The 57233-nt window shown below is 62.7% G+C and carries 52 protein-coding genes, 1 tRNA gene and 2 pseudogenes (2 of these 55 running past the window's edge); 21 read left to right on the forward strand and 34 right to left on the reverse strand.

Features of this window, described 5'->3' with window-relative positions:
- From IVB01_RS11635 to IVB01_RS11645, 3 genes are all read left to right on the forward strand, one after another.
- Positions 1 to 758, forward strand: the 3' portion of a protein-coding gene (locus IVB01_RS11635) for an MFS transporter (RefSeq protein ID WP_247275780.1). It extends 475 nt beyond the left edge of the window; 758 of the gene's 1233 nt are visible here — the last part of the coding sequence; its start codon lies off the left edge, out of view; it ends in the stop codon at positions 756 to 758.
- Positions 759 to 887: 129 nt separating this feature from the next.
- On the forward strand, positions 888 to 1097 hold the full coding sequence (locus tag IVB01_RS11640) for a hypothetical protein (protein ID WP_247275781.1): 210 nt from the start codon (positions 888 to 890) through the stop codon (positions 1095 to 1097).
- 311 nt (positions 1098 to 1408) lie between these two features.
- Positions 1409 to 2167 (forward strand): DUF899 family protein, encoded by a 759-nt coding sequence (locus IVB01_RS11645; RefSeq protein ID WP_247275782.1) that lies wholly within the window; start codon positions 1409 to 1411, stop codon positions 2165 to 2167.
- Between the two features lie 199 nt (positions 2168 to 2366).
- Here the strand turns inward: IVB01_RS11645 and IVB01_RS11650 are convergent, their stop codons facing one another.
- The 15 genes from IVB01_RS11650 to topA form a co-directional block, all read right to left on the reverse strand.
- Positions 2367 to 3398, reverse strand: coding sequence for a nitronate monooxygenase (locus IVB01_RS11650; protein WP_247420633.1), 1032 nt, complete (start codon positions 3396 to 3398; stop codon positions 2367 to 2369).
- 220 nt (positions 3399 to 3618) lie between these two features.
- Positions 3619 to 4515, reverse strand: a complete 897-nt coding sequence (locus IVB01_RS11655; RefSeq protein WP_247277000.1) for an alpha/beta hydrolase — start codon at positions 4513 to 4515, stop codon at positions 3619 to 3621.
- 230 nt (positions 4516 to 4745) lie between these two features.
- Positions 4746 to 5573: a sugar phosphate isomerase/epimerase gene (locus IVB01_RS11660; RefSeq protein WP_247494532.1), complete on the reverse strand. Its 828-nt coding sequence runs from the start codon at positions 5571 to 5573 to the stop codon at positions 4746 to 4748.
- A 59-nt stretch (positions 5574 to 5632) separates the two neighbouring features.
- On the reverse strand, positions 5633 to 6400 hold the full coding sequence (locus IVB01_RS11665; RefSeq protein WP_247277002.1) for a transporter substrate-binding domain-containing protein: 768 nt from the start codon (positions 6398 to 6400) through the stop codon (positions 5633 to 5635).
- Between the two features lie 32 nt (positions 6401 to 6432).
- Entirely contained in the window at positions 6433 to 6786 is a 354-nt protein-coding gene (locus IVB01_RS11670; protein WP_247277003.1) for a cytochrome c, read from the reverse strand.
- Positions 6787 to 6880: 94 nt separating this feature from the next.
- Positions 6881 to 8602, reverse strand: coding sequence for a PQQ-binding-like beta-propeller repeat protein (locus IVB01_RS11675; RefSeq protein ID WP_247277004.1), 1722 nt, complete (start codon positions 8600 to 8602; stop codon positions 6881 to 6883).
- Positions 8603 to 9753: 1151 nt separating this feature from the next.
- Positions 9754 to 11523 (reverse strand): adenylate/guanylate cyclase domain-containing protein, encoded by a 1770-nt coding sequence (locus IVB01_RS11680; RefSeq protein ID WP_247277005.1) that lies wholly within the window; start codon positions 11521 to 11523, stop codon positions 9754 to 9756.
- 336 nt (positions 11524 to 11859) lie between these two features.
- The gene (gene mdoH, locus IVB01_RS11685; RefSeq protein ID WP_346015465.1) at positions 11860 to 14115 is read right to left on the reverse strand and encodes a glucans biosynthesis glucosyltransferase MdoH; all 2256 of its coding nucleotides are present in this window, start codon (positions 14113 to 14115) and stop codon (positions 11860 to 11862) included.
- Entirely contained in the window at positions 13998 to 15458 is a 1461-nt protein-coding gene (locus tag IVB01_RS11690) for a glucan biosynthesis protein G (protein WP_247277181.1), read from the reverse strand. The genes mdoH and IVB01_RS11690 overlap by 118 nt, the downstream gene beginning before the upstream one ends.
- A 456-nt stretch (positions 15459 to 15914) precedes the next feature.
- Positions 15915 to 16082, reverse strand: coding sequence for a 50S ribosomal protein L33 (gene rpmG / locus IVB01_RS11695; protein ID WP_007603295.1), 168 nt, complete (start codon positions 16080 to 16082; stop codon positions 15915 to 15917).
- A gap of 124 nt (positions 16083 to 16206) precedes the next feature.
- Positions 16207 to 17532, reverse strand: coding sequence for an LLM class flavin-dependent oxidoreductase (locus IVB01_RS11700; RefSeq protein ID WP_247277007.1), 1326 nt, complete (start codon positions 17530 to 17532; stop codon positions 16207 to 16209).
- Positions 17533 to 17781: 249 nt separating this feature from the next.
- Positions 17782 to 18534 carry an NUDIX hydrolase gene (locus IVB01_RS11705; protein ID WP_247277008.1) on the reverse strand — a complete coding sequence of 251 codons (753 nt, stop codon included), beginning with the start codon at positions 18532 to 18534 and terminating at the stop codon, positions 17782 to 17784.
- A 32-nt stretch (positions 18535 to 18566) separates the two neighbouring features.
- The gene (locus IVB01_RS11710; RefSeq protein ID WP_247277009.1) at positions 18567 to 19007 is read right to left on the reverse strand and encodes a DUF983 domain-containing protein; all 441 of its coding nucleotides are present in this window, start codon (positions 19005 to 19007) and stop codon (positions 18567 to 18569) included.
- Entirely contained in the window at positions 19001 to 21358 is a 2358-nt protein-coding gene (gene rnr, locus IVB01_RS11715) for a ribonuclease R (protein WP_247277010.1), read from the reverse strand. The genes IVB01_RS11710 and rnr overlap by 7 nt, the downstream gene beginning before the upstream one ends.
- Before the next feature lie 7 nt (positions 21359 to 21365).
- The gene (topA, locus tag IVB01_RS11720) at positions 21366 to 24116 is read right to left on the reverse strand and encodes a type I DNA topoisomerase (RefSeq protein WP_247277011.1); all 2751 of its coding nucleotides are present in this window, start codon (positions 24114 to 24116) and stop codon (positions 21366 to 21368) included.
- 228 nt (positions 24117 to 24344) lie between these two features.
- On the opposite strand from topA, the gene IVB01_RS11725 reads away from it, so the two are divergent.
- On the forward strand, positions 24345 to 24584 hold the full coding sequence (locus tag IVB01_RS11725; RefSeq protein WP_247277012.1) for a hypothetical protein: 240 nt from the start codon (positions 24345 to 24347) through the stop codon (positions 24582 to 24584).
- Positions 24585 to 24749: 165 nt separating this feature from the next.
- Here the strand turns inward: IVB01_RS11725 and IVB01_RS11730 are convergent, their stop codons facing one another.
- On the reverse strand, positions 24750 to 25220 hold the full coding sequence (locus IVB01_RS11730; protein ID WP_247277013.1) for a helix-turn-helix domain-containing protein: 471 nt from the start codon (positions 25218 to 25220) through the stop codon (positions 24750 to 24752).
- 122 nt (positions 25221 to 25342) lie between these two features.
- Here IVB01_RS11730 and IVB01_RS11735 point away from each other — a divergent pair, with 122 nt between their 5' ends.
- The gene (locus IVB01_RS11735) at positions 25343 to 26116 is read left to right on the forward strand and encodes an SDR family oxidoreductase (protein WP_247277014.1); all 774 of its coding nucleotides are present in this window, start codon (positions 25343 to 25345) and stop codon (positions 26114 to 26116) included.
- Between the two features lie 71 nt (positions 26117 to 26187).
- On the opposite strand, the gene dprA is transcribed toward IVB01_RS11735, so the two are convergent.
- Complete coding sequence (dprA, locus tag IVB01_RS11740) at positions 26188 to 27330, reverse strand: DNA-processing protein DprA (protein ID WP_247277015.1); 1143 nt, start codon at positions 27328 to 27330, stop codon at positions 26188 to 26190.
- Positions 27331 to 27421: 91 nt separating this feature from the next.
- On the opposite strand from dprA, the gene IVB01_RS11745 reads away from it, so the two are divergent.
- Positions 27422 to 28666 carry an amidase gene (locus IVB01_RS11745; protein WP_247277016.1) on the forward strand — a complete coding sequence of 415 codons (1245 nt, stop codon included), beginning with the start codon at positions 27422 to 27424 and terminating at the stop codon, positions 28664 to 28666.
- Here IVB01_RS11745 and IVB01_RS11750 read toward each other — a convergent pair.
- The 4 genes from IVB01_RS11750 to IVB01_RS11765 form a co-directional block, all read right to left on the reverse strand.
- The gene (locus tag IVB01_RS11750; protein ID WP_247277017.1) at positions 28658 to 29872 is read right to left on the reverse strand and encodes a patatin-like phospholipase family protein; all 1215 of its coding nucleotides are present in this window, start codon (positions 29870 to 29872) and stop codon (positions 28658 to 28660) included. The genes IVB01_RS11745 and IVB01_RS11750 overlap by 9 nt on opposite strands.
- A gap of 215 nt (positions 29873 to 30087) precedes the next feature.
- Complete coding sequence (plsY, locus tag IVB01_RS11755; RefSeq protein ID WP_247277018.1) at positions 30088 to 30684, reverse strand: glycerol-3-phosphate 1-O-acyltransferase PlsY; 597 nt, start codon at positions 30682 to 30684, stop codon at positions 30088 to 30090.
- Positions 30685 to 30722: 38 nt separating this feature from the next.
- Positions 30723 to 32033 (reverse strand): dihydroorotase, encoded by a 1311-nt coding sequence (locus IVB01_RS11760; protein WP_247277182.1) that lies wholly within the window; start codon positions 32031 to 32033, stop codon positions 30723 to 30725.
- Between the two features lie 5 nt (positions 32034 to 32038).
- On the reverse strand, positions 32039 to 32986 hold the full coding sequence (locus tag IVB01_RS11765) for an aspartate carbamoyltransferase catalytic subunit (RefSeq protein WP_157334028.1): 948 nt from the start codon (positions 32984 to 32986) through the stop codon (positions 32039 to 32041).
- Between the two features lie 222 nt (positions 32987 to 33208).
- Here IVB01_RS11765 and IVB01_RS11770 point away from each other — a divergent pair, with 222 nt between their 5' ends.
- The 3 genes from IVB01_RS11770 to IVB01_RS11780 are packed head-to-tail and all read left to right on the forward strand — an operon-like array spanning position 33209 to position 36376.
- Complete coding sequence (locus IVB01_RS11770) at positions 33209 to 33922, forward strand: M15 family metallopeptidase (RefSeq protein WP_247277183.1); 714 nt, start codon at positions 33209 to 33211, stop codon at positions 33920 to 33922.
- A gap of 22 nt (positions 33923 to 33944) precedes the next feature.
- A complete protein-coding gene (locus IVB01_RS11775) occupies positions 33945 to 35588 on the forward strand; it encodes an acyl-CoA dehydrogenase family protein (RefSeq protein ID WP_247277019.1) in 1644 nt (547 codons plus the stop codon).
- 23 nt (positions 35589 to 35611) lie between these two features.
- Positions 35612 to 36376, forward strand: coding sequence for a type II CAAX endopeptidase family protein (locus tag IVB01_RS11780; RefSeq protein ID WP_247277020.1), 765 nt, complete (start codon positions 35612 to 35614; stop codon positions 36374 to 36376).
- Here IVB01_RS11780 and IVB01_RS11785 read toward each other — a convergent pair.
- Together IVB01_RS11785 and ruvX are read right to left on the reverse strand one after the other, a co-directional pair.
- Positions 36373 to 37296, reverse strand: a complete 924-nt coding sequence (locus IVB01_RS11785) for an AEC family transporter (RefSeq protein WP_247277021.1) — start codon at positions 37294 to 37296, stop codon at positions 36373 to 36375. The genes IVB01_RS11780 and IVB01_RS11785 overlap by 4 nt on opposite strands.
- Before the next feature lie 3 nt (positions 37297 to 37299).
- The gene (gene ruvX / locus IVB01_RS11790; RefSeq protein WP_247277022.1) at positions 37300 to 37791 is read right to left on the reverse strand and encodes a Holliday junction resolvase RuvX; all 492 of its coding nucleotides are present in this window, start codon (positions 37789 to 37791) and stop codon (positions 37300 to 37302) included.
- A 45-nt stretch (positions 37792 to 37836) separates the two neighbouring features.
- Here ruvX and IVB01_RS11795 point away from each other — a divergent pair.
- A pseudogene (locus tag IVB01_RS11795) lies at positions 37837 to 38090 on the forward strand (hypothetical protein).
- Between the two features lie 206 nt (positions 38091 to 38296).
- Here the strand turns inward: IVB01_RS11795 and IVB01_RS35685 are convergent.
- Positions 38297 to 39230: pseudogene (locus tag IVB01_RS35685) on the reverse strand (cyclase family protein).
- A 200-nt stretch (positions 39231 to 39430) separates the two neighbouring features.
- Complete coding sequence (locus IVB01_RS11810; RefSeq protein ID WP_247277025.1) at positions 39431 to 40321, reverse strand: LysR family transcriptional regulator; 891 nt, start codon at positions 40319 to 40321, stop codon at positions 39431 to 39433.
- A gap of 96 nt (positions 40322 to 40417) precedes the next feature.
- Between IVB01_RS11810 and IVB01_RS11815 the strand changes: the two genes are divergently transcribed.
- From IVB01_RS11815 to IVB01_RS11855, 9 genes are all read left to right on the forward strand, one after another.
- Positions 40418 to 41425, forward strand: coding sequence for a nitronate monooxygenase (locus IVB01_RS11815; RefSeq protein ID WP_247277026.1), 1008 nt, complete (start codon positions 40418 to 40420; stop codon positions 41423 to 41425).
- Between the two features lie 24 nt (positions 41426 to 41449).
- Positions 41450 to 42526: a nitronate monooxygenase family protein gene (locus tag IVB01_RS11820; RefSeq protein WP_247277027.1), complete on the forward strand. Its 1077-nt coding sequence runs from the start codon at positions 41450 to 41452 to the stop codon at positions 42524 to 42526.
- Positions 42527 to 42603: 77 nt separating this feature from the next.
- Complete coding sequence (gene gatC, locus IVB01_RS11825) at positions 42604 to 42891, forward strand: Asp-tRNA(Asn)/Glu-tRNA(Gln) amidotransferase subunit GatC (protein WP_247277028.1); 288 nt, start codon at positions 42604 to 42606, stop codon at positions 42889 to 42891.
- Between the two features lie 18 nt (positions 42892 to 42909).
- The gene (locus IVB01_RS11830) at positions 42910 to 43122 is read left to right on the forward strand and encodes a hypothetical protein (protein ID WP_247277029.1); all 213 of its coding nucleotides are present in this window, start codon (positions 42910 to 42912) and stop codon (positions 43120 to 43122) included.
- Positions 43119 to 44594, forward strand: coding sequence for an Asp-tRNA(Asn)/Glu-tRNA(Gln) amidotransferase subunit GatA (gene gatA, locus IVB01_RS11835; RefSeq protein ID WP_247420662.1), 1476 nt, complete (start codon positions 43119 to 43121; stop codon positions 44592 to 44594). The genes IVB01_RS11830 and gatA overlap by 4 nt, the downstream gene beginning before the upstream one ends.
- Complete coding sequence (locus IVB01_RS11840; protein ID WP_247277031.1) at positions 44585 to 44887, forward strand: hypothetical protein; 303 nt, start codon at positions 44585 to 44587, stop codon at positions 44885 to 44887. Before gatA ends, IVB01_RS11840 begins: the two co-directional genes overlap by 10 nt.
- The gene (gene gatB / locus IVB01_RS11845) at positions 44884 to 46362 is read left to right on the forward strand and encodes an Asp-tRNA(Asn)/Glu-tRNA(Gln) amidotransferase subunit GatB (protein WP_247420665.1); all 1479 of its coding nucleotides are present in this window, start codon (positions 44884 to 44886) and stop codon (positions 46360 to 46362) included. Before IVB01_RS11840 ends, gatB begins: the two co-directional genes overlap by 4 nt.
- 1535 nt (positions 46363 to 47897) lie before the next feature.
- Positions 47898 to 48164 carry a hypothetical protein gene (locus tag IVB01_RS11850; RefSeq protein ID WP_247277033.1) on the forward strand — a complete coding sequence of 89 codons (267 nt, stop codon included), beginning with the start codon at positions 47898 to 47900 and terminating at the stop codon, positions 48162 to 48164.
- Between the two features lie 400 nt (positions 48165 to 48564).
- Positions 48565 to 48658 (forward strand) — tRNA-Ser (locus IVB01_RS11855).
- A gap of 1444 nt (positions 48659 to 50102) precedes the next feature.
- On the opposite strand, the gene IVB01_RS11865 is transcribed toward IVB01_RS11855, so the two are convergent.
- Together IVB01_RS11865 and IVB01_RS11870 are read right to left on the reverse strand one after the other, a co-directional pair.
- On the reverse strand, positions 50103 to 50474 hold the full coding sequence (locus tag IVB01_RS11865) for a hypothetical protein (protein WP_247494534.1): 372 nt from the start codon (positions 50472 to 50474) through the stop codon (positions 50103 to 50105).
- 808 nt (positions 50475 to 51282) lie between these two features.
- The gene (locus IVB01_RS11870; protein ID WP_247494535.1) at positions 51283 to 52125 is read right to left on the reverse strand and encodes a hypothetical protein; all 843 of its coding nucleotides are present in this window, start codon (positions 52123 to 52125) and stop codon (positions 51283 to 51285) included.
- Between the two features lie 144 nt (positions 52126 to 52269).
- Here IVB01_RS11870 and IVB01_RS11875 point away from each other — a divergent pair, with 144 nt between their 5' ends.
- On the forward strand, positions 52270 to 52554 hold the full coding sequence (locus tag IVB01_RS11875) for a hypothetical protein (protein ID WP_247494536.1): 285 nt from the start codon (positions 52270 to 52272) through the stop codon (positions 52552 to 52554).
- A complete protein-coding gene (locus IVB01_RS11880) occupies positions 52555 to 53124 on the forward strand; it encodes a hypothetical protein (protein ID WP_247494537.1) in 570 nt (189 codons plus the stop codon). It abuts the gene before it with no gap.
- A 60-nt stretch (positions 53125 to 53184) separates the two neighbouring features.
- Here the strand turns inward: IVB01_RS11880 and IVB01_RS11885 are convergent, their stop codons facing one another.
- The 7 genes from IVB01_RS11885 to IVB01_RS11915 all read right to left on the reverse strand — a co-directional run.
- Positions 53185 to 54639, reverse strand: coding sequence for a hypothetical protein (locus IVB01_RS11885; RefSeq protein WP_247494538.1), 1455 nt, complete (start codon positions 54637 to 54639; stop codon positions 53185 to 53187).
- A 113-nt stretch (positions 54640 to 54752) separates the two neighbouring features.
- Entirely contained in the window at positions 54753 to 54923 is a 171-nt protein-coding gene (locus IVB01_RS11890; protein WP_247494539.1) for a hypothetical protein, read from the reverse strand.
- The gene (locus IVB01_RS11895) at positions 54910 to 55140 is read right to left on the reverse strand and encodes a hypothetical protein (protein WP_247494540.1); all 231 of its coding nucleotides are present in this window, start codon (positions 55138 to 55140) and stop codon (positions 54910 to 54912) included. Before IVB01_RS11895 ends, IVB01_RS11890 begins: the two co-directional genes overlap by 14 nt.
- On the reverse strand, positions 55106 to 55387 hold the full coding sequence (locus IVB01_RS11900) for a hypothetical protein (protein WP_247494541.1): 282 nt from the start codon (positions 55385 to 55387) through the stop codon (positions 55106 to 55108). The genes IVB01_RS11895 and IVB01_RS11900 overlap by 35 nt, the downstream gene beginning before the upstream one ends.
- A gap of 76 nt (positions 55388 to 55463) precedes the next feature.
- Complete coding sequence (locus tag IVB01_RS11905) at positions 55464 to 55724, reverse strand: hypothetical protein (protein ID WP_247494542.1); 261 nt, start codon at positions 55722 to 55724, stop codon at positions 55464 to 55466.
- A gap of 2 nt (positions 55725 to 55726) precedes the next feature.
- Entirely contained in the window at positions 55727 to 57004 is a 1278-nt protein-coding gene (locus tag IVB01_RS11910; protein WP_247494543.1) for a hypothetical protein, read from the reverse strand.
- Positions 57005 to 57055: 51 nt separating this feature from the next.
- Positions 57056 to 57233, reverse strand: the end of a protein-coding gene (locus tag IVB01_RS11915; protein ID WP_247494544.1) for a hypothetical protein. 773 nt of this gene lie beyond the right edge of the window; the window shows 178 of its 951 coding nt (coding positions 774-951); the start codon falls outside the window, past its right edge; its stop codon occupies positions 57056 to 57058.

Here is a 57233-nt window from a genome sequence, read left to right on the forward strand (position 1 = left end):
AGATGCTCAACGAGAGCTTTGGCTGGCGCATTGGCCTTGCCGGCTTCGTCATCATGTCGGTACTGATGATACCGGCGGCGTGGTATGCCGGACGCGTCGACCAGATCCCGCTGCCCAAGCCCGCGGCCGATGACATCAGCGATGCCAATGCCATGGCTGCGGCGAGGACCGCGTTCGGTAACGCGTCTTTCGTGGTGATGACCTGCGCCTATCTCGTCTGCGGCATGCAGCTGGTGTTCCTCACCACGCATCTGCCGTCGTATCTGGCGATCTGCGGTCTCGATCCGATGCTGAGCGCACAGACGCTCGGCATGATCGGCGGCTTCAACGTGCTGGGCTCGCTGTTCTTCGGCTGGGCCGGCCAACGCTGGAACAAGCTGGCGCTGCTGGGCGCGATCTACATCCTGCGCTCGCTGGCGCTCGCCTGGTATTTCATGCTGCCGGCAACGCCATTCTCGACGCTGCTGTTCGGCGCGATCATGGGCTTTCTCTGGATGGGCGTCGGCCCGCTGGTTGCGGGCGCCGTCGCCGAGATGTTCGGCCTGCGCTGGCAGGCCATGATCCAGGGCCTCGCCTTCATGAGCCACCAGATCGGCAGCTTCCTCGGCGCCTACGGAGGAGGGGTGCTCTACGACGCGCTCGGCTCATACACCATGGCCTGGCGCATCGGCGTCGCGCTCGGCCTCGCCGGCGGCATCGTGCAGGTCGCGTTCGCGCTGATCCGGCCGTCGCAGCCGCCGGTGTTGAAGGCGGCGTAGGTGGGGTGTGTAGCCGTCAGCGTCAGCTTCGGAGGATGAACCGGATGTCACGTTGCTTGGTCGTGATCGGCCGGTTGTGACCCCTGTATAGTCCGGCCGTGCGGTGCAAGACGATTTCGACTCGCACCCATGCTGGTCGAACGCATCGTTGCGCGCGCCGCACCTGCGCTCCAATTCGAGGATGATCATGACTCACCGACGACGGGAAATCTCTTTGCTCCGACCGGGCCATATAGCGTGGCGGGTGGATGGAAAAGGTACTGGGCCGACCGCGCATCGCGCTTCTTCCGTCCTGACCTTCGCGAGATCATCAAGAAGTATCGCCGTCACTTGAATTGAGCTCGCCTCAGTTGGTGGCCTCTTTATAATTCTACCGCACATCTGTTACGTTTCCTATTGGCCCGGTCCGCGATGATTTCGGCCCAATCCTACGAGGTCGTGCTGACATTTGAGATCGAACAGGTGCTCCGAGCCGCCGCCAATTTGTCGGCTCATCGACCCGATTGACCCGACTCGGACATGCAGGTCGTCCAGCAGCCATCTCGGACGCTGGGGGGGGCAGCTTAGCCGGCGGCGCAATGGCCAGGCAAGCAAGGAACCGATCGGCGAGGACCTACGTTTTAGAACCCACAATCAGAGGAGTCTTGACTATGGCAGCAGGCACCCTCGCTCCACCCAAAGTCGTCTCGCGTGAGGAATGGCTTTCCGCACGTAGGGCATTGTTCGTCGAAGAGAAGGAGATGACGCACAAGCTCGACGAACTTAGAGAAAAGCGACGCCATTTGCCGTGGGTAAAAATCGAGAAGCCCTACGTCTTCCAGGGACCGGATGGCGAGTACACGCTTGCCGATCTGTTCAATGGTCGCGGCCAACTCGCCGTCTATCACTTCATGCTGACCCCGGGCTCCGATCACGTTTGCAAAGGATGCTCGTTCGTCGCCGATCATTTCGACGCCGCGCGCAAGCACTTCCATGATGCCGACCTGTCATTTGCTGTGATTTCACGCGCGCCAATCGAGCGAATCGAGCAAGTGAAACGCGCTTTGGGCTGGACCTTTCCGTGGGTGTCATCCTATGGCAGCGACTTCAACTTTGATTTCGGGGTGTCATTCAAAAAGGAGGACCTGGCCGCTGGCACAGCCAAGTTCAATTACGACACGATCCCGCTCAAGAGCAGCGAAGACATGATGGGCGCCAGCATATTTGCCAAAAACGAGGCTGGCGAGATCTTCCACACGTACTCGGCATATTCCCGTGGCATTGAAAATTTGATGGGTGCCTTCATGTGGCTCGATCTCACGCCCAAAGGCCGCCATCAATTCGATGACGGCCACAGCCGGCTTAGTGACGACGGCCGGGACGTCCGAACGCTCGGGCGACCCAGCGGCGCGAGGACTGGCTGTCATTGACGGTCACTGGCGACATCACTGGGTTAGGAGAGCTTCATGTCCGCACTCGGCGGTAACCCGAAAGTCCCGCAATCAGGAGCAGAGCGGCGCGATTAGCCCTTAGCTATAGCAGGCAGAACCATTTTCCGAACGCAACTACGGCGGTAGACCGGACGCGCAACGACGCCTGCCTCAACGCCGCTTTTGACCCCCAAAGCAGTCACTCGTCTGGTGCTCGAGTTGACTGAGCGAGCTGAAAAACCAGCCGCCGGGCGCCATCGACCAGTTCTTGGACGACATCCGCTGCAGGCTTAATTTCATTCACTAAGCCGACGCCCTGTCCCGCTAGAAAATCCATCGAGTCCAGGTCGCCCGAGGCGTCTGGCGTCGGTGGAAAGCCCATGAAGCGCAAGAGTGGCGTCGCCCGGCCACCGACTTTCGTCTCGCCAATCTGCGGCTCATCGGCCCGCTGCTCACTGCCGCGCGCCTCATCTGGCAGCCAGCGTTCGACAAAGGGCGTGCGCAGTGTGCGATGAGGGGCATTGGGCCAGCCGTGACCGAAAAGCGTCGTCCGCACCGTGTAATCTTCCGCTGCATCGATAACCTTCTGTTTATAGACCGTATGCGCGTAGGCTTCTGTCGTAGCGATCAGCCTCGTTCCGATCATCACGCCCTGCGCTCCGAGAGCGAGAGCGGCGGCGAAGCCCCGCGCATCCGCAATGCCTCCGGCTGCAATGACGGGAACTGGAGCCACCGCGTCGACGACCCGCGGTACCAGCGCCATTGTTGTAATATCGCCAGCCAGGTGGCCACCGGCTTCCACACCCTGAGCAACGATGGCATCGACCCCGGCATGAGCAGCTCTTCGCGCGTGGGCAACCGAGCCGACTTGGTCGATCAGTTTCACCCCTGCCGCTTGGGCTGGGCCTACAAAGGGAGTCGGATCGCCCCAAAAGGTCAAGAGGACTGGAACCCGCTCCTCGAGGCACACTTCGATGACCGCCTCGATTGGAAATGGCAGATGCGGTCCACTCAGCAATATACCGACCCCGAACGGCTTTTCGGTGAGCGATCGCAGGCGCCCAATCTCCTCGCGCAGCACCGGCGGCGGGTTGCCGCTAAATGACATAATGCCGAGTCCGCCAGCGTTGCTCACCGCTGCCGCAAGCTCGGGCCCGGTGATAAACCCCATCGGTGCGGCAAAGACGGGCACATCAATCGCCAACAGATGGCAGAGCGCGGTGCGCAGCATGACAGCCTCCATTGCATTCGGTGTACCCCCGCCACCGCAGCGGAAGTAAACATCGCCCAGAGGGCGGACTCAAGGTGGCGCGTGCTCCAACAATCCGGTGTTGGCCCTGAGCGGTATTGCACCGCCACAAGAACTCGGTCGCTAACAGGACATAGCGGAAATTGTCCGACAACCGACTATTGTAGAGGGCGACGCTCGTGATCCAAACCGGACTACGGTGTTAATGTTTGCCGATAAACGTAAGGACAGCCTGGTCGTACGCGTCAGGAGCTTCTGCAGGCACGGTGTGCGAACTTCCGGCAATGATGATCCTCTCGCGGTTTGGTAGGCAGGTCTCTAGCTGGTCGACAATTCGATAGAAGAATTTGGGACTTCGCTCGCCATTGGACAGAAGCGTTGGCGCATTGATCGACTTGGCCATTTCGCACGTGAACGCCGGCCTCGGGCGTTTTGTTGTGGCGTCGGCTTGAAAGGACGCCACGTTATCGAAGTTCATCTTCTGGTCGGCAATGGATCGACGTTCATAGGCGCCCGGTCCGCCGACGGCGTTCACGAACAGCGGTATGCCGGTTTTCACGTCGCCTGCCTTGACTGCCTCCCTCGCCGGTGCCTGGGCATTGCCCCACTCTTTCAACATGTCGCCGAGCCCGGGAACGCCGGCCAGGATGCCCGTCGCGGGCGGTTCGTTGAGCGTCAGGCTGACCAACTTTTCCGGATGCACGGCGGCAAAGAAAAGCGCCGCATGCGCGCCAGACGAATGCGCAACGACCCTGACCTTCGACAAGCCTAGAGCCCGCACAAACGCGGCAAGATCCTCGCCGTGCGCATCCGCAGCGCCATCCGGCATGCTCTCAGGACTTGCCTCATTTGGGAAGTGGTTGCGGCGGCTGTAGGCAATGGCGCGATAGCGATCGGCGAACTTTGGAAGATGCTGCAGCCACATTCGGTAATCTTGAAGACCGCCGTGAACAAATATAACCGGTTCGCCTTGACCAACTTCCACGTAGGCAAGTTCAGTCCCATTGGCAGTGACGCGCTTTATGTCTTCTGCGTGGGCGCTGGAAACCTCGAGAAAAATACACGACGCTGCGGCGAACTTAGCGACGAGGCGGAGCATTGCAGTCTCCCTTATGGCTTATAGCCCCACGGCAGTGAGGCTAATTCGAGGCAATCTCAGGGCTGGTGGCCCGCCCTTATTTTTGTCTGCCGGGCCAGGCGCTGGAGGTGTTGGCGCATGTGGCAACTCGGCAGTGCATTCGCTCATTGCGGGTCCTCAATTCGCGTTACGAAACTATCGGGGCGTTCGCGGCGAAATACGCGTGTGGCGAAGGAAGGCGATGCTCGTCTCTATACTTTGCAACGGATCGGCCGAAACATCTTGCTCGACGAAAAATGCTGCACGCCGCACCGAAACGACGCGTCGAGTATTTTTGCGAAGTCGATCGTGCCGTTGCCTAGCTCGGTGGTCGATCCGTCGCTCGCCATATCCTTGAGATGCACCAAGCGGAATCGAGATGGATGTGTCTTCAAGACTTTCACGGAATCGAGGTTTCCTTTGGTTGCCCAGTAAACATCGAGCTCGAACTTGACAAAGCGCTGATCCGTACGGCTGAGCAGAATGTCGTAAGGCTGGACGCCACCTGCGAGGTTCGCGAACTCAAAATCGTGATTATGATAGGCAAGTGTCAGCCCGGAACGCGCCGCCAATTCACCGATCCTATTCAATCTGTCACAAATCCGCTTCCAATCGTCGATTGTCTGCCGTTCCAACTGGTCCAGCCATGGACACACGACAAACCGGCTGCCAAGCAAATGAGCGATGTCGAACGATGATCCGGTATTGTCTCGCAGGTTGCCGTAGTCGATATGCAGCGACGGCGCAGTGAGACCCAGGCCCAGCAAAAGTTTCCGGGTGCGCCGCACATTGGGGCCGAGAATGCCGGCAAACTCCACCTCGCGATAGCCGAGACGGGCAACCTTCCGTAGGGTCCCGTCAAAGTCGGCTTTCAGCAGATCGCGGACCGTATAGAGCTGGAGACCAATTTTCGACAGCTCCCGACCGGATACCGGCGCAATCCCTATCGCGGCACCTCCCGCGATACCGGCGAGAATATCGCGTCTGCTGAGGACCGCGCGCGGGGAACCAACGGAGAAAGTTGTCGACCGGCGGACCACAATCCCACTGCCTCTCGATGCCCATCATTGATTGCCGGGTTGCCGAGACTGTCGCGCAGCTACTTCGGCGTTTGCAGTACGACCCCGTAACGACCGTATATCCGACCAATCGTGCCGTCGTTTCGCAGCCGTTCAAGCGCTCCATTGATGGCTTCGCGCAGTGCATCATCCGGCCGAACCATGCCAACGGCGACATTCCAGTTGAGATCGGCCACGGTCTCGTCGCGATCCAGGATGCGAAATGCTTTGTCCGGGTGCGTCAGATTGAAATAGCTCGCCGACGTGGGCGTGACCGCAGCGGCGTCAATCTCATGGTTTGACAGGGCGTCGAGGCTGTCGCTCTCGAAGCCAAAGGTCGACGTGGGTACGTGCCGTTGACCGATGATCATGGCTGCGACGGATCCGACCTGCACTCCCACCTTGGTATGCTCGTTGAGGCTCTTGAACGAGGTGAGTGGGCTGGATGACGGCACGACCAGCGCGACGCCAGTGCGATAGTAGGGCTTTGAAATTCTCAAGCGGGTTTCGCCTTGCGCGTCGCGGTCGGCGATGACATCCAGGAGAATGTCGCAGCCGGCGCTACGCATCTGGTACTGGGTGATGATCCAATCTAGCCTCAGCGAGACGCCGAGTTCGCGCGCGAGCGCCTGACCCAATTCGATCTGAAAGCCGGGAGGATCACCGGTTTTGCTCGCGAAGGGAAGCGAGTTGGGATGGGCGCAGAGCCCGAGCACGCCGGACGAACGGATCGCGTCCAGGGTCCGCGCTTGCGCTGGCCCCGACATTCCGATGACGGCGCCGATGACGAGCAGAAGAATTGTCTTCATTCGCGTCCCCGCGTAGATGGGGCCCCAGCGGCTCAGCCCTCGCGCGGCTTCAAGGCGCGGATATATTTGACGATCTGGTCGATCTGCGCGTCGGTGAGGGCGCCGTCAAATGCCGGCATCGCGCCTTGCTTGCCGTGCTTGATGCGGTTGTGCAGAAAATCGTCATCGCGCGGCGAATTCATCAGCTGCGGCCCCTTGCCGGCAGCCCGTCCGCCATCGGAGTGGCAAAAGCCGCAGGTCCCCGCGAACAACTGCTCGACATCGAACGTTCCGTTCTCTGGCGCAGGGGTAGCAGGCTGCGCTTGAACCAACCCGGTGAGACACAATAACGAAGCGCCCAACAGCGCCGATCGCAGCGCGGTGATCTTGTTCGATTGCGATTTCAAGGCATCCAGCTCCATGTCCTGAAACACGTCCGGCGAGTTCAACGTCCGGGGAGCAAGCTTGCGCCCGCTCCCCGGCAGATCAATTTGCGATAGCCTATTTCAGGCTGTAGACGATGAGCGCACCGTCGTCGCGCGGCATGCTCTTGTAAACGCCGCCGAAATTTGGCGCATATTCGTCGGACAACATGCCGCCAAAGCCCGCGACCACGGCGATATATTGCTTGCCTCCGGCGGAGTAGCTGATGATGCCGCCTTGATGGCCGGTTCCGTCGGAGTGATTCCACAGTTCACCCCCGGTTTCGGCATCGTAGGCGTGAAGTGTGCCGCGGGAGTCAGGTACGAACACGAGATTTCCCGCGGTCGAGAGCACACTTCCAAGCGGCGGCTCGGGATAGCGAACCTCCCATTTCTTCGCCCCGGTGACGGGATCGCGCGCATCCAGGTGACCATAGATCTCACCGCCCGGAGGCGGCGCCATCTTGAAATCGGCGCCGATGTTGAGCTGGACCTGTGGCGTGGTGACAGGCGTCGTCTTCTGGATATCGAGCGTCATGCACCATTCCTGGCCGATTTTATAATAGAGTCCGGTCTTAGGGCTGTACGAGCCGGAATTCCAGCTGACGCCACCTCCGATGAATGGACACAGCGGCGGTTCGGTCACTTTGCCCGCGGAGAAGTCGCGCCGGCCGATCAGCGCGCCCGTCTTGGGGTCGATATCCTTGACGAAATTGATGTTCTCAACGAGCCGCCAAACGTTCTTGACGGCGAGATTGCGGTCATAGACGAAGATGAAACCGCTCTTGTTCGGATGGACGACAAGCTTCTGACCGTCACGATCGAGCATCAAGAACTCGCCGACGGCGCTGTCGAAATCCCAGGCATCATGAGGCAGCTCCTGATGGTAGAACTTCAGCTTGCCAGTATCGAGATCGAGACCGATCACCGACGTCGTGTAGAGATTGTCGCCGGGCCGCGCGCCTTGCGTCTTGTAGTCGGCGCCCGACCAATCGTAGAGCGGCGCCGGGTTGGCGGTGCCCCACAGAATCGTGTTGGTCTCGGAATCGTAGGTGCCCGGCATCCAGCCGCCACCTCCACCCGTGCGCCAGGAATCGTTTCCCCAGGACTTCATCGCTTCATCAGTGCCTGCGACCGTCAGGAACTCCCACTTCTTTTTGCCGGTGGCGGCATCGACAGCAAATATCGGACCGCGGCCCGGCCACTCTCCGCCTTGCGAGCCGATGATCACCGTACCCTTCGCGTAAAGCGGCGCACCGGTGAAACCGACTGTAAGTTTTTGCGAATCGATCAGCTTGGTATCCCAGAGAACCTTCCCTGACTTCATATCGAGTGCGATCAGACGGCCGTCCATCGTGCCGACAAAGGCCTTGCCTTCGCCGAGCGCCAAGCCGCGATTGTAGGGGGAATGGGTCTGGCGCGCGATCAGCGCCTCGTCGAGCTCAGGGAAATAGGACCAGATCACCTCGCCGGTCGCGCCGTTTAGCGCAAAAACCCGGCTGTAGGAGCCCGTGTAATAAAGAACCCCGTCGGCCGCGAGCGGCATTGATTGCAGGCCGCGCGTCGAGCGTCCGGGAATATGGATCCAGGCAACACCCAGATTGCCGACGTTGCTTGCGTTGATCTGCGCCAGCGGGCTGTAGTGATAGGATTTGTAAGAGCCGTGATAGGTCAGCCAATCATTCTGACCAGCGGCCTCGATCCGAGCTGTATCCACGGATTGAGCCAATGCTGACGACACAATCAGTGTCGCGCCAATGGCAACAAGAGGTAAACCAGATTTGCGCCACCGCCTCTTCATGTATACGTCCTCCCGTTTTTGTTTATCGACCTGCATTTTTCAAGCGCCGACCGTGAGTTGCATGCAGTTCAGTGCCTCATCGATTCATCTCCAATCGCGCGTGAGTTCCCAGCAAGCTTCGATCTCTCCGGCGAAAATCGCCAAAGAAGCTACAAGTCCACGTTCGTTGGGTTGTCGTTGCACTTCTGCTTGCGATCATAGAGTACGCCGGATCACGCGGAGTGCAATGTCGGAAATGCGCCTGGCGCAAAATGACAGACCGGCTTACCTTTTGATAAATGTTTTCTTTCGAATAGCTGCGTCGTCAGGATGTCGCCTAGAGCAACGCAAAAAGCGAGATCCCGCGAAGAGCGATCGGCCGCTGTGCACGATGCCAAAGAATCCAGGGCTAGGCCGGCCGCCACATGTTCATGAGCGGCGCGGCGCTGCGGCGTCAATTTTCGATATGGGCAAAGACCCCCGTAAAGCGGGCGGCGGGCTCGCCACAACCGAGCGACGGTCTACTCGCCGTGATCGGAAGCCTAGCAGTCCGGTATTCCTGGTGGACGCGCTGAGGCATTGGCGTTGGCACTGGTCGCGGCAGAAGGTGTGGAAGGAGAGCCAGTGCTTGCGCCGGGCGACGTTGTTGAACCGACCGTCGTGTTTCCAGATGGTCCAGTTGCAGTGGTGCCACTCATGTCGCGAACGACCTTATTGGCTACGTCCCAGCATTGCTTGGTATCATGACCGCTCGACCCACCCGTCGAAGTTCCTTGTGCGTTTGCGAATGTACCGACAGCTAACAATGCGGCGCTGATCGCCGTTGACAGAAGAATCTTCCTCATGGACGAATCTCCTCCTTGAGAGCCGGCTGGAATGCCGACGCCTCTCAATGCTGACGCGCCATCCAACGTTCCTCACAGGGCGGCCGAACACATGGCTGCTCCGACCACCGCTGCAAAGTGCAGCTTCTTCTTGCCAACCCGGAGCCGTCACACATGGCCCTTGCGCCGTATTGCACCGCCACAGAACCCCGGTCGCTTGCGACCCGCTCGGCTCCTACACCATGGCCTGGCGCATCGGCGGCGCGTTGATCTGGTCAGCTGATGAAGCTAGGGCGGAAGCAAGTGGCAGACCACCCAAACGGATGTCCGTGCCCGTACCACAGTCTATTATCGTAAGTTCGTTACGCCGGCACGGCTTAGTCCGTCCGCGAGGTGTTCGCGATATCTCAAGTCGAGGTATGGAGTTGTTATTTCGAATTGCCGCCGCGGGTCCTTCGGTTGTCGGGATATAAACTCCTGCAGCAAAGGCTGTGCTTCTTCTATGCGTCCAAGTTGCCCCAGGCTCGCAAGAAGGGCTCTGAGAGCGAGATAAGGACGTCGTAGCTGGATCGCTAGTTCGCCGTAATGCACTGCCTCCTCGTAGTTCTCCTGATGGTAATGGGCCAGCGCAACGAAGCTAAGGAAGCTTCCGGCCTGTGGATCGTTCGGATTCAGGCGTAAGCTGCGCAATAACGAATCCAGAGCTTCAGTGAAATGCCCGATATGGACCCGAACCAAACCAAGGGAGAAAAACCCTAATGCGAAATTTGGATTAAGGTCGATTGAACGTTGCGCCTCGGCAAGCGCTTGGGAGTGCATCTGCCTCAATAAGCTGGCCCAACACAGGGCGTAGTGGCAGTAGGGATCGCGGTCGTCGAGCGCGACTGCGCGCGCGGCCGCAGTATAGATGTCCGACACATCTTTCGTGAGATCGCTGCTCCAGCCATACCAAATGCGGGCATTCAGTGTACGGGCAAGCGTCATGTGAGCCTGAGCGAGGTTCGGATCAAGCGCTAACGCCTGTCTTATAAGAGTTATCGCCTCTTCGTGCTCTTCAGGTGCGAGCTGCGAGAAGTGCCACATCGCACGCATACAGCAGTCGAAGGCATCGAGATTCCTGACGCTTTTTCGAAACGCTCGTCTCCCTTCGATCAGCAGCATCTCAGGCTCGATGGCACCGACTACGCTCTGCGTGATCTCGTCCTGAATGGCGAATATGTCGGCCAAATCGCGGTCGAAGCGCTCCGCCCAGAGGTGATTTCCTGTTTGTGCTTCGATCAGCTGTCCCGTGATCCGCACGCGCTGCCCAGCCCGTCGTACACTGCCCTCGAGGACATATCGAACGCCAAGTTCGCGAGCGACCTGTTTCACGTCAACTGCGCGCCCCTTGTACACGAACGTCGAATTTCGGGCGATGACGAAAAACCAGCGGTTATGGGACAGAGCGGTAATTATGTCCTCTGTGATGCCATCTGCGAAATATTCCTGCTCGGGATCTCCACTCATGTTCGAGAACGGAAGTACCGCGATGGAAGGCTTATCTGGGAGTGCGAGCGAACCACCCAGGATGCCGGTACTTACCGGATGCTCAGGTTGCCAATCCACCGAGTAAACCGAGACTGGACGACTGATATTCTTCAGTGAGCGCTGTCCGAGCGGAGTGAGTGCAAAGTTCAGCTTGCCTTCGATCTGATCTCGCACCGTACCTGAAATGCAAATTCCGCCTGGTTCAGCCACCCCTTCGAGTCGCGCAGCGACATTCACTCCATCGCCCAGTACATCATCGCCATCCGCCATGACGTCGCCAACATTGATGCCAATCCGAAACTCCATCCTGCGGTCCTGAGGAAGATCGGCGTTGTGGCGATCAAGAGAGCGCTGGATGGCCACGGCGGCGCGCACCGCCTGGACTGCACTACTGAACTCCGCAATCACGCTGTCGCCTGCGGTCCCAAAAACCCTGCCTGCGTGTTCGGCGATTAGATCGGATATCGTGCGACGATACCCGTCCAAAGTTTGCAAGGTCGCCTCTTCATCCGCCGACATCAGGCGGCTGTAGCCCGCAACATCTGCTGCCATGATCGCGGCCAAACGCCTTGTGATCGGAGGGTTGTTCATGGCTCCGCTCCATCTAAAGGAGCGAGTTTAGCCGAAACCAGCCCGCGGGGTAAGCCGTGCGATCTCGGCTGTCGACGGTGAAGCGGACGACGGGCGGCGCTTGGTTCGATCGCCGCTTGTGGCCCAAGGCCGACGTGGAGCCATTCTGCTGCCACGTCGGCTTCTGCGCGCAAAGCGAATGCGACAATTGCGGAGGCACGCGCCAGTCAACACTCTCGTGCCCCGGACGCAGCGCAGCGTCACTTCCGACGGTGCGCTGCCGAGCCGGGGCCCAAAGCTGCGGCTTTCTGGATCCCGGCTCGGCGCAGCAGCGCTCAGCGGCCCAGGTCGAGCTCTTCAACCAGCTCCATTCTTACCTGCGCGAGGCATCTCAAGGACCCTCTGGAGCAGCGTGGGATGGCCAAGAACGGCGCGCAATTCCGGTTTGTCGAGCCATGCTGCTGCGTCCTCAAAGCTTTGGCATTCCTCGAGCTTGATGGTTGCCGTCGCCAATGGCACGTCGACGGGGCCGAATTTGCGCGGACTGGCAAGCGATAGTGATCCCAAATGCGCGCCTAACAATTCCAGATCCTGGCTGAGCTGGTGTAGTGCCCCGGCCATCGCGGTGGGCTCAGATGCGGCGAGTTCGTTTGCACGGAGCACCACAGCGGGCGGGTTGTTGGTTTCCGGCGTGGCAAAAAGTCCAGGCGTCTTCAGTCGTGCAGACGTCATGAGACCCAACGGGATTGAAAGCAGAAGACCCAGTACGACAGGCGACATCCAAAGCAGCAGGGGCAGAGAGACCGCGTAGGCACTGAGCGATAGCGCCAATCCGCAGAGCGTAGGGCCGGCGAGCTTGCGATAGATTTCGCCGCGAGCCAGCTCGCCATCGCTCCGGCGCTGCACCTGCCAGCCGGCGTCCCGACCAGCTAGAATTTCAAACACGGCCTTGGTCTGGAGGATCATCATGCATGGAGCGATCAAAGCCGCAAGAAACGTCTCGCAAGCGACTCCGGCCAGTACGCGAGGACTCCTTGCGAATCCGATCCGCTCTTTTCGATTGCCGATCAGCACCAGGTAGGCGAGCAGCTTCGGCAGGATCAGAAGTCCCATTGTCGCTGCAAAGACCCGGGCGGCAAGCACCGGGTCCTGTTGCGGCCAGGTCGGAAACAAACTGAAGCCTTTGGGAAAATACTCCGGTCGGATGAAATGCGCCTGCAGTGCAATCAGCAGGCCGAGTACCAGGAATAGAAACCACAGCGGCGCGGTGACATAGGAGCCGATGCCCGTAAGCAAATGCAACCGCGAGACCCAATGTAGCCCGCGGGCGGGCAACACCGCCAGATGCTGAAGGTTACCCTGGCACCAGCGGCGATCTCTTGCCGCAAAGTCCAGCAGTGACGGCGGGACTTCTTCGAAGCTGCCGCCAAGGGCCGGTGCCAGATAGATTTTCCAGCCCGCGCGGCGCATCAACGCGGCCTCGACAAAATCATGGCTTAGGATGTGACCCCCGAAAGGCTTACGACCGCTCAGCTCCGGCAGGCCGGCCTCCGCAGCGAACGCCTGCACCCGGATGATGGCGTTGTGGCCCCAGTAATTGCTGTCGCCACCGTGCCACCAGGCATTGCCGGCTGCAATGATGGGGCCGTAAACACGCCCCGAGAATTGCTGCAGCCTACTGAAAATTGTGCGCGCGTTGACGATGACCGGCTGCGTCTGGATCAGCGCAGCAGCGGGATGGGACTCCATCGCGTGGACAAGGCGAACTATTGTGTCGCCCTCCATGAGGCTGTCCGCGTCGAGAACGATCATGTGATCATAGGCCGACCCAAACCTCATGACCCAGTCGGCGATGTTGCCGGATTTCCGCGCGATATTGTTGGAGCGATGCCGGTAGTACAGCCGCGCGGCGCAGCAGGCGCGGCGCAGCCCAATGAACGTCATCTCTTCACGAATCCAGATGTCGGGGTCGCTCGTATCGCTCAGTAAGAACCAGTCGAACTGGTCCCCATATCCGGTAGCTTGAACTGATTCATACATGGCGCGCAGTCGCGCCATGAGATGATGCGGGTCCTCATTATAGGTGGGTAGCAGCATGGCTGTGCGGGAGGTTACACGAGGCAGGGGGCCCGTCGTATCGATCGGCAGACAAGACCGGGTGCGCGTGAGCAGCACGAGGAATCCGGCGAACGCGGACATGAAGGAGAAGGCGACCCATGCGAGCAGCACGAGGAAAAAGCCGAGCAGCATCGCCTCGAGGAAGGTTACACCGCCAACCTTCACCACGTCATACATGCCGTAGCCGCCTGCAAGCGTCAGCACCCCAGTCCCGACAAAAATAAAGAGGCGGCGGAGCGTCAAGGCGGTGCCCGAATGTACCGGCGACGGGTTAGCCTCAGTCGCGCGATCCAGCCGGCACGGCAGCATCGGCATCGGGCTTTCTGGCGGGAGGAATGTGCTGCCAGGTGCGTCCGGCGACGGCGTCGGCGACGGCCTCAGGGCGTCCATCGATAGGTCCACACTTCGGAGACTGGCGCTTCGTTTTGCGCCAAGAAAGCTCGTAATTCGATGGCGGCTTGCTTCTTGACCGAGCATTGGAAGCTCAGACGCCATCCGCCTGTCATGGGATTAGGTTGCGTGACGATGTTGCTGATTTCGGCTTGTGCAGCGGTCACCACACCTTTGATGGTCTTGGCATCGATGCCTTTGAGTCGCTCCCCCATCAGTTCCAGCACGAACAGTTTGCTATCATCTCCCCGGCTTCCGATCGCCGTTCGCGTGAACCGTGCGAGCGCCTCCGGTTTGGGGGCGTCCGGACCCCAGTGCAGCCGATAGGTGAAGATGTGTTCGCTTTTGGCGGTCAGCGGGTGCTTGGGTTGCCAGAGCGCTGCGATGTTATCGTGAATCTCCTCCTTGGTAGGTATCTCGAATAATTTCACCGCTCCTTCGCCCCAATCTCCGATCGGCTCGAACCATAGACTTGGGCGCTTTTCGAAGTTGGATTCGAGATCCTGATAGGCGAAGAAGTTCCTCTCCCGCTGCATCAGTCCGAAGCCGCCCGGATTGACATCGGCAAAGCTGCTGACCTGCAGATCGTGCGGATTGTTGAGGGGACGCCAGAGTTGCTCACCTCTGCCGTTGAAGATCGCAAGTCCATCCGAGTCGTGAACCGCGGGGCGGAAATCGTCAAAATCTTTGCGATCGTTCGGCCCGAAGAAGTACATGCTGGTCATAGGCGCGAGCCCGGCATGCTCGATGTCTACCCGGGGATAGAGAACCATCTCGACGTCGAAAACCGTGCTTTGGCCTGGCCGGATCGTGAATCGGTAGCTTGCGGCCGCGCTCTTGCTGTCCAGCAGCGCGTGCACCACGATGGACGAGGCATTTGGCGTCGGCTTCTCCAGCCAGAAAGCCTTGAACACCGGGAATTCTTCGCCCTTGCTCTCGCCGGTATCGATCGCTAGCCCGCGCGCCGACAGGCCATACGTCAGTCCTTTCGCGACTGCTCGAAAGTAACTGGCGCCCAGGAACACACAAACTTCATCGTAATAATCCGGCCTGTTGATCGGCGCGTGAATGCGGAATCCGCTGAACCCGATGTTGACATCCGGCCATTGTCCGAGACCCTCTCCGAACGAGAAGTCGTCGCGCCGATACGGGATCGGTATGACGCTCCTATTCACCACCTGAAAAATGTCGACCCGGTTCTTGTAGAAAAAGCCGCGGTGAAAAAATTGCACTTCGAACGGTAGCTTCTCATCACGCCACAACGCCTTCTCAGGCGCGAAGCGAATTGATCGGTATTGGTCGTAGTTGAGATTCTTCAGTGCATCCGGCAGCTTCTCGTCGGCAGGCGCGAATGATTTCGCGGCAAGCGCGCGGGCAAGTTCGCGCACGTAGGATGGGCTGAATGGCTGGGCGGGCCCCGTCTCAGCCTTCCCTGCACGCAGTAGCATGTTGGCAACTGAGAACGCAGCCGATACGCGAAGGACTTGCCGGCGGTTCACGCTCACGTCTCCCGGTTCGAAACAGGTGGGAAAACGGCCTATGTTCCCCGGAGTTCCGTGCGGGTAGGAGGATCTGCCACTGGTGACTTCAGCAGAATGTTCGAATGGACTGAGGAGGGGATTTGAAGCAAGACTGGCGTGAACTGCGGGGCAGCTCTCGCGGCTGGTCTGCCAACTGCCGGAGCTCGCGGTGTTTGGCGTTTCCCAAGTCCGCACGCTCAGATTAGCTCAGCTCTCGCGACCCGGACGCAGCGCAGGGTCATCTCGGTGGTGTGCTGCAGAGCCGGGCCCATGGCCCTGGATCGCTGTGTGGCTTGCTCAGGCGCTGCAGCGCGCCGAGGGCGAGAGCCAAAATAAAACGGGGCCCTGAAGGGCCCCGCAAAGCTCTGCAACGCTGCGCCGAACTTACTTGATCTTGGCTTCGCGGAATTCGACGTGCTTGCGCGCGACCGGGTCATACTTCTTCTTGACCAGCTTGTCGGTCATGGTGCGCGAATTCTTCTTGGCGACGTAGTAGAAGCCGGTGTCGGCCGAAGACACGAGCTTGACCTTGATGGTGACCGCTTTGGCCATGTTCAAAACCTCAGGAATGAAGGAAATCTGGAGCCGGCCAAACGGCCCGCGTTGGCCGGCAACCTAGCCAGAAACCGCCTGATGTCAAGGTTTTAGGGGGCAGAAACCACCCAAATCGGCCCGATCAGGCCTCGAAGAAGCGGTTTTTCGGCCGCGGCAGGCCCAGATTCTCCCTCAAAGTGGCCCCTTCATACTCTTTGCGGAAAATCCCGCGGCGCTGCAGCTCCGGCACCACTTTGTCGACGAAATCGTCGAGACCGGCGGGCAGGAACGGGAACATGATGTTGAAGCCGTCGGAGCCGCGCCCGACAAGCCATTCCTCCATCTGATCCGCGATGGTCTTGGCCGTGCCCACGAACGAAAGGCCCCCATAGCCGCCGACGCGCTGGGCAAGCTGGCGCACGGTGAGCTTTTCGCGCGCGGCGAGATCGACCATGCGCTGGCGACCGCTCTTGCTGGCGTTGGTCTCGGGAATATCGGGGAGCGGGCCGTCCGGATCGAAGCCGGAAGCGTCGGTGCCGAGAATGACGGAGAGCGAGGCGATGGCGCTGTCGTAATGCACGCGGCTGTCGAGCAGCGCGCGCTTCTCCTTCGCCTCATCAACGCTGTCGCCGACCACGACGAAGGCGCCGGGAAGGATCTTCAGGTGCTCGGGATCGCGGTCGACCTTCGCCATGCGGCCCTTGATGTCGGCATAGAGCTTTTGCCCGTCGGCGAGGCTGCCGCCGCCGGTGAACACGGCCTCGGCCGTCTCTGCCGCGAGCTGCCTGCCATCTTCGGAGGCGCCAGCCTGCACGATCACTGGCCAGCCCTGCACGGGGCGGGCGATATTGAGGGGACCGCGCACTTTCAGATATTTGCCCTGGTGGTCGAGCGTGTGCATCTTCGCGGGATCGAAGAACAGGCCGGTCTCGACGTCGCGCACGAACGCATCGTCGGCGAAGGAGTCCCAGAGCCCGGTGACGACGTCGTAGAACTCGCGGGCGCGCTTGTAGCGTTCGGCGTGCTCCATGTGATCGTCGCGGCCGAAATTGAGCGCCGCGTCCGGATTCGAGGTGGTGACGATATTCCACCCCGCACGCCCGCCGCTGATGTGATCGAGCGAGGCGAAACGGCGCGCGACGTGATAGGGCTCATCGAACGTGGTCGATCCCGTAGCGATCAGGCCGATGCGCTCGGTGACGGCCGAGAGCGCCGACAGCAGCGTGAACGGCTCGAACGAGGTCACGGTGTGGCTGCGCTTGAGCGCGTTGATCGGCATGTTCAAGACGGCGAGGTGATCGGCCATGAAGAAAGCGTCGAACTTGCCGGCCTCGAGCTTGCGGATCAGCGTCTTGATGTGGCCGAAATTGAAATTGGCGTCAGGCCAGGCGCCGGGATAGCGCCAGGCGCCGGTGTGGATGCTGATCGGGCGCATGAACGCGCCAAGCTTGAGTTGCCGTTGTGCCATCGCCCGCTATCCGTTCTTGGTGACGCTCGGGAACACATAGGCATGCCGGGCAACTCCGCCATTGGGGAGGGCGGAAAGAATTTTTTGTTTTTCGATGTGGGCTCAGTAAATTCGCATCATTCCGGGGCGCCGCGTAGAGGCGAGCCCAGAATCCATCGAGCCGTGGAGACGATGGAGAAATGGATTCCGGGCTCGCGCTGCGCGCGCCCCGGAATGACCAGAGGAAAGAGCCGCGCCGTGAATGACGGCCTAGCTCAAAACATCCTTCTGCATCTTGCCGCCGTAGAAATGGAAGAACGGCACCGGTGCATCGTGGCGGAGCGGGCCGGTGGCAAGGCGGGTGTCGAGCTCGTTGAGCACGTTGCGTGTCATCGGATGCAGGTCTGCGAGTGGTTTTGAGCCGAGCTCGACCCAGACCAGCTCGACCAGCTCGGCATCGGCATGGATCACGCCCTCGACGCGATGGGTGATCGCGGAAGCATCCGCGGTAAAGAAGCGGGTGTCGAAGCGCTTGACGCGGCCGGGCGGAGTGATGGCGCGGGCGATCAGGAACAGGCCGGAGGGATCGGGCAGCAGGCCGGCATCCGCGAATGGCTTCCAGGGGCCCTCGAGCTTCGGCGCCTTGCCTTCAGCCTTGCGGCCGAGGCAGAGACCGGTCTCCTCGCAGGCTTCGCGAATCGCGGCAATGGCGAGCGATTTGGCGCGCGAGGGAGGAGTCTTCGGGCTGCCCTTGGCGAGATTGGCTTCGAGCTCCGCGGTGATGGGGGCGGCGCAGGGCACGCGATAATCGGCCTTGTCGACACGGCCGCCGGGGAAAACGAACTTTCCGGGCATGAACACCACCTTGTCGTGGCGCTTGCCGACCAGCACTTTGGGAATAGGCCCGCTGCGATCGACCAGGATCAGTGTCGCTGCATCCCTCGGACGAAAATAGGGATGGTGGTCGGCTTCCTTCTCCTCGTGAACTTTAGCCTTCTCCTCTGCCGGCGAAATATCCGTCATGTCCTCACCCAAACCGCTCTTGTTTGTTTTGCTTACACAGGCGGAATACCATCGGGAGGGTTCTCGTCAAACCCGTGCATGCGCAGAGCCCATTGCAAGCCGACCACAGCTCCCTTGACGGGCTGCAACAGCGCGAGCGAGGCGAGGAAGGTAAAAGGCAGATAGGCCACGAAACTGAGCCACACCGGCGTCGTGTAGTTGGTCTCGATCCAGAGGATGGCCGGTACCACGATGTGGCCGACGATGACGATCACGAGATAGGCGGGCAGATCGTCGGCGCGATGCGGGGTGAAATCGAGGTCACATTTGGCGCAATTGTCCGCCGTCTTCAGAAAGGCGCGGAACAGCTTTCCCTCGCCGCAGCGCGGGCAGCGGCCGCGAAAGCCATGCTTCATCGCAGCCCACACGTCGCGCCTCTCGACAAGGCCGGTCTCGCGCGTCCAGATCTTCGGCGCCGTGCTCATCGTCACCATGCCTTGCCCTTCTGTCCCTTGCTTTTGCTCTTGCTTTTCCCCTTGGCCTTCTTGCCCTTGCCGGATGTCTTCTGTTTCTCCGGCCTGCGCTTCTTCTCGGGACTGCGTCCCGGATGCGGCGTCGACGATTTGCGCTGCGGGCGGAACGGCCTGCGTTCGCGGGAGCCGGTCTCACCGGCCGATGACAGCAGCTCGAAGCGCAGCGCTCCTGCGATGGGAGCCGCTTCGATCAGACGAACGTCGACGACGTCACCGAGCTGATACATGGTGCCGCTGCGCGTGCCGACCAGCGCGTGGCGGCTCTCGTCATAGTTGAAATATTCCGTGCCGAGGGATCGGATCCGGATCAATCCGTCGGCGCCGGTCTCGGCGAGCTTGACGAACAGGCCGGCGCGGGTGACGCCGGAGACGCGGCCCTGAAAACTCGCGCCGATGCGGTCGGCGAGATGGTGCGCGATCAGGCGATCGACGGTCTCGCGCTCCGCCTTCATCGCGCGCCGTTCGGTGAGCGAGATATGGGCGGCGACTTCACCGAGAGATTCGGGCGTCGCGCTGTCGGGCAGGGCGCCTTCGCCGAGGCCGAGCGCGCGGACCAGCGCGCGATGCACGACGAGATCGGCATAGCGGCGGATCGGCGAGGTGAAGTGCGCATAGCGGCGCAGGTTTAGGCCGAAATGACCGTAGTTTTCCGAAGAGTATTCCGCCTGGGCCTGCGCGCGCAGCACGACCTCGCTCACCAGCGGGTAATAATCGTGGCCTTCGAGCTGGGCCAGCACGCGGTTGAACAGCGTCGGGCGCAGCGCACCTGATTTCGTGAAGGGGACGTCCAGTGTCTCCAGGAACTCGCTGAGGGCGTGGACCTTCTCCAGCGTCGGCTCGTCGTGCACCCGGTAGATCAGCGGCAGCGATCTCTTCTCCAGCATCTCGGCCGCGGCGACGTTGGCGAGGATCATGAACTCCTCGATCAGCTTGTGCGCATCGAGACGCTCCGGCACGACGACGCGGTCGACCGTTCCGTCGCTCTTCAAGAGGATCTTGCGCTCGGGCAGGTCGAGATTGAGCGGATCGCGCTCGTCGCGCGCGCGCTTGACGCAGGCGTAAGCCGCGTAGAGCGGCTTCAGGATCGGATCGAGCAGCGGGCCCGTGGTATCATCGGGCCGACCGTCGATCGCAGCCTGTGCCTGCGCATAATGCAGCTTCGCCGCCGAGCGCATCAGGATGCGGTGGAAGCTGTGCGAGCGCTTGCGGCCGTCGGGTCCGATCACCATGCGCACCGCCAGTGCGCCGCGCGGCTCACCCGGCACCAGCGAGCAGAGATTGTTGGAGATGCGCTCGGGCAGCATCGGCACGACGCGGTCGGGGAAATAGACCGAGTTGCCGCGATCGAGCGCGTCGCGGTCGAGCGCGGTGCCCGGCCGGACATAGAAGCTCACGTCTGCGATGGCCACGTTGACGATGAAGCCACCCTTGTTGTTGGGATCGTCGTCGGGCTGCGCGTGGACCGCGTCGTCGTGATCCTTCGCATCCGGCGGATCGATGGTGACGAGCGGCACGTCGCGCCAATCCTCGCGCCCTTTCAGGTTCGCAGGCTCCGCCGCCTCCGCCTCGCGCTCGGCCGCGGGCGAGAATTGCAAGGGGATGTCGTGGGCGTAGATCGCGATCAGGCTGATCGCCTTCTCCGACTTCACCGAGCCGAGCCTCTCCTTGACGCGACCGGAGGCCAGGCCAAAGCCGCGCGAGCGGACGATGTCGACGCTGACGAGGTCACCGTCTTGCGCGCCTTGTGTATCGGTCTTCGCGATGTTCAGCTCGCGGTCGGCGAACTTCTTGTCGACGGGAACGAGTCGTCCGCCGCCTTCGGAAAGACTGCGGAAGACGCCGAGGATGCGGCTCTTGGCCTTGTCGATGACCTTGATGATGCGGCCGCGATAGGCGGGACCTGCGTCCTCGTCCGAGCGCTCGACGCGCAGCAATGCGCGGTCGCCGACACCGGCGGCCGTGCCAGGCTTGGGCCGGCGCGGCATCTCGATCAGGATTTTTGGCGGCTCGCCGCTTTCGACCTCGTCCCATTCGGCGGGGGAGGCGATCAACTCGCCGTCGGAGTCGCGGCCGGTGATATCGGCGAGCAGCGTCGGCGGCAGCGTGTCGGGCTCGGAGACCTTGTGGCGCTTCTTCTTGATGATGCCGTCGTCGCCGAGCTCGCGCAGCATGCGCCTGAGCTCGGCGCGATCGGCGTTCTTCAGGCCGAACTCGCGCGCAATTTCGCGGGTCCCGACCTCTCCGTGGTTTGCCTTGATGAAGGCGACGATGGCTGCCCTGTCGGGAAAGCCATGGTCATTCTTGCGTTTCACTTAACCTCTAATTCTTGCCGGCACTCTTCTTGGCCGGGGCCTTGGTGGCGGCCGCCTTGGTCGGCGACGTCTTGGCAGTCGACGAGACGGCGGCGCGCGCCTTGCTGGTGGATTCGGTTTTCGATTTGGCCGGGGCTTTCTTCGCCGCCGGTTTCTTCGGCTTCGGCGCGGCGTCCTCGCCGTCCGCAGCCTTCTCAGTAGTCTTCTTGGCCTTGGCAGGCTTTGCCGCCTTCTTCGCCTTGGTCTTGCTGCCGCCCTTGGCCGCGCGTTCGTCGATCAGCGCGATCGCCTGCGGCAGCGTGATGGCATCCTTTTCGAACTCGGCCGGGATCGTCGCGTTGACACCGCCTGCGGTGACATAGGGGCCATAGCGGCCGCTCTTCACGGTGACGGTGCCGAGCGTCGGATGGTCGCCGATCGTCTTGCCGGGATCGGCGCCGAAGCGGCGGCTCGGGCCCTTCGCCGCCTTCTCGGCGATCAGCGTCACCGCGCGGTTGAGGCCGATGTCGAATACTTCGTCGCCGGCTTCGAGACTCGCATAGGTCTTGTCGTGCTTCACGAACGGCCCGAAGCGGCCGAGGCCGGCGGTGATCGGCTGCCCCGTCTCTGGGTGCTTGCCGATCTCGCGCGGCAGCGACAGCAGTTTCAGCGCAAGCTCGAGGTCGACATCGCTGGGCGAGGTGCCCTTCGGAATGCCCGCGCGCTTCGGCTTCTCGCCTTCCGCATAATCCTTCTGCTCGCCGAGCTGGATGTAGGGGCCGAAGCGGCCGGCCTTGACCCAGACATCGAAGCCGGTGTCGGGATCCTGGCCGAGCGAGCGGTCGGCGCTAGCTTCCCCATCGGCGGCGAGCTGGCGGGTGTAGCGGCATTCCGGATAGTTCGAGCAGCCGACGAAGGCGCCGAACTTGCCGGCCTTGAGGTTGAGCCGGCCGGTGCCGCAATTCGGGCATTGCCTGACGTCGCCGCCATCGGCGCGCGGCGGGTAGATGTGCGGGCCGAGCATCTCGTCGAGCACGTCCAGCACCTGCGCGACGCGCAGGTCCTTGATCTCGTCGACGGCGCCGATGAAGTCGCGCCAGAAATCCTTCAGCACCTCCTGCCAGGAGATCTCGTTGTTGGAGATGCGGTCGAGCTGCTCTTCGAGGCCGGCGGTGAAATCGTATTCGACATAGCGGCTGAAGAAGCTTTCGAGGAACGCGATCACGACGCGGCCCTTGTCCTCGCCGTGCAGGCGCTTCTTCTCCAGCTTGACGTAGCCGCGGTCCTTCAGAACCTGGAGGATCGAGGCATAGGTCGAGGGACGGCCGATGCCGAGCTCTTCCATGCGCTTGACGAGGGATGCCTCCGAGAAGCGCGGCGGCGGCTCGGTGAAATGTTGGGTGACGGCGAGCGACTGCCGCTTCAGGGCTTCGCCGGCGCTCATGCCGGGCAGGCGGCGGGAATCCTCGTCCTCCTCGTCGTCGCGCCCTTCCTGGTAGAGCGCGAGGAAGCCGTCGAACTTGATGACTTGACCGGTGGCGCGCAGCTCCAGCGTACGGCCGCCGGCCTTCGCGGTGATGTCGACCGTGGTGCGCTCGAGCTCGGCCGCTTCCATCTGGCTTGCGATGGTGCGCTTCCAGATCAGCTCGTAGAGTTTCGCCTGGTCGGAATCGAGCTTGCGGCTCATGCTGTCGGGCCGGCGCGACAGATCCGTCGGGCGGATCGCCTCGTGCGCTTCCTGGGCGTTCTTGGCCTTGGCCTGGTACTGGCGGGGAGCGTCCGGCACATAGGCGTTGCCGTAATCCTCGCCGATCACCTTACGCGCCTGGGTGATCGCTTCAGGTGCGATCTGCACGCCGTCGGTACGCATATAAGTAATGAGTCCGGTGGTCTCCCCGCCGATGTCGATGCCTTCATAGAGCCGCTGGGCGATGCGCATCGTGTGCGCCGGCGCAAAGCCGTATTTGCGGCTGGCTTCCTGCTGCAGCGTCGAGGTGGTGAAGGGCGCCTGCGGATTGCGCCGCGCGGGCTTGGCATCGACCGCGGTCACAGCGTAGGCGGCCGCTTCCAGCGCCTTCTTGAAGTCGTCGGCTTCCGCGCCGGTGCCGATGTCGAGGCGCTGGATCTTCTTGCCGTCGGCGCCGACCAGACGGGCCTCGAAGGCATCGCCGCGCGGGGTCAGCAGGGTCGCGACCAGCGACCAATATTCGCGCGCGACGAACTTCTCGATCTCGAGCTCGCGATCGCAAACGAGGCGCAGCGCCACCGACTGCACGCGGCCGGCCGAGCGCGCGCCCGGCAGCTTGCGCCACAGCACGGGGGAGAGGGTGAAGCCGACCAGATAGTCGAGCGCGCGGCGCGCCATATAGGCATCGACCAGGGCGCCGTCGATCTGGCGCGGATGCTTCATCGCGTCGGTGACAGCCTGCTTGGTGATGGCGTTGAACACCACGCGCTCGATCTTCTGGTCCTTCAGCGCGCGCTTTTCCTTCAGCACTTCGAGCACGTGCCAGGAGATGGCCTCGCCCTCACGATCGGGGTCGGTGGCGAGAATCAGGCGGTCAGCGCCCTTCAGCGATCTCGCGATATCGTTCAGCCGCCCGGCGGCCTTGGGGTCGACCTCCCAGATCATCTTGAAATTGGCGTCAGGATCGACGGAACCGTTCTTGGCGGGAAGGTCGCGGACATGGCCGAACGAAGCCAGGACCTCGTAGGACGAGCCCAGATATTTGTTGATCGTCTTGGCTTTCGCCGGCGACTCCACAATAACGATATTCATGTAGTTCCAGTAACTTACGGGAAAATCTTGGGCCGAAAACCAAAGGATTCGGGTCGGCCGTTTCGACCCGAACATGGGTGGTGAGGCCGTCCCTGTCAAATCGGGGCGTGTTGAAGGCCGCCGCGGTAGGAAAAGTTTCATATCGAAAAAGTTGCAAAATACCACCTTGGAGTTGCGATCGATGTCGGCGTAAGGTTTCTGCGGGGCATGGATTCGGGGTGGGGTCTGGTGGCTAAGCCAGCAAGGAAACGGGCGCGCGCCGGATCAGGCGCGCCGGGAGGCTCGCGCAACGAGGAACCGGGGGAAGGCGGGGCGGATGAGGCGGTCGCCTTCATCGCGGAGCAGACGGCCGCCCTGCGCAAGCTCGCCGAGCGCCACAAGCTGCACATGTTGCATTATTTATTGGGCATGACCCAGCTCGAGGCCGACGAGCATCTGAGATTGCGGACCAAGCGCAAGCTATCGTGAGATTCTAAAGTCGTCTCGGCGAAGCTGGGACGCATAGGACGTGAACTATCGAGAGTGCGCACCATCCGCACCGGCGGAGGATCGCTGCCTGTCTTCGCCAAACTGCTCCCGGTGGTTATGGGTCGCGTCGCCGGGACGACGTTGAGGAGAGATCGTGCGCGACGGCTATCCCGCCGCCCTTCGCCGCGGCGCCGGCCGCGGTTTCAGCGTGGTATCGGCCGGCGAGAGCAGGCGGCCGTCCTCGGCGCGCAATTCGAGTTTCTTCACCGGGCGGCCTTTGGCGCGATCGACCAGAATGGTCGCGATCTCGTCGGGGTGGTCGTCGAACTCCTCGCTCCATTGCCGTAGCGCGACCAGCACCGGGAAGGTGCCGCGGCCCTTCGGCGTCAGCACATATTCCTGGTAGGCGCTGCCGTCGGAAGCGGGGGCGGTCGCCAGAATGCCGTGCTCGACCAGTGACCGCAGGCGCGCGGCCAGAATGTTCTTGGCCATGCCGAGCTTGCTCTGGAATTCGCCGAAGCGCCGCACGCCGAACAGTGCCTCGCGGATGATCAGCAGCGACCACCAGTCGCCAAGCGCCTCCAACGACCGTGCGATCGGGCAGGAATCGCCGTCGAAGCTCGTTCGTCTCACCATTGTCTCTCGTCCTGTCGCGTTCGCCCGCGTGCCGCGCCGATCACGCGCTTGTGTGGTTGCATCATAAAACCATTTGTCTTAGATGACAACTTAGTTTCATAATGCAACTACTGGAGGCGAGCGTGAGATTGAAGAACAAGACGGCCCTGATTACCGGCGGCAACAGCGGCATTGGCCTTGCGACTGCAAAGCTGTTCGTGGCCGAGGGCGCCAAGGTGGTGATCACCGGCCGCAACAAGGGGACGCTGGAGGCCGCTGCGAAAGAGCTCGGGCCGAACGCGCTTGCGCTGGTTGCCGACGCCACCGACATCGCCGCGACGGAGGCCGCGATCAAGAAGGGCGCGGACAGGTTCGGCAAGTTCGACATCGCCTTCGCCAATGCCGGCATCGCCGGCGGCACGCCGCTCGGCTCAGCCACGCTTGAGGTCTTCGAGACCGTGATCCGCACGAACCTCACCGGCGTGTTCTTCACCGTTCAATCCGCGCTGCCCTACCTCAACGACAATGCCTCGATCATCCTCAACGGCTCGGTGATCTCCGTGCTCGGCATTCCCGGCTACTCGGCTTACGGTGCCGCGAAGGCCGGCGTTCGCGCGATGGCGCGGACCATGGCCTCGGAACTGTCGCCGCGCGGCATCCGCGTCAACGTGGTCGCGCCGGGCGCGATCCGCACACCGATCTGGGGACCTGCGGTGGCGACGCCCGAGGCTGAGAAGGCATTCGAGAGGCGCATCGCGCTGTCGACGCCGCTGGGGCGCATGGGCGAAACGGATCACGTTGCGAAGACCGTGCTGTTCCTCGCTTCCGATGATTCCGCGCATGTGCAGGGCCAGGAGATCTTCGTGGACGGCGGCGCGGTCGCATCTCCGAGCGGCGCGCCGATCTATCGGGGCTGATTGCTCAAGCGAACTCGATTCCCTCTGGCGCAACTCGGCTGTTGCGCCGGACGGTTCAGCGGCCGCGAGCCCTAGAGCAGCGACACCAATCCGCCGCCGTGCCGTTCGAGCCGGCCCGCGAGCTCGAGCTCCAACAGCACGGTGCGCACGATTGCGGGCGAGGCGCCGGACATCCGCACGAGATCGTCGATCGAGATCGGGGCAGGCCCGAGCAGGGCGGTGATCTGGTCGCGGTCGTGGCCTTGCGGATCGCGATCGAACGGCTCGCTGTCGGGCTCGCCTGCGGGATGCATCAGCGGCCGCTCCATGATCGGCTGCACCGCGTTGATGATGTCGGCGGCCTCGGTGACGAGGGTTGCGCCCTGCTTGATCAGATCGTTGGTGCCGGCGGCGCGCGGATCGAGCGGCGAGCCGGGCACGGCGAATACCTCACGGCCCTGTTCGGCCGCCATGCGCGCGGTGATCAGCGAGCCCGAGCGGTGCGCCGCTTCCACCACGACCACGCCGAGCGAGGCACCGGAGATCAGTCGGTTGCGGCGGGGAAAGTCGCGGGCGCGCGGCTCGTGGCCGAGCGGCATTTCGGAGATTGCCGCGCCCTCATGGTCGAGGATCGCTGCGAGCAAATCGGCATGTTCGGGCGGATAGATGCAATCATGCCCGCCGGCGAGCACGGCGATCGTGCCGCCTTCGACGCTCGTGCGATGCGCGGCCTGGTCGACGCCGCGGGCGAGACCCGAGATGACGACAAAACCGGCTTCGCCGAGCTCGCGCGCAAGCTGGCCGGCAAACTTCAGCCCGGCGCCGGAAGCATTGCGCGAGCCGACGATCGCGATCATCGGCCGCATCAAGCTTTTCGTGTCGCCGCGCACGGCGAGCAAAGGCGGTGCATCGTCGAGCGTTGCGAGCCGCGCCGGATAGCCGTCTTCACCGGGCGCGAGCCAGGCGATGCCGAACTTGCGGCTTGCGGCGAGCTCGGCCTTGGCTTCGTCGGCGCTACAGATGCGCCCCGACCGTGCCGCGCCGCCGCGGCGCGCCAGATCCGGCAGCCGCTCCAGCGCGGCGCGCGCGGTGCCGAAATGGTCGACCAGCGAACGGAAGGTGCGCGGCCCGACATTGTCGGAGCGGATCAGCCGCAGGCGGTCGATCCGCTCAGATTCGGTCAGCTCCACGCTTGGATTGATGGCGTCCACGGCGTCTCCTTGCAGGCACAGCATGGAACAACCTGAGGGCGTTGCGCAACAGTGACGTGCGCTTGCGCGACCGCGCCCCGATGCTAAAAGCGATGCCAATAAGAAGGATTTTGCCATGATCTCACTCGCCGACCTCCAGCGCCGCATCGAAGCGGGGGAGCTGTCGCCCGATTCCGCGATCGCGCAATCGCATTCGGCGATCGAGGCCAAGGAGAAGGACGTCCGCGCCTTCGTTCGCCACGACAAGGCTGCGAAGGCGCAAAGCGCCGGTCCGCTGCGCGGCATCGCGGTCGGGATCAAGGACATCATCGATACCGCCGATTTCCCGACCGAGATGGGCTCGGAGATCTATCGCGGGTGGCAGCCGCGCTCGGATGCGCCCGTCGTGATGATGCTGAAGCGGGCCGGGGCCACCATCATCGGCAAAACCACGACCACGGCGTTCGCCTCGCGCGATCCCACCCCGACGCGCAATCCGCATAATCTCGGCCATTCGCCGGGCGGCTCATCCTCCGGTTCGGCGGCAGCCGTCGGCGCCGGCATGATCCCGCTGGCGCTGGGCACCCAGACCGGTGGCTCGGTGATCCGTCCCGCCGCCTATTGCGGGACCGCTGCGATCAAGCCGTCGTTCCGCATGCTGCCGACGGTCGGTGTGAAGTGCTACTCGTGGGCACTGGATACCGTCGGCCTGTTCGGCGCGCGCGTGGAAGATCTCGCGCGCGGGCTGTTGGCGATGACGGGGCGCGGCGAATTCTCCGGCATTGCCGCCGCGACGTCGCCGCGCATCGGCGTGGTCAGGCAGGAATTCGCCGGCGCAGTGGAGCCGGCGGCCGAAGAGGGGCTGCAAGCCGCGATCAAGACGGCGACGCGCGCCGGCGCCAGCGTCCAGACCATCGATCTGCCCGAAGCGGTGCAGGAGGCCTGGCGCATCCATCCGATCATTCAGGATTTCGAGGCGCATCGCGCGCTGGCCTGGGAGTTTTCCGAACGCCACGACGAGATCGCGCCGATGCTGCGTGCCAGTCTCGATGCGACGGTTGGCCTGACGCCGAAGGACTATGACGAAGCGCGGCGGATCAGCCGCCGCGGCCGCCGTGAACTCGGCGAGCTGTTCGAAGGCGTCGACGTGCTCCTGACCTATTCCGCGCCGGGCACCGCGCCCGCCAAGGAGCTCGCGACCACGGGCGATCCCCGTTACAACAGGCTCTGGACCCTGATGGGCAATCCTTGCGTCAATGTGCCGGTGCTGAAGGTCGGCGGCCTGCCGATCGGCGTGCAGGTGATCGCGCGTTTCGGCAACGATCCGCGCGCACTTGCGGCGGCCTGGTTCCTGGAGGAGGCGCTGGCGAAATCAGGCTAGCGCAGGTTCGGGGGCAGCAATGCGATGGCCGGATGCAGCCGGCGCTGCGCTGTTATCTGCACCTTGCTTCAGCCAGCGCTCGGCGGCCTCGCGGCCGCTCCGGTGCAGCAGGCGAATGAAGCCGCGGCCGAGATCGGTGGATGAGCGCTGCGCCAGCCCGTCAACGGAATCTTCTGCCGCGATCCTGGTGAGCCGCAGCGACGGCGCGGCTTGCGACTGCGCCCATTCGATCGCGGCGATCTCGGCATTGAGGGCGGCGTTGGCCGCGATCTGGTCGAGCCGGCGGTCGATCGCGGCGAGTGTGATCGGTACGTAGCTGTCGCGCGCCGGCGTGACCTGGACGAGCAGCACATCGGCGGTCGTCGCGTCCTGCGCCAGGCGCAGCAGCGGCGGGTTGCCGCCAAGGCCGCCGTCCCAATAGGCTTCGCCGTCGATCTCGACGGCGCAGTGGACGAGCGGCGGGCAGGTCGAGGCCAGCGCGACGTCGGTGGTGATTGCCTCGTTGCGGAAGATCTGCTGCTGGCCGTCGCGGATCCGCGTCGCTGCGATCAGAAGCTTCGGGCAGTTCGGATGGCGCAGAGCGGCGAAATCGATGTCGCGCGACAGCGCCTGCCGCAGCGGATCGAGATCGAACGGATCAAAGTGACCGGAGCGCAGCGTCGGCCCGAACGCGACCGAGCTTCCCGCCGGCGAGAAGCCGCCGACCAGCATCAGTGCGCGGAACGAAGCTTCGTGCATCAGCCGGAGCCAGAACCGATTCAGCCGGGCGCGGGCGCCTTCGCGGCCACCTTCGGCAAAGCCGGAGCCGAGCAGCAGCGCGTTAATGGCGCCGGCGCTGGCGCCGCTGATGGTATCGATCGCGATGTCAGGCTCTTCCAGCAGCCGCTCGAGCACGCCCCAGGTGAAGGCCGCAAAAGTGCCGCCGCCCTGCAGCGCCAGCGAGAGTTTTCGCGGCGGCCATTGGGCGGAATGTGCACGCGCGGTGACGACCGGTAGAGTCTTCCTCACCACGATATCGAGTGGAGCGTCGGCTTTCGCGAGGGGCTCAGGCTGCGGCGCCTGCGATGAAATGGGCGCAGGCGTGTCGACAGGCGGCGAGGGCGCATCGGACCAGATATTGGTCATCGAAAGCAGTCGGCTCGCTGCGGTGCCGGAAGCACCCCGCGAACCAACCCCGTCATGCGCGCCGACAATCTTCTCGCTCATTCTGAGCAACCGCCATCATTTCCACTGTCGGGATGACAGGCTGTCAGGATGACAGGCTCGGGACCCGCTTGCCAATACAACCGTGATTCGGCCGCAAGTTGCGAACAGGATTTTGGCATATAATGCAGAAGGGCCGTTTCGGTATCCGTAGATGCCCGGCTTTGGATTCTTGTTCTGACGCGTTTTCTTGACGCGAACCGGCATCCACTTCGGCTCTAGGCCTTCTCGCCGATCCGGCTTTCCTTGCCCGCTTGCAAGCGCTTGATGTTCTCGCGGTGCGCGTAGAACAGCAGCAGCGTCAGCACTGCTGACAAAGCAGACAATGCCAGGTGCCCGAACCACCACAGGAACATCGGCGTGATGAACGCCGCCACCAGCGCCGACAGCGAGGAATAGCGGGTGGTGAAGGCGGTCGCCAGCCAGAGCAGGCAGAACACGACGGCGCCAGGCCAGAACAGGCCGAGCAGGATGCCGATGTAGACGGCCACGCCCTTGCCGCCTTTGAACTTGAGCCAGACCGGGAAGAGATGGCCGAGGAACGCGCCGAGCCCGGCCACCATGGCGGCATTGGGACCTGCGAGGTAGCCGGCGATCACCACGGCCACGGTGCCCTTGAGCGCGTCGAACAGCAGGGTGCCCGCGGCAAGGCTCTTGCGTCCCGTGCGCAGCACATTGGTGGCGCCGATGCTGCCTGAGCCGATCGAGCGGATATCCTGCGTGCCCGCGAGCTTGGTGAGAATCAGCCCGAACGGGATTGAGCCGAGGAGATAGCCGATGACGAAGGCCACCGGCAGGAATGCTTCAAGCCCCATGGCGGCATCTCCAAAGACTGGGTCTCCGTGCCGAACGATCACCCATGTCCGACATACTCGTAGACCGTCCGACCGCCGACAATGGTGCGCACGACGCGGCCTGTAAAGCGGGCCTCATCAAACGGGGTATTCTTACAGGGCGATTTCAGGTCGGCCGGATCGACCACCCACGGCGTATCGGGGTCGATCACAATGACGTCCGCCGGGCTGCCGACGCGCAACGTTCCGCCTGGTAGCCCGAGCAGCTCGGCCGGCCGCGTCGACATTGCGCGGATCAGCGTCTTCAGTTCCATCTCGCCATTATGCACGAGGCGGAGGCCCGCCGGCAGCATGGTCTCGAGCCCGACGGCGCCGGGGGCGGCTTCCGCGAACGGCAAGCGCTTGACCTCGACGTCCTGCGGATTGTGGTCGGACATGATGACGTCGAGAAGCCCGGAGGCGAGCGCCGCCACGACCGCGCGGCGGTCGTCCTCGGTCCGGAGGGGCGGCGACAGTTTCAGGAACGAACGGTAGGGCCCGATGTCGTTCTCGTTCAGCGCCAGATGATTGATCGAGACCGAGGCGCTGACGGCGAGCCCGGCGTCGCGGGCGCGCTCGAGGATCTCCAGGGAGTCAATGCAGGTCAGCGACGCCGCGTGGTAGCGGCCGCCGGTGAGTGCAACGAGTCGTAAGTCGCGCTCCAGCATGACGGCTTCGGCGGCATTCGGGATGCCCATCAGGCCGAGCCGGGTCGCGAACTCGCCCTCGTTCATCACGCCTTCGCCCACGAGGTTGGGATCCTCGGTGTGATGCACGATCAGCGCGTCGAAGTCGCGGGCGTAGGTCAGCGCGCGTCGCATCACCTGGGCGTTGGTCACGCTTCGGTCGCCGTCGCTGAAGGCGACCGCGCCGGCGGCCTTCAAGAGGCCGAACTCGGTCATCTCCTCGCCGAGCATGCCCTTGGTCAGCGCCGCCATCGGCTGGATATTGACGATCGCGGTGTCGCGGGCTCTGCGCATCACGAAGTCCACCGTCGCCGAATTGTCGATGACCGGCGAGGTGGCGGGCTGGCAGATGATGGTGGTGATGCCGCCGGTCGCGGCGGCCTGGCTCGCCGAGGCAAAGGTCTCGCGGTGGCTGAGACCGGGCTCGCCGACGAAGGCGCGCAAGTCGATCAGGCCTGGCGCGACGATCTTGCCGGAGCAGTTGATGATGTCGGTGCCTTCAGGCACGCCGGCTGCGCCAATGCCGCGGCGGGTCTCGCGGATGGTGCCGTCGGCAATGAGGACGTCCCCGATGCCGTCGAAATCCCTAGAGGGGTCGACGACGCGGGCGTTGGCGAGCAGGATGGGGCGGCGGTCGGTCAGCATCGGCATCACGCGTTCGGCAGGTTGCGGGCGAGCGCTTCCAGCACGGCCATGCGCACGGCGACGCCCATCTCCACCTGTTCGCGGATCAGGGACTGGGCGCCGTCGGCCACGATCGAGTCGATCTCCACGCCGCGGTTCATGGGACCGGGATGCATCACCAATGCATCCGGCTTGGCGTAGGCGAGCTTCTTCTGGTCGAGCCCGAAGTAGTGGAAATATTCCGATGACGAGGGCACGAACGAGCCGTTCATGCGCTCGCGCTGGAGCCGCAGCATCATGACGATGTCGGCGCCTTCCAGGCCCTCGCGCATGTCGCGCGCGACCTCGACTCCCATCCGCTCGATGCCGGGCGGCAGCAGCGTGGAAGGGCCGACGACGCGGACGCGGGCGCCCATGGTGTTGAGCAGGATGATGTTGGAGCGGGCGACGCGCGAATGCAGCACGTCGCCGCAGATCGCGACCACGAGGCCTTCGATCCGCCCCTTGTTGCGCCGGATGGTGAGCGCGTCGAGCAGCGCTTGGGTCGGGTGCTCATGCGCGCCGTCGCCGGCATTGATCACGGAACCGTCGACCTTGCGCGCGAGCAGTTCCACCGCGCCCGAGGCGTGATGGCGCACCACCAGGATGTCCGGGTGCATCGCGTTCAAAGTCACCGCGGTGTCGATCAGGGTTTCGCCCTTGCGGATCGAGGACGAGGACACCGACATGTTCATGACGTCGGCGCCTAAGCGCTTGCCGGCTAGCTCGAACGAGGACTGGGTTCGGGTGGAAGCCTCGAAGAAGAGGTTCACCTGCGTCCGTCCACGTAGGACGGTGCGCTTCTTGTCAACCTGGCGGTTGAGCTCGACATATTCTTCGGACAGGTCGAGGAGGCCGGTAATGTCGGCCGCGGAAAGGCCCTCAATGCCCAGCAAATGCCGGTGGCCGAGGACGAAGGTCGATTTCGATGTCATTAAAAGCAGAGCTATAGGGGGCGACGGCGGGGGGAGCAAGGGGCAAAGATGGGGAAGTGAGTTATCCCCTGATCTGTCACCCGCTCAGTCATTCCGGGATGGCGCGTAAGCGCCAGATCCGGAATCTCGAGATTCCGGGTTCGGCTCTTCGAGCCGCCCCGGAATGACGAAGGATGGGACGGCATCGTGAAACCACTTCTTGGTGCACTTATATCGATCATCATGAGCTCATCCGCCCGCGCCCAATCGCTGCCCGGCGGCTTCGTGTACCTGCGCGACGTCGACCCCCGCATCATCCAGGACATCCGCTATGCCACCTCGAACAATTTCGTCGGCCGGCCGCTCGCCGGGTATGGCGCCGGCGAATGCGTGGTGAAGCGCGAGGTCGGGTTGCGGCTGAAGGCGGTTCAGGAGGAACTGGCCGCGCAAAATCTCTCGCTCAAGATGTTCGACTGCTACCGGCCGGCACGGGCCTCGCTCGACATGGTGAAGTGGTCGCAGAACGGCCCCGAGCGCGCCGCCGGGCGGCGCTACAATCCGAAGATTCCCAAGACCGAGCTATTTCGGCTCGGCTACATCGCGAGCCGCTCGCAGCATTCGACCGGGGCGGCACTCGATCTCACTTTGGTCGATCTCAAGGCCGACAATTCCGCCAAATACGACCCATCAAAGGCCTATGCCGATTGCACGGCGCCAGCCGAGGCGCGGGCGCCGGAGGGCAGCGTCGACATGGGCACTGGTTACGACTGTACCGACGCGAAGGGGCATACTGCGGCACCGTCGATCAATGCGGAGCAGCGCGCCTGGCGCAAGCGGCTGGTGGCTGCGATGGCCAGGCAAGGCTTTGTGAACTATTCGAAGGAGTGGTGGCATTTTTCGCTGCCGGGGGCGGGTGGGGCGGCCTATGATTTCCCGATCAAGCCGCGGCGGAACTAAGGTCCGGTTCGAGGAGGCGCATATGACCCGGCCGAGCTTTGCGACCCACGAGGTCTTCAACCAGTCGCCGCCGTTCGAGGACGTCGACCTGTTCGCGGCCGACCGTCCGCTGGTCGATGCGGTGAGGGCCAATGGCGGCGCGGCGGCGGAACGGGAGCTGTCGGAGTTCGGCAGGCACTGGGGCTCGGCCGCGATGGCCGATCGCGGACGCGTCGCGAACGAGAACACGCCGAAGCTGCGCAGCTTCGATGCCAAGGGCAATCGCCGCGACCAGGTCGAGTTTCATCCGGCCTATCACGAGCTGATGGCGCACAGCGCGCATGCGGGCGTGCACAATTCGACGTGGACGGCGGATGGAAAGCCCGCTGGCGATGCGGCGGAGGTCATCCGCGCCGCAAAATTCTATATCGCCGCCCAGGTCGAGACCGGTCATCTCTGCCCGATCACGATGACACGAGCCTCTGTGGCCGCGCTGGCGATGCAGCCCGATCTGCTCGCGCGCGTGATGCCGGTGCTGTCAACGAGGAGTTATGATCCCAGCTTCGTACCGTGGTGGCAAAAGCGCGGCATGACGCTCGGCATGGGCATGACCGAGAAGCAGGGCGGCACCGACGTGCGCGCCAACATGACGCGCGCCGTACGCGACGGGGATGCCTATCGCATCACCGGCCACAAATGGTTCATGTCAGCGCCGATGTGCGATGCGTTCCTGGTACTGGCGCAGGCAGACGCGGGCCTAACCTGCTTCTTCATGCCGCGCTTTGCGCCGGACGGCTCGGTGAACGCGATCCAGTTCCAGCGGCTGAAGGACAAGCTCGGCAACCGCTCCAACGCCTCCTCCGAGGTCGAGTTCGTCGGTGCCTATGCAGAAAGGGTCGGCGAGGAGGGCAAGGGCATCCGCACCATCATCCAGATGGTGCAGCTGACGCGCCAGGATTGCGCGATCGCCTCTGTCGGCCTGATGCGTTCGGGGCTCGCGCATGCGCTGCATCACGCCCGTCACCGCAGCGTGTTCCAGAAGCATCTCGCCGATCAGCCCTTGATGCAGGCCGTGCTGTCAGACATGGCGCTGCATGTCGAGGCGAGCACCGCCCTGGTGATGCGGCTCTGCCGCGCCTTCGACCGCACGCCGCACGCTGCGGCGGAGGCCGCCTATATGCGGCTGCTGACGCCCGCGATCAAATATTGGACCTGCAAGAGCGCGCCGCCGTTCCTCTACGAGGCGATGGAGTGCCTCGGCGGCAACGGGTATGTCGAGGACGGCATTTTGGCGCGTCATTATCGCGAGTCTCCGGTCAACGCGATCTGGGAAGGCTCGGGCAACGTCATGTGCCTCGACGTGCTCCGCGCGCTCTCGCGCGAGCCGGAGGCGGCGATGGCCGTGCTGCAATCGCTTGCGGCCGAAACAAAAGGACTGCCCGGAGCGGGTGAGGCCGCCGCGTTCATCGGCAAGACCTTTCGCCGTGCCGACGGCGAGCGCGTCGCGCGGCTGCCAGTCGAGAAGCTGGCATTGCTCGCCGCGGCTGCGGCGCTGGGTGGCGTGTCACCGCGCAATGCCGAATTGTTCGCCGCAACGCGCCTTGCTGCCAATCACGCCAGCATGTACGGCGCCGTGGAGTTGGAGAGCGCCGACGTGTGCGCGCTGCTGGAGCGAGCGCTGCCGTGAGTCTCCCAAACGAAAGCCTTTTGATGGATTCCCTCAATCCCGACCATCCGCCGCTCACCATGACGCCTGCGACGCCGCGGGTCTGGATGTTCTGGAGCACCGCACTGTGGGGTCTCCTCATCTTCCTCGCGATGTTCGTCGGGCAGATCGGCGCGATCGTTCTGCTGGTAGCGCAGCGTGGTCTGCCCATGGATCTCGCCTCGCTGCAAGTCGTCGGCCATGAGCCCCAGGCGCTTGCGCTGTCAGTGGCCATGGGCCTGCCGTCGACGCTGGCCGTGGTCTGGCTTGCCATTCGCATCAAGAAGGCGTCCTTCGTGGATTATCTCGCGCTGCATTGGCCGTCCTGGAAGCAGCTGCTGTTCGGCGCGGTCGGCCTGGTCCTGATCGTGTTGGCCTGGGAGACAATGTCGCGCGCGCTCGGCCGCGAGGCGACGCCGGGCTTCATGACAGATTTGTTGAAATCAGGTCGCGACAAGGGCGCCGCAATGGTGCTGCTGTTTGCCTTCAGTGTGGCGGCGCCCATGTCGGAAGAAGTGTTGGCGCGGGGCTTCCTCTATCGCGGCTGGTCTGCGAGCTTCTTGCGCGTGCCCGGCGCGATCATCCTGTCGTCGCTGGTGTGGACAATCGTGCACCTGCAATACGACATGTATTTTCTCGCCGAGGTTTTCACCATCGGCCTGTGGTTTGGCTACATGCGCTACCGTGCCAATTCGCTCTGGCTCACGGTCGTGTTGCATGCGCTCAACAATCTGACCGCAGTGGTGCTGACGATGTGGTTGGCAAGTTAGGCGGCCAGCGCGATCGCGACCGGCATCGTGATGGCCGCAAAAATCGTTTGCAGCGTGATGATCTGCGCCAGCAGCGGCGCGTCGCCGCCCATCTGGCGGGCCAAGACATAGGCGCTGGGCGAGGTCGGCACCGCCGCGCAGATCGCGACGATCGCGAGGCTGTCGCCGGAGAGCCCGAACCAGGCGCCGAGCCCCAGCGCGAGCGCGGGCATCAGCGCGAGCTTGAAAACGACGCCGGTGGCCGCGCCGAGGCTCGGGCGCAAGAGACCTTCGAGATGCAGGCCGGCACCGGTGACCAGCAGGCCGATCGCCAGCGAGGAGCGGCTCAGCGCATCCGCCACCTCGTGCCAGAGTTTCGGCAGCGGCAGGTGCGTCAGATTGACGGCAAGGCCGATCACGCAGGCCCAGATCAGGGGATTACGAACCACCGTCATGACGATGGCGCGTGCGGACTGCTTTTCGGGGGCGGCGTAATGGGCGAGCACCACGACGCTCAACACGTTGACCAGGGGAATGATCGCGACCATCGCTACGGAGGCGAGCGCCAGCCCGACGTCGCCGAACATATTGGCTGCGACCGACAGTCCGACGAAGGTCTGCCAGCGCGTTGCGCCCTGAAAAATCGAGGTGAAGGCGGGGCCGTCGATGCCGAGCCGGGTAAGGGCGGGGCGCAGTGCAAGGCACAAGAGTGACATCGCGAGCGCTGACAGCAGCAGCGCGCCGCCGACCCCGGCGACCGGTACCTTGGAGAGGTCCGCCTTCACCAGCGTCTGGATCAGCAGCATCGGAAACAGCACGAAGTAGGTCAGCCGCTCCAACCCTTGCCACTGCGCATCGAGCCGCATCAGGCTGCGCTTCAGCACGACACCGAGCACGATGAGGATGAAGACCGGCAGCAGCGCCGCGATCACGACGGCCATGAATCAGTCCGTCCCCGGGCCAGCGCGAAGATTGGCAAGGCGGTCGAGCGCGCCTTGCAGGATGAAGATCGCCGCGTGCTCGTCGATCACCTCGGCGCGCTTGGCGCGGCTGACGTCCATGCCGATCAGCTCGCGCTCGACTGCCGCCGTCGAGAGGCGCTCGTCCCAGAGGCCGATGGGGAGCGCGGTCAGGCCGGCAAGATTGCGGGCGAAGGCACGGGTGGATTGCGCGCGCGGGCCCTCGCTGCCGTCCATGTTGATGGGCAGGCCGAGCACGAAACCGGCTGCCCTGCGTTCAGCCGCGATGGCGAGCAGCCGGGCGGCATCCTGCTTGAACGCCTTGCGCTGGATCGTCTCGACGCCGGTAGCCAACCGCCGGTCGGGATCGGACACGGCAACGCCGATGGTTTTCGTGCCTAAGTCAAGCCCGACCAGCGCGCCGCGCGCGGGCCAGTGTGTTGCAGCATCGACGAGAGGCAGGATAAGAGCCGGCATGGCTTAGCGCATATCACGCGTCGCGCTGCGGAGTGAACCCTGGACATGGATGCAGTGACACTATTCGGCTTGCCGTGACGGCGATGCTGGTCTGCTATGCATTGGAAGACCGCAGCCATTGGTTCGTGCCGCTGTTCGCGGCGTGCTGCGCACTCGGCTCGGCCTATGGCTTCTTGCAGGGCGCTTGGCCGTTCGGGCTCGTCGAGGCGATCTGGACTCTCGTGGCGCTGCGGCGGTGGCACCGGAAGGGCCAGCGACGGAGGCTCGTCTTCGGACCCACCCGAAGAGAGCCTTTCTAAATCGGCCGGGCCGCGAAACCGACGCGGCGTTCGGGTGAGGGTAGCGGTGCGCTCTACAGAGACGCTGAAGGACCCTCACCCGGCTTCGGCCAAAACGCGAGGAGATTAGGATGAATTGCCATCGCGCTTTGGGTTTTTGTTGAGCATGATCTCTTCGGAAAACCGCCGCAACTTTTCCGGATCATGCTCTAGGCCCGTTACAGGCGTCAGCGGATCGCGATCGGATTGATCATCGCCTGTACGCCGCCGGTCCAGCGCGGCTGGCCAAGTACGAACAGGAATTCGTAGCCCTTGTCCCGGGCAAGCGCAGCCGTGTCCATGTTCTCCAGGATGTAGGTCCCGTTCATCGCGAGCAGGATCTGGTGTACCTCAAACACGTTCTTGGATTCGAACGGCAGCACCTCGAGACCCCAGGTGTCGGCGCCAACCGCGACGACGCCCTTGCCGGTCAGGTACTTCGCACCCTCGACACCGAGGCCGGGCTCGGCGGCCGAATAGCGTTTATCGTCCTTGCCGATCAGGCTGAGCCAGCCGGTGTGGAAGATGACGACGTCGCCCTGACGGATTTCGACGTTCTGCTGCTTGGCGGCCTCCTCGATCTCCTTGACGTTGAAGGCGGTGCCTTCCTTCACCACGTCGGTCTTGAAATAAGCGGCCATGTCGAGCAGGACGCCACGGGTGACCATCGGCGGCACCTTCTCGATGCCGAGCTTCTTCAACCCGTTAGGATCGGCGAAATCGGCGAGCTTGTTGCCGTTGTAAGACGTGCTCGATGCCGAGATGGCCGAGCCCGTCGAGCTGGCTGCCGATGCCGACCCAGGTGTCGAGGATGTCGTCGTTATAGGTCGCCTTGTTAGGACCGAGACCCGGGCTGCCGGCTTGTCCGGGCTGCACAATGGTCAGCTTGAACGCGCGCGGCGGATAGGCTGGTGTCTGCGGCGTGACGGGAATGCCGAGGGCATAGGTCTTGCCGGTCTTCACCAGTGAGGCGGCTTTCACCACGAGTTCGGGTGTCATGTAGTTGGCGGCGCCGATCTCGTCGTTCGGACCCCATTTTGATTTGGTCCAGTCCTGTGCACTTGCAGTTCCTGTTATCGCCGACAACGCAGCGACACAGCACAACACGAGGGTATTGCGCATTGATAGTCCTCCCGATGTTTTGGCTTCGTTATGGTTTCGCGCCGGCCAGTGACGCATCGTAACGCAGAACAGTCGGACGCTTCAAACTTTTCGACGTATTGCGCTGCGACGGCCGAGCACGGCATCCGCAGGGCACGACGAATTCAGGTGCGACAGAGTTGTGACAGCGAATTTCGCGCGGTGGAACGAATTGCGCCGCGTCAGGCCGCGATGACGTCGTCATCCTTCGTCAGGCACGCGGCAAAACCGGAGAGCGCGCTGGTTTGGTGTCCGGCGCAGCGCTGGATGAAAAGCGTTTCGGCGCGGGCGTGCGAGGCGCCCAGCGCGTGGATCGACACGCTTCCGTTCATCGCGCTGCGTTCGACCACAATGCGCGGCAGCAGCGTCACGCCCATGTCGGCAGCGACGCAGCCGATCATGCCATCCAGCGTGCCGAGCTCGAAGCGCGCCGCCGACGGCCAGCCGAACTCGACGAACACCTGCTCGAGCCGTTGGCGGTAGGTGCAGCCGGTGCGGAACACCAGCGCCGTCGGGCCGGGCTCCGGCGTGCCGGCGCGCAGCTCGGCCAACGAAGCCCAGCGCCGCGCGCTGACCAGCACCAGCTCTTCGCGGAAGGCGCTCGTCGCAATGAGCTCGGCATGCGCGATGGGACCCGCGACGAAGGCGCCGTCGAGCGAGCCGTCGAGCACGGCGGCGACGAGGTCTGCGGTCGGCGCGGTGCGCAGAGAAAGGCGCACGGCAGGAAAACGGCGGTGGAAATCCGCCAGCACGGGCGGCAGCCGCACGGCCGCGGTGGTCTCCATCGATCCAATCGCGAGCGGTCCCTTCGGCTCACCGTCATCTTGCGCGGCGAGCACGGCTTCACGCGAGAGCGCCGCCATTTTTTGCGCATAGGGCAGGAGGCGTTTGCCGGCACCGGTCAGCGTCATGCCGCGGCTGTGACGTTCGAACAGCGGCGTGCCGATCTCGGCTTCCAGCGCCTTGACGCGCTGCGTGACGTTGGACTGCACGGTATTGAGCTCTTCGGCGGCGCGCGTGATGCCGCCGGTACGGGCGACCACGGCAAAGGTCTGGAGATCACTGAGTTCCATGGCATCGTTCCGCATTTGAGATGGCAGCGTTCTCTAGAATTCAATTTTAGAGAATGCTATTCGCGGCTAGTGTTCCTGTCCAGAGTGGGAGGACGCATGCCGATCGCCACGCCACTGACCGAGCTTCTGGGGATCAAGCATCCCATTCTGTCGGCTCCCATGGACACCATTGCAGGCAGCCGGTTGATCCGTGCCGTCAGCGGTGCCGGCGGCTTCGGAATCTTGGGTGGTGGCTACGGCGACCGGGCCCGGCTGGAGGCCGAAACCAAGGAGCTGAAGGGTCTTGCGCCGTTCGGTGTCGGCTTCATCACCTGGAGCCTGGCAAAACAGCCGGAGCTCCTCGACATTGCGTTGGACGCCCAGCCGCAGGCCATCATGCTGTCGTTTGGCGATCCCGCGCCGTTCGCGCCGCGCATCAAGGCGGGCGGCGCGCGATTGATCTGCCAGGTGCAGAGTGAGGACATGGCGAAGCAGGCGCTCGATGCTGGCGCGGACATCCTGATCGCACAGGGTACCGAGGCTGGCGGCCATGGCGCATCGCGCACTACGATCGACATCGTGCCTGCGATCGTCGATCTCGCGGCAGGGCGCGTGCCGGTCGTTGCGGCCGGCGGTATCGCGGATGGCCGGGGTCTCGCTGCAATGTTGATGCTGGGCGCATCCGGCGTGCTGATCGGCACGCGCTTTTATGCGAGCGTGGAGGCCAATGGCGCGGAGGAAGCGAAGCGGCGCATTCGTGACGCCGACAGCAATAATACCGTGCGCGGCGTCGTCTTCGACTGGTCGCGAAATCTGTTCTGGCCGGCGCCGTTCACCGCGCGCTCGCTGGTCAATGATCACATCAAGCGCTGGACCGGCCGCGAGATCGAGTTGATGCAGCGCGCAAGCGAGGTCGCCGTGGAGTATGCTGCGGCGAAGGCCGCGGGCAATTTCGAGATCGCGGCGGTTTTTGCCGGCGAGGCGGTCGGACTGATCCATGACATTCCGTCCGCCGCGGAGATCGTCGAGCGGATTGCGCTTGAGGCGGAGCAGTTGCTGGAGGGCCGGCGGAATTCGATAGTCGCGGCGCAGAATTCTTCACCCTCCCCCTCCAGGGGAGGGTAAGCAAAAACGAGAAAGAGACACACCATGTGGCCTGACCGTCGACTGATCGATCTCTTCAAGATCGAATTCCCGATCGTGCTAGCGCCGATGGCGGGCGTGATGGATACAGAGCTGGTGATTGCGGCCGCGCGGGGCGGGGCGCTGGGGTCGCTGCCTTGCGCGATGATCTCGCCGGAGAAGGCGCGCGAGCAGGTTGGTCTCATCCGCCAGAGCGTGAAGGCGCCGGTCAATCTGAACTTTTTCTGCCACACGCCGGTCGAACTCACGACCGAGGCCGAGGCACGCTGGAAGCAGCGGCTCGCGGGCTATTACACCGAGCACGGTCTTGATCCGGCGGCGCCGATCGCTGCGGCGAACCGTGCGCCGTTCGACGCGGCCTTCTGTGAGGTCGTCGAGGAGCTGAAGCCGGAAGTCGTCAGCTTTCACTTCGGCTTGCCGGAGCAAACTCTGCTCAAGCGTGTGAAGGCAGCCGGCTGCCTCGTGATCTCATCGGCCACCACGGTGAAGGAAGCGGTCTGGCTCGAGCAGCGCGGCGTCGACGCCATCATCGCGCAAGGCGCGGAGGCGGGCGGTCATCGCGGCATGTTCCTGACCGACAAGATCGCGGAGCAGCCCGGCACCTTTGCGCTGGTGCCGCAGGTCGTCGATGCCGTGAAGGTGCCGGTGATCGCCTGCGGCGGTATTGCGGATGGGCGCGGCATTGCCGCGGCCTTTGCGCTCGGTGCATCCGGTGTGCAGATCGGCAGCGCCTATCTGCGCTGTCCTGAATCCAAGGTCACGGCGGGAGGCCGCAAGGCCCTCGCCGAGGCGGGCGACGAATCCACTGTCATCACCAATGTCATGACCGGTCGTCCGGCGCGCGGTGTCCAGAACCGGCTGATGCGCGAGGCTGGCCCGATCTCGCCGGATGCACCTCCCTTTCCCCATGCTGCGACCGCGCTCGGGCCCCTGAAAGCGGCTGCCGAAAAGCAGGGGAGGGTGGATTTCACCAATCTCTGGGCTGGGCAGGCCGTGGCCCTCGGCCGGGACGTCCCCGCGGCCGAATTGACCCGCGATCTCGCCAAATCGGCGCTAGCTCGCATGAAAGCGCTCGCTGGATAGGTGGGAAGCGCCGGTTGCGGCGCAAAACCGGCCTCTGCTATACGGCACATAGGTTTTGCCGTGAGAGGCCTTATATAATGTCCGTCGACGCCACGACCGTCCGCCGCATCGCGCATCTGGCGCGCATTGCGGTTTCCGAGGACGAGGTTCCGCATTTGCAGGGCGAACTCAACGCCATGCTCGCCTTCGTCGAGCAGCTCTCGGAGGTCAATGTCGAGGGCGTGGAGCCGATGACCTCGGTCACGCCGATGCAGATGAAGAAACGGCAGGACGTCGTCACGGACGGCGGGATCGCCGATGATATCGTTGCCAACGCGCCCGCGACCGAAGGTCACTTTTTCCAGGTGCCGAAGGTCGTCGAGTAACTTTTAGGACGTGGTCCGATGTGTCTGCTTTGCGACGATGAGAAGGCCTATCAGGCCTACATGACCTATCTCGACAAGATGGAGCGGCAGGGCAAGGCTGCCGATCCCGACGTCGCCGTCAATGCCGTGCTCGACGAGATCGAGGCCGCCGCAAAAGCAGCCGCCAAAAAAGACGACCCGGCCAACGACAAGACCCTGTCTCCGTTCTTCTGTAGCCCGATCAATAAATGACCGATTTGACATCGCTGACGCTCGCCGCGGCCCGCAAGGGTCTCGCCGACAAGACTTTCACGTCGCTCGAGCTGACCGATGCGCATCTTTCCGCGATCGAAGCTGCGCGCGTGCTCAATGCCTTCGTCATGGAGACGCCGGACCAGGCGCGCAGCATGGCGCGCGAGGCGGACGCCAGAATCGCCAGGGGCGACGCCGGTCCGCTCGCCGGCATCCCGCTCGGGATCAAGGATCTGTTCGCGACCAAGGGCGTGCGCACCACAGCGTGCTCGAAGATCCTCGACAATTTCGTGCCGACCTACGAATCGACCGTGACGTCGCAGCTCTGGCGCGACGGCGCGGTGTTGCTCGGCAAGCTCAACAATGACGAGTTCGCGATGGGTTCGTCGAACGAGACCTCGTGCTTCGGCCCGGTCGGCAATCCCTGGCGGCGCGACGGTTCGAACGCAACGCTGGTGCCGGGCGGCTCGTCCGGCGGTTCGGCCTCGGCCGTAGCGGCGCTGCTCTGCATGGGCGCGACCGCGACCGACACCGGCGGCTCGATCCGCCAGCCGGCCGCGTTCACCGCGACCGTCGGCATCAAGCCGACCTATGGCCGCTGCTCGCGCTGGGGCATCGTCGCCTTTGCCTCCTCGCTCGACCAGGCCGGCCCGATCGCGCGCAGTGTGCGCGATGCCGCGATGCTGCTGCGCTCGATGGCCGGGCACGATCCGAAGGATACGACCTCGGTCGACATCCCCGTGCCGGACTACGAGGCTGCGATCGGCAAGTCCGTGAAGGGCATGAAGATCGGCATCCCCAGGGAGTATCGTCTCGACGGCATGCCGGCCGAGATCGAGAAACTCTGGAGCGCGGGCGCGGACTGGCTCAGGAGCGCCGGCGCCGAGCTTGTCGAGGTGTCGCTGCCGCACACCAAATATGCGCTGCCGGCCTATTACATCGTGGCGCCGGCAGAGGCGTCCTCCAACCTCGCGCGCTATGACGGTGTGCGCTACGGCCTGCGCGAGCAGGGCAGGAACATCATCGAGCTGTACGAAAACACCCGGGCCGAGGGCTTTGGCGCAGAGGTGAAGCGCCGCGTCATGATCGGCACCTATGTGCTCTCGGCCGGCTATTACGACGCCTATTACCTGCGGGCGCAAAAAGTACGTACGCTGATCAAGAAGGACTTCGAGGACTGCTTCACCAAAGGCGTGGATGCCATCCTGACGCCGGCGACGCCGTCGGCTGCCTTTGGCATCGGCGAGAAGGGCGGCGCCGATCCGGTCGAGATGTACCTCAACGACATCTTCACGGTGACCGTGAACATGGCGGGCCTGCCCGGCATCGCCGTGCCCGCCGGCAAGGACGCGCAGGGCCTGCCGCTCGGCTTGCAACTGATCGGCCGTCCCTTCGACGAAGAGACGCTGTTCTCGCTCGGCGAGGTGATCGAGCAGGCTGCCGGCCGCTTCAGGCCCGCGAGGTGGTGGTGAATGTCGCCGCGTTCATCGCGAGCCTTGACGGCGCGGCGCCTGCGCCGGAATTGAACGCGTCGCTCGCCGGCCTCTGGTGGGCGGCCAAGGGCGACTGGGAGCGCGCACACAGAATAGTCCAGGACGAGAGCAGCCGCGAGGCGGCGTGGGTGCATGCGTATCTGCACCGCGTCGAAGGTGATCTCGGCAATGCTGGCTACTGGTACCGCCAGGCCGGTCAGCCCGCGGCAAAGGATTCATTGGAAGCAGAGTGGGAGCGGATCGCTGCCACGCTGCTTGGGAGCAAGACATGAGCACGGCCACGCACAAGCTTCTCAAGGGCGCCACCGGCGATTGGGAGATGGTCATCGGCATGGAGATCCATGCCCAGGTGATCTCGAACTCAAAACTGTTCTCGGGCGCCTCGACCACATTCGGCGGGGAGCCGAACAGCCACGTGTCGCTGGTCGACGCCGCGATGCCGGGCATGCTGCCCGTCATCAACGAAGAATGCGTCAGGCAGGCTGTCCGGACCGGGCTTGGCCTCAACGCAAAGATCAATCTGCGTTCGGTGTTTGACCGCAAGAACTATTTCTATCCGGACTCGCCGCAAGGCTACCAGATCAGCCAATACAAATCGCCGGTGGTGGGTGAGGGCGAGGTGCTGATCGAGCTCGACGGCGGCCGCAGCGTCACCATCGGCATCGAGCGGCTGCATCTGGAGCAGGATGCAGGCAAATTGCTGCATGACCAGTCGCCAAGCATGTCCTTTGTCGATCTCAACCGCTGCGGCGTGGCGCTGATGGAGATCGTCTCCAAGCCCGACATCCGCGATGCCGAGCAGGCCAAGGCCTATGTGACCAAGCTGCGCTCGATCCTGCGCTATCTCGGCACCTGCGACGGCGACATGGAGAAGGGAAGCTTGCGTGCCGATGTCAACGTCTCGGTACGCCGGCCCGGCGGTCCGCTCGGCACCCGCTGCGAGATCAAGAACATGAACTCGATCAACTTCATCGGTCAGGCGATCGAGTACGAGGCGCGGCGTCAGATCGAGATCTTGGAAGACGGCGGCGCGATCGAGCAGGAGACGCGGCTCTATGACCCCAATAAGGGCGAGACACGCTCGATGCGGTCCAAGGAAGAGGCGCATGACTACCGCTACTTCCCCGATCCCGACCTGCTGCCGCTGGAGTTCAGCCAGGAGTTCGTCGACGATCTGAAGGCGAAGCTGCCCGAGCTGCCGGACAAGAAGAAGATGCGCTTCGTCGCCGACTTCGGCCTGTCGGCCTATGACGCGAGCGTGCTGGTCGCCGAGCGCGAGAGCGCGGTGTTCTACGAGACGGTGCTCGACAAGCTCGCCAACCGCGCGCGCGACGCCAAGATGGCGGCGAACTGGGTGATCAATGAGCTGTTCGGCCGTCTCAACAAGGAAGGCCGGGATATTACGGGCTCTCCCGTCAACGCCGAGCAACTCGCCGCGATCATCGACCTGATCGGCGAGGGCACGATCTCAGGCAAGATCGCCAAGGATCTGTTCGAGATCGTCTGGCAGGAGGGCGGCGACCCCCGCGCGCTGGTGGAAAGCCGCGGCATGAAGCAGGTCACCGACCTCTCGGCGATCGAAAAGGTGGTTGACGACATCATCGCGGCCAATCCCGACAAGGCCGCGCAGGTCAAGGACAAGCCGCAGTCGCTCGGCTGGTTCGTCGGCCAGGTGATGAAGGCGTCGGGCGGCAAGGCCAACCCGCAGAGCGTCAACGACCTGCTCAAGTCCAAGCTCGGCGTCTAGCCTCGCGCATTCGAACGAGGTGACGAGTACGCTTCGTCACCTCGTTGTCGGCTCTCGGTGCGGCGCTCGCGCGCATCCTCGGCGGCAGAACTTCATCGCATCGACAGCGATGCGGCGACCGAATCGCAGGCACGCGATTCGCGCAAAACGGCGGTTTGCACACGATCAGGCGGGCCTTCGTGCCGTTAAGCATGAAAATTTTTTCGTTGCCAAAACTCGCGACTCAGAGTCCGCGAAACGCCTTCGCGCGGCAATCGTGGGATCGAAGAGGCACGTCATCACATCGATCATGCGCGATGCATGTGTGCAGAAAAATACTTTCTGCATAGTGTTTTTCTGCAATCGCATCTGTTGCAGACGCCGACGATGCGCCCACTCTCTGCGATCGCAAGCACATGTAATGCAGTGCGCTTGCGCCGCGCTCGCCAAGCGCACGCGCGTTGCGTCGTCAACACTTCTTTAAGCGAGACGCTGTTTTTTTCTTCGTGTTGGTGTATTCGGGATGAGTGCATTCGATCCCCGAGTGCACGCAGCGATTAAAGCCATCTCACACATCGGAGGGCAACATGGCCAAGAAAGCGAAGAAGGCGAAGAAGGCGAAGAGCGCAGTGAAGAAGACTGCGAAGAAGACCCGCAAGGTCGCGAAGAAGAAGAAGTAACTTCGCTTCTGAAGTTGCCGGCTCTAGATAGCCGGCACGTCATCAGCGCCTCCTAAGGGTTCTGGTCGACGATAGAGGGTGTCGGCGAGACATCAGGTCAACGGTCGGGTCGTCTCTTGCGGCCCGGCAGAAGAAACGAGTTTTCTTCGTTCGGTGCGGTTCTCCTCAAGGGCTCCGCAATTTCACAAGCGGCCTTCGCGCCAACGTGAAATCTGGTCCTGACGTGTTCGCCGACGCCCTCGTTCTCTTGAGGCCGGGGCATTGCCGGCATTCCTTTCCCCAGACATTGCTGATCTGATTGCGACGCGGCCGCGCGCTTGCTCGCCCTGCCTTGGGCAAGGCTGGGGCGTGCGCCCACGTCGCCTGTCTGCTCTAGCCCGAGCGCCGTTCTACGTGTGCGGTGTCATCGCCCGGCTTGGACCGGGCGATCCAGTACCTGCGGCGTCTCGACTGATGACTGCTATCGGCGGAACACCGGGTCACGCGCCTGCGCGGGCGAGGACAGCAAGCGGCACGCGGGACCCCCACAATGCGCGTCCGACCCTGCGCGATGGTTATCGTTCTCCCAAAATCGCAGGGTAAACCGAATCTGACGAAGCGCAGAAGTGCTTGCAAATCAGGCGCTTTTTGAATTCCGTGCGCAAGCACCGCGCGCTCGCGTTTACGTCTGCTTCATCGCGATACTTAAACTGCCATTCAAATTTGCCCGCCATCATCGCTCCACAAGCCGGCAAACGGCATGGGCAAAAGCCTTGGGGATGAGTTGAACAGCGCAAAAGTGGTCTTCCGGTTTTCCGGGAAGGATCATGCGAAATCAGAGTTGGACGGGAGCCGCGCTCGGGGAAACGGGGCGGCATAAGAAAAAGGGGATGCGACATGTTTCAGGGTACTTTCGATCTGGAGACGGCGACGCCGATCGGCGCGAGCGCGCTCTCGGACGTGCTGTTCGAACGCGGGATGTACTGGGCGAGCGGCCGCTCCGGCCTCGTCGACCTCGTCGCCGCGCATAAATGGTTCAACCTCGCCGCGCTGAAGGGCCGCAAGGACGCCGTCGCGCTGCGCCAGGAAGTCGCCGGGCAGATGTCGGAGGCCGAGATCTCGGCCGCGCAGCGTGAGGCGAGGGCGTGGGTTTCCGCTCACTGAGCGGAAAATCGCATCCGGAACCGCCCTTACGGGTACGTCCGGTTGAGCATGGGGCAGGGCTGCGATTCAGATCGCCTGATGACCTGGAACCCTGCCGGCTGCACGAGGCCGGTGTGTCCAAGATCAAGGTCTCGGACTTTCCATGCCGGCGCAATCCGGCGTCTGGTTCAACGTCTGGCCGGCGAGGCGGTGCCGATCTCGTCCTCGCATTGGCGATCCGGCGGTCCGGTCGCCCGAGGCGGAGACATACATAAGGCGGCACGCATCGGTGGTCGCGCGCTGCGGATCCTTTCGCGTGCCTGAGCAGCCGCCCGCCTGGCAGCTTTCAGGTGAAAAGAACCCGCCGACCTCAATTCTGCCGCTTGCGGCTCGCCGCCGTGTCGGGCATACCCGGCATATTGGAGACGTGGCCGAGTGGCTGAAGGCGGCGGTTTGCTAAACCGTTATAGGCTTGTAAAGGCCTATCGAGGGTTCGAATCCCTCCGTCTCCGCCAACACATCAACAAAATCAAGTACTTATTCCGGCTTTTGCGCCCCAAAGCACAAACCAACGTACAGTCGACGCGGACTTGATTGTGGCCGCCGGCATCGCAATTTTCTGGATCGCGATCGCTGCGCGGGCGCTATTTGCGCGCTTCTTCACCCACGAGAGGCAGTAGCTTGAGCAAGCTCGGAGCCGCTAGGACTCGATAATTTGACTCTCGCCAGCGGCGCGCTTGGATGGCGGGATGCCTCGTCCTAGACGCCAGACCCCAACCCACTCTGATGGCCGGCCGCTGAAGATCACCTTCGGCGAAATGCGAGCCATGGGCGTGCGCGGCGTTCTGGTCTATTGCCACTGTGGCCATCACGTTGCCCTCGACGCGGACCGCTGGGCCAATGAGGTGCGGCTGTCTGATATCGAGCGGCGCTTCGTCTGCGTAGGTTGCGGCAGCCGCGGCGCCGATGTCCGACCCGACTTTGATCGGGGCGACCCACGGCTTGCGATCGATGGCCACCGAGATGCGCGATAGCGGCAAACTATCGTATGCGCCGTCTAGGTGTTGTTGAGCGGAGCGGCGGTTATGGGCGGGGACCTAGCGAGTCCGCCGCCGTCTTACCAGCCAGTACACGCCGTACCCAATCGCGAGAATAGGAAGTCCGGCACCCGCAATTGGGCCGGGGGCTCCCCTCGTTTGGCCGGGTGCGCTGTCGCAATTCCCTTTGCCGTTGCAAGCCGATGCAGGTGGCGCGGTCGTCATCGCCAGAGTCAACGCAAATGCTGCTGCGGAAAGAACGCCCCAGGTGATCTTCATCGAGCTCTCCTCTGCTAGCTTCCGCGCTCCGCCGAGCGGCCAGCGATCGTCCTCGATGAGTATTAAATGCGCTATTTAAATTAATTCAAATTAAAAAAGTTAATTCGGCAGCGGCAAGTGGCCGCGCGGACTGCCGGGAACCAAAAGGAAAGACGGCCCCGGCGGTGGGGGGCGTTGGGTGGTGGTGGCCGGGGCCGCTGGAGGTTTGCTTGGACCTTGGGGGGAGCCAAGCAACTGCCAGCATAATCTGTGCTCTCATAGCTTCTGTTCGCTTCAGCACATTGCGAGGCTGTTCCTGGCAGGAACTCAGCATTTTTTCCCGACGCGATTCACATAAGCAAATGAAGCTACTTAGTTGGATGCTCTCTCTGCTAGCTGCGATTGAGCGAGCCCACGGGAGCGTGCATCATTGACTAACGAAGCGCCGTTGAAGAGCAGATATGTCGTTCGAATGGGAGCCAAGCGTTGGATGGTCTACGATCGAGAACGCAAAGGCCCAGCAGTGATCGGGGCCGCTTGGGCGGCCAATCTGACCAAGGAGCAAGCTGAACAAGCACTACGCTCGCTTACTTCTTCGCGCGCGGAGAACCTGTCGTCGGCAAAGGATGTGGGCCCGCCAGCGTGAACCGGCGGGCCGAAGGGCCTAGGCCATTGTGGTGTGCGTCCAGTCCCGCATTCCTACCTGCTCGAGCAGGCCCTCCCAATCGGCAATGCCGCTCTCTGCAGGATCATCCTCCAACTCTTCGGACTCGCGGCCGTCGTGCTCGTGCTCGGCGTCGTCGCAAGCACCCATCGCCCAGCGGACCTGATCAAGAGCGCGATCCAGGGAGCCAAGGGACGGCTCCGCGTCCTCCGGCGGCTCGCACTCGTCGGCGTGCGCTCCGTACCCGTAGGCAACGCCACCGAACGACGGCTCGAGGTCGGGGTCGGCCTCCAGGCTGTCGAGGAAATCGATCAGATCCTTGACCAGCTCCCGGGCATGGCGCGCCATCCCGCCGTCGATCGGCGTCCCCATGAACGCCTCGAGACGGAAGGCAACCCTCTCGGAGGCATTGGCGAGTCGTATGATGGCCTGATGCCAGGCGGGGTGTACGGCAGCCGCGAGGGCGGTGAACGATTCCTGGGGCTCCGCTGGCCCGCCTAAAGGGACTTCCCTAACGTTCTGTTCTACTTGCATTTTGGTTGCTCTGTGTTGGCCTGCTACAGCCGCGCCCCGAGACGGACAGGGCAGCCGGGGGGTAGCAACCCGCCAGAGCGACGGGTCGGACGCTTTTAGGGATTTCTCCCCTGGACAGCACAGTCCGCCCCCGGCCACTTGCCCTCGGAATCCGAATAGGCAATAAGGTTCGGGTCGGAGCCGCGCCGCCAAGCGCGTCCGTCGATTACCGGCAAAACCGGCAATCTGAATTCAGCCGCCATCGCTCGTCGCCAAACGAGTGATTTCCTGACCAAGGAATGCGGCTCTAGCTCTGGTCCGGGTTGCTACACCCGCGGACCATGCTGCTCCTGATTTGCTTAAAAATCCATCCCCCTTGCGGGGAATTGCTTTCGGCCGGCCGCTGGATCGAAATATCCGAGGTCGGAGAATCAGCGCCATGAGAGACACTAGACCAGCATCAGTAAAAACCGTGACCGTGACGATCGATGGCATTGCACACCACGGGACGTACTACGTTCAACGCTCGGTGGTGTACGTTCAGTCGTCACTTGGAGCCAAGGCAACCCAGGTCGGAGGGACGCCGCCGGAAAACGTCGCGAAGTTGCTCCTTTCAGAGATGGTGCGGACAAGCAGGAACTAAGCATTCTATTCGCGGCGCGCCGGGCTAGTCCCAAAGGCCGCGGCTCACGTTGTCGCCCCTGGTACCCGAGCTGTCGTCGAACAAGGCTTCGTCCAGGGAGAGCAAGGCGCTGTCGCCGAACTTTCGGTACTTGGTTGCAAATGTCCGATTGTGGGCGGAGATGTACCCGCGAATGCGGCTCTTCACGTCCTCACGCTTTAACGCGCCGGTCAGCAGATCCTCGAAGATCATACTGACGATATCATCCCTATCGGGAAGGTTGGCGGGCAGCATGGCGCGGATTCTGTAGTAGTCGTTCTCCTCCTCGCGCACGATCGAGTTTCTGACGCGTTGCCACCTGAGGACTTGCCCGCGGCTGTTGCTGCGCTTCGTCTTCTCAATGACGAAGCGATCGAACTCGGGATTCTCCCTTCTGTACCTCGCGAGTGTATTGAACCTAACGAGGTATTCCTTCCGACCTGAGGTAGTGAAACTGTTCAATGAGGCGTTTGCTGCTAGGCGCGCTTTGACCTTTTCGAGCACTTCGGGCTTGATCACCCCGCCGCGCCTGTACCTCATGATTTCGCAAGCTCTACACTGCCGCGTCATCCAGCCCTTGTGCATGGCGACGCGCCCGTGCTCAGCAAGCGAGTGACCGTTTACGCAATGCGTCTTTTCTCTGAGGTGAGCACCCTTGCGACTGAAAGCCGCCGCCATGTTCGCTGCGATGAGCGGTCGCGCTTCCGCGGCATACACGGGATGCGCGAGAAAATACGCCTCTAGACGGTCGGGCTTCACCGCAAATTTTCTCAGGGTCTGTCCGGCCCTGAGCGCCAAGATCATTCGAGCAGCTTTCTCGTCTGAAAGGCCCTTCGGAGTCGTCTGCATGATTCGCCTCCACAAAGCGCAGAATTGCGCTGTGGAAGGGCGCGCCTGAGTCGGGGCGACAGAATGACCTGTTAGTTACTGAAAAATGGCGCCTTTGAGCGCCTGCAACCTCTGCTACTGTACCCGAGTAGAAAGAGGGGGCACATGAGCGACATACATACTTGGTCCGACGATGCAGTGTACAAGGGGACTGGCGAAGAGCCGGGCTCGCAAATGTCCTACTGGCGCGATGTCGAGATGAGGCGCCGCGAGTATCTGCTGAACAAGCAGTTGCTTGGTGCGGAGCTGGCTACGGTAACTGCCCAGCGCGAGGCCTCCGCTCAGGCGGCCAAGCAAGCCCAGTACATGTTTTGGTCTACGATCTTTGCGGCGGTCTCAGCATTCGGCGCGCTTATCACCGCGGTCGTCACTTACGTCGTAGCCAAGTGAATGAACCGTCCTCTGCCAGAGATAGCCATCGGCGCGCTTGGAGCCACCGCATTTTGGGCGGCACTCGCAGCGTCAAGCATGAGCGCGGCCAATCTGAAAGATTTCGCGGGGCCCGCAGCAACTGCTTTCGCTGCCGTGATTGCGGGCTTAATCGCTTACCAACTTGGACGAAGCCAAGTTGAGGTTGCCGAGAAAAGTTGGGCGACCGCAAACGAGAAGATCGTACTCGATCTTTTCGACAAAAGACTCGCGATATTCGAAGAGATCCGCTCCATCATTAGTGAGGTCGTGAGGAATGGCACCGCGCCAACTGAGCTGCATTTTCGCTACGTTCGGGCAATCGATAGAGTGCCCTATTTCTTTGGCGGCGAAGTCCAGGCTTACCTCGAGCAGCTTCGCCTCCATCTGCTCGATCTCGACCTGTCGAACACCATGATGGAAAACCTGATTGACCCCGACCGTCCGAAGTGGGTCGAAAAACGCTCAGAGCAGTTCCTTGCTGTTACTCAATTTTACAAAGAGGCCGCTTCGCTCTTCGCTCCCTATATGAAGGCGCACCAAAAGGCCTAGGCGGAACTAGGCAATTCCAGGGTTCGGATACACGATCCGCCGATGTCGTTGCCCAGATCATCAGACATACCCCACGTTCGGGTACTCGATCTGCCGATTGAAGTTGCTGTTGCCGACCACAGGCGCCCCGCCGGGCTCGCTAAAGCACAGCGCCACCGCGTCGCCTTCGTCCGGACTGGGCATGCCGCGCTTCTTCATGGCGTCCTTGCTCTCGAGCCGGAGCCTGCCATCGCTGGTGTAGCTGTATCCGGGGCCGCAAAGATCGGTTTGCAGGCTGTCGCTGTCCGGAAGAGCGAAATAAGCCCCCTCGAGCGCTTTCTTGACGTTCAGCCACATCTCAGCGCGGCGGTTCTCGGGGCCGCCTGAAGGCCTTCCCGCTTCGTCCAGCGTGGGTGGCTCGACCGGCTTGGAGCCGAAGTTGACCGCGTTGATCTGGCCCGTTCCGAAGCCACCATAACCTTGCTCCACGAGCCGGTCATAGATTCCAGCACCCAGCCCGCCGACGTCGATATTGACCTTGGCCGGCTTGTCGTCCCGGATGATCTGCGCAATCCATCCAGCAACCTGCATCGTATCGAGGTGCTTGCGCTTCTCCACCTTCTCGATGCCGCTGCCGCGGCGCCACGCAATCGCGGTGCTGTCGGCGCCAAATCGGGCCGGGTCTACGCCAATAATCAGCGGGCCAATCCCTGAGCCCTTACGCTTGCGAGCGGCCAGGACGAGCTCGTGCGGAATGAAGCTGTCGAAGCTGCTCGCCAGGAATGCCTCGTCCGGCGTCAGCGGGTACTCCCGCTTGAAATAGTTGATGTCGCCCTTGTCCGCGATCTTGCAACGGCGCCAGTAGATCTGCTCGGCGTCCAGGTTGTGCAGCTCCGCCAGCTGCTTCTCCTCCGCCGTCATGGCGAAATCGTCCGGCACGGCCTTCCGATAGGTCGGGTCCTCGGACCAGGGCAGGAAGACGGCCTTGAAGCTGTTCTCGCCCGCAAGAGCCTTGCACCAGAATTGGTGAAACTCATCACCAAACTGGTTGCCCGTTGTCTCCACGATAATTTCCGTATCGGGCAGATCCGGCACGGTCTCCATCAGCGCTGCAAGCTGCTCCTTGAGGTTCACCCAGAACGCCGCCTCAGACGCGTGCAGCGCCTGGGCCGTCGAGGAGCGGCCGGCGCCGTCCTCCGTTGCAACCGAGACCAGATAGCCGCTATCGATGTTGCTGAACTTCAGCTCCTCGGCATTTGAGGCGCCCGTAACCGGCCGCATGTCGTCCGGCATTAGGTCATGCATGCGCTTGACGAGACCGAATAGGTTTCGCACCGCTGGCTTTTCGTGCGCCACGATCGCGGTCAGGAAGCCCGGCTTCTTGATGGTCTTGTGATAGTAGCGGCCTGCAACATAGGTGCTGACGCCTTCCTGCCGGGCCTTGAGGACGACAATGCGCACCATCCCGGTTTTGGCCCGCTGCTCCTCAATGATCTGATGGAGCTTCCGTTGCACCGGGTTGAACTTGAACGGCACGAGACCGCCGGCCTTGGGCCGGATCTTCAGATAGTGCTCCGCGAAATACTCCAGATCGGTATCGAGCCGCTCAGCATGATCCAGGGCGCCAACAATTCCGTCAGTCCAGTGCATCAATGAAGCTCTTGCCCTTCGGAGGACGTTACACTCTCGAAGTGCCAAAGTGCATTGCTGGCCTCCTCTCTGGAGACGCCCATCTGCTCGGCAATCCTGCTGATGATCTGAGCCCGCCGTTCAGCTCTCGCCATAACCTCAGGATCGAACAAACCGTCAAGCAACCCCATTTGCCACCTCCTGAGCGTCTTTTGCTTTGATGGCGAGCACGGTCCTGCACTCGCAACCCGACTTGCCCATCAACTGCAAGCGTAGGACGGTCTCCGGAACGCCGGGGCATTGTTTCTTTATCTCGGCCACCCGCTCGTCAATGAAGCGATTTAGATCAGCCCGGAACGCTGTGATGCGATCCTCAAGCGGGGGTGTCTTTGTTTTCAGCATCTGCATTTGTCTTCTCATGTTTGGCTAGTTTGGCCTCCACAGCCTGCAACTTCTTGACCGCATCGGCGCGTTCGCGGAGAGCGCGGGCAATTGTTGCCTCCCTCTGCTTTTCATGCGCAGCAAAATAGCGTTGCAGATCGGGGGGCAATCGGAGAAAAGCCGCCTTCATATCCTTTCGCCATGAGCGTGGAGGATCGACGATATCGGCCACCCGAGCGTTGATCAGCGCCTCGAGCAGTGGATTTGGCGTCATCGGCTACCTTCTGTTTGGAAGCTTGGTAGGCCAGTACATCCGTGGTCCCGCCATGCTCCCCTCAAAGAGATTCACCCTACCTTCCGGCCTTGCGTAAGGCGTCATGGACCGCCTTCATCTCGCGACGAAACGACGAATATTCGGCAAACTTCTTCAAGTTTGAACCGTCCACCTGCATCGCCTCATACTCACTGTCGATCTGGTCGAGGATGCCGGCGCGCTTGGTGTGGCCGTACAGTTGAAACTCGTCCAACATTGCATCGGTCGTCATTTCCTCGCCCGTCCAGTTCCTTGACACACTTCGGGCGACGTCGATGGAGTTACGGTCATCTGACATAGTTATCTCCTTGACTTCTGTTTCGCTTGATAGAGTGCGTATGCGTCCTCTACCGAACCGGAACTGGATAGCTTTGCGCTCAGTGCATGAATGGAGCGGGCCTCTGCTGCCCCGCGGGGCTGGGCAACTCCAGGCTTCTGAACCGCCAGGACGGGCTTTGCGACTGCCTTCGCAGGCGCCGCTTTGACCATCCGGTATCGCGCAGCATCGACCATCATTCGCTGAAATGCGGAGTGACGCACGATAGGGTTTGTTTGCATCAGGTTCACCAGCGTCTTGGCATCGACCCCCATCTCGCCAGCGTAGGCTAAAACCTCCTGGCCGATGGTCTCCCGTTCAGTCTTGCTGAGCTGAGCTTTTTCTATCATCTGCTCAAACCGAGCGTCTTCCGCCTTGGCGTAGGTTTCGAACTGCTGACGTTGCTCGGCAGCCTGGTGCTGTCGCAACTGCGCCTGGGCAGCCTCGACCTCCGCGCCACGCTGCAGGATGGCCATGGCACGCTGCACGCGCTGAGGATCGGACTGGTTGATAACGCCAATCGCCTCGACCCATAGCTCTTGGGGAACGTTCGCAAGCTCCGGCAACGTGTCCATGAGGCTGGCTTGCGCATATTGCTGCGCTGTGGTTAGCGCCTGCGCATAGCCCTGCTTGGCAGCATCAACCTGCGCCAGCTCCTGCTCGATTGCCTGCCGCACCTGAGGGTGTTTGAGCGCCTGCTCGACCTCGGGGGCCAGGCCTTCAACAGTGGGCTCCTCCGCAGAGGCTGCTTCCTTGTCGGAGGTGGCGGTTGCCTCTAGCGCCTGCGCGTTGGCCTCAACCTCGTTGACGTCTAGCCCATACCCCTCAGCGAGCTTGGCGTCGCCCTTGATCCGTTCCGCTCGCGCCTTATCGACTTTGTCCGCGACCTTCTGGTTTTGCTCGGCCTCCCAAATGTCCCTTTCCCATTGGTGAACATTGGTGAGGTCATTGTGGGCCTGCTCAACGGTCTGGGCCCAGTTTTCCGGCGCCGGCTCACCGGTGTCCAACATGATCAACTTCCGCTCGATCACATCATCGTTGGGCGCGTCGCCATACTTCCGACGCGACAGCTCACGTAACGATTCATCGTCACTGCCGACGACATCATCGGAGTCCAGATTGGGCCGGCCCACGACCGGCGCAGGTTCGGGATCAGGCCGCGGAATGTAGCCCTGATCGATCTCGACACCCTTGATGCCGAAAGTCTCTTCCGAGACAAATTGTCCGGATGCCGCGTCGCGCGGCTGCTCAGTGTCCGACATCAAGTGATCCTCAAAAGGTAATTCAGTTTGAACAGGGGCATTGATCAATCTTTATGCGTACTGCCCACCTGTGGCGGTGCTCCCAGCAGCATTGCCTGGGAAATAGCTGGCTCCCCCTCCACCAGTGTTGATGACAGCGTTAAGGGCCGCTGTGTAGCGGGTGCCTGTTGCCGCACCGGACCACACAGGCCCGGAGCTGTAGATCACGCCCGTCATGGATGCGTAAGCA

Origin of the sequence: Bradyrhizobium sp. 164 (assembly GCF_023073715.1) — a bacterium.
Lineage (GTDB): Bacteria > Pseudomonadota > Alphaproteobacteria > Rhizobiales > Xanthobacteraceae > Bradyrhizobium.

Bases quoted from the DNA above. Each gene is read 5' to 3' on its own strand.
- IVB01_RS11900 (WP_247494541.1), bottom strand. From the start codon at position 55,387: ATGACGCCAAATCCACTGCTCGAGGCGCTGATCAACGCTCGGGTGGCC.
- IVB01_RS11705 (WP_247277008.1), bottom strand. From the start codon at position 18,534: ATGACGGATATTTCGCCGGCAGAGGAGAAGGCTAAAGTTCACGAGGAG.
- IVB01_RS11730 (WP_247277013.1), bottom strand. From the start codon at position 25,220: ATGGTGAGACGAACGAGCTTCGACGGCGATTCCTGCCCGATCGCACGG.
- rpmG (WP_007603295.1), bottom strand. From the start codon at position 16,082: ATGGCCAAAGCGGTCACCATCAAGGTCAAGCTCGTGTCTTCGGCCGAC.
- IVB01_RS11680 (WP_247277005.1), bottom strand. From the start codon at position 11,523: ATGAACAACCCTCCGATCACAAGGCGTTTGGCCGCGATCATGGCAGCA.
- IVB01_RS11785 (WP_247277021.1), bottom strand. From the start codon at position 37,296: ATGGCCGTCGTGATCGCGGCGCTGCTGCCGGTCTTCATCCTCATCGTG.
- IVB01_RS11910 (WP_247494543.1), bottom strand. From the start codon at position 57,004: ATGTCGGACACTGAGCAGCCGCGCGACGCGGCATCCGGACAATTTGTC.
- ruvX (WP_247277022.1), bottom strand. From the start codon at position 37,791: ATGCCGGCTCTTATCCTGCCTCTCGTCGATGCTGCAACACACTGGCCC.
- IVB01_RS11645 (WP_247275782.1), top strand. From the start codon at position 1,409: ATGGCAGCAGGCACCCTCGCTCCACCCAAAGTCGTCTCGCGTGAGGAA.
- IVB01_RS11775 (WP_247277019.1), top strand. From the start codon at position 33,945: ATGACCCGGCCGAGCTTTGCGACCCACGAGGTCTTCAACCAGTCGCCG.
- IVB01_RS11745 (WP_247277016.1), top strand. From the start codon at position 27,422: ATGATCTCACTCGCCGACCTCCAGCGCCGCATCGAAGCGGGGGAGCTG.
- IVB01_RS11890 (WP_247494539.1), bottom strand. From the start codon at position 54,923: ATGGGGTTGCTTGACGGTTTGTTCGATCCTGAGGTTATGGCGAGAGCT.
- IVB01_RS11865 (WP_247494534.1), bottom strand. From the start codon at position 50,474: ATGGGGACGCCGATCGACGGCGGGATGGCGCGCCATGCCCGGGAGCTG.
- gatA (WP_247420662.1), top strand. From the start codon at position 43,119: ATGACCGATTTGACATCGCTGACGCTCGCCGCGGCCCGCAAGGGTCTC.
- IVB01_RS11665 (WP_247277002.1), bottom strand. From the start codon at position 6,400: ATGAAGACAATTCTTCTGCTCGTCATCGGCGCCGTCATCGGAATGTCG.
- IVB01_RS11780 (WP_247277020.1), top strand. From the start codon at position 35,612: ATGGATTCCCTCAATCCCGACCATCCGCCGCTCACCATGACGCCTGCG.
- IVB01_RS11815 (WP_247277026.1), top strand. From the start codon at position 40,418: ATGCCGATCGCCACGCCACTGACCGAGCTTCTGGGGATCAAGCATCCC.
- IVB01_RS11820 (WP_247277027.1), top strand. From the start codon at position 41,450: ATGTGGCCTGACCGTCGACTGATCGATCTCTTCAAGATCGAATTCCCG.
- IVB01_RS11850 (WP_247277033.1), top strand. From the start codon at position 47,898: ATGTTTCAGGGTACTTTCGATCTGGAGACGGCGACGCCGATCGGCGCG.
- gatC (WP_247277028.1), top strand. From the start codon at position 42,604: ATGTCCGTCGACGCCACGACCGTCCGCCGCATCGCGCATCTGGCGCGC.
- IVB01_RS11690 (WP_247277181.1), bottom strand. From the start codon at position 15,458: ATGCTACTGCGTGCAGGGAAGGCTGAGACGGGGCCCGCCCAGCCATTC.
- IVB01_RS11770 (WP_247277183.1), top strand. From the start codon at position 33,209: ATGAGCTCATCCGCCCGCGCCCAATCGCTGCCCGGCGGCTTCGTGTAC.
- IVB01_RS11700 (WP_247277007.1), bottom strand. From the start codon at position 17,532: ATGGCACAACGGCAACTCAAGCTTGGCGCGTTCATGCGCCCGATCAGC.
- IVB01_RS11655 (WP_247277000.1), bottom strand. From the start codon at position 4,515: ATGCTCCGCCTCGTCGCTAAGTTCGCCGCAGCGTCGTGTATTTTTCTC.
- IVB01_RS11710 (WP_247277009.1), bottom strand. From the start codon at position 19,007: ATGGTGACGATGAGCACGGCGCCGAAGATCTGGACGCGCGAGACCGGC.
- IVB01_RS11895 (WP_247494540.1), bottom strand. From the start codon at position 55,140: ATGCAGATGCTGAAAACAAAGACACCCCCGCTTGAGGATCGCATCACA.
- IVB01_RS11880 (WP_247494537.1), top strand. From the start codon at position 52,555: ATGAACCGTCCTCTGCCAGAGATAGCCATCGGCGCGCTTGGAGCCACC.
- IVB01_RS11870 (WP_247494535.1), bottom strand. From the start codon at position 52,125: ATGCAGACGACTCCGAAGGGCCTTTCAGACGAGAAAGCTGCTCGAATG.
- IVB01_RS11640 (WP_247275781.1), top strand. From the start codon at position 888: ATGCTGGTCGAACGCATCGTTGCGCGCGCCGCACCTGCGCTCCAATTC.
- IVB01_RS11875 (WP_247494536.1), top strand. From the start codon at position 52,270: ATGAGCGACATACATACTTGGTCCGACGATGCAGTGTACAAGGGGACT.
- IVB01_RS11650 (WP_247420633.1), bottom strand. From the start codon at position 3,398: ATGCTGCGCACCGCGCTCTGCCATCTGTTGGCGATTGATGTGCCCGTC.
- IVB01_RS11750 (WP_247277017.1), bottom strand. From the start codon at position 29,872: ATGAGCGAGAAGATTGTCGGCGCGCATGACGGGGTTGGTTCGCGGGGT.
- IVB01_RS11810 (WP_247277025.1), bottom strand. From the start codon at position 40,321: ATGGAACTCAGTGATCTCCAGACCTTTGCCGTGGTCGCCCGTACCGGC.
- dprA (WP_247277015.1), bottom strand. From the start codon at position 27,330: ATGCTGTGCCTGCAAGGAGACGCCGTGGACGCCATCAATCCAAGCGTG.
- IVB01_RS11905 (WP_247494542.1), bottom strand. From the start codon at position 55,724: ATGTCAGATGACCGTAACTCCATCGACGTCGCCCGAAGTGTGTCAAGG.
- IVB01_RS11675 (WP_247277004.1), bottom strand. From the start codon at position 8,602: ATGAAGAGGCGGTGGCGCAAATCTGGTTTACCTCTTGTTGCCATTGGC.
- mdoH (WP_346015465.1), bottom strand. From the start codon at position 14,115: ATGGCGTCTGAGCTTCCAATGCTCGGTCAAGAAGCAAGCCGCCATCGA.
- topA (WP_247277011.1), bottom strand. From the start codon at position 24,116: ATGAATATCGTTATTGTGGAGTCGCCGGCGAAAGCCAAGACGATCAAC.
- IVB01_RS11760 (WP_247277182.1), bottom strand. From the start codon at position 32,033: ATGCTGACCGACCGCCGCCCCATCCTGCTCGCCAACGCCCGCGTCGTC.
- plsY (WP_247277018.1), bottom strand. From the start codon at position 30,684: ATGGGGCTTGAAGCATTCCTGCCGGTGGCCTTCGTCATCGGCTATCTC.
- gatB (WP_247420665.1), top strand. From the start codon at position 44,884: ATGAGCACGGCCACGCACAAGCTTCTCAAGGGCGCCACCGGCGATTGG.
- IVB01_RS11765 (WP_157334028.1), bottom strand. From the start codon at position 32,986: ATGACATCGAAATCGACCTTCGTCCTCGGCCACCGGCATTTGCTGGGC.
- IVB01_RS11830 (WP_247277029.1), top strand. From the start codon at position 42,910: ATGTGTCTGCTTTGCGACGATGAGAAGGCCTATCAGGCCTACATGACC.